Annotated in this window: 48 protein-coding genes, 1 tRNA gene and 2 pseudogenes (1 of these 51 cut by a window edge); 20 read left to right on the plus strand and 31 right to left on the minus strand. The window is 66.3% G+C overall.

Translation table 11 applies throughout. From position 1 onward, the window contains the following. Both RMP06_RS07060 and RMP06_RS07065 read left to right on the plus strand, forming a co-directional pair. Positions 1-138 (plus strand): annotated as a pseudogene (locus RMP06_RS07060) (branched-chain amino acid ABC transporter substrate-binding protein); the annotation flags it as partial. Positions 139-185: 47 nt separating this feature from the next. Beyond that, positions 186-275 (plus strand) — tRNA-Ser (locus tag RMP06_RS07065). 169 nt (positions 276-444) lie between these two features. Here the strand turns inward: RMP06_RS07065 and RMP06_RS07070 are convergent. Beyond that, positions 445-2,310 (minus strand): TolC family outer membrane protein, encoded by a 1,866-nt coding sequence (locus tag RMP06_RS07070; RefSeq protein WP_310461070.1) that lies wholly within the window; start codon positions 2,308-2,310, stop codon positions 445-447. Positions 2,311-2,589: 279 nt separating this feature from the next. Between RMP06_RS07070 and RMP06_RS07075 the strand changes: the two genes are divergently transcribed. Together RMP06_RS07075 and RMP06_RS07080 are read left to right on the plus strand one after the other, a co-directional pair. Continuing rightward, a complete protein-coding gene (locus tag RMP06_RS07075) occupies positions 2,590-3,330 on the plus strand; it encodes a transglutaminase-like cysteine peptidase (RefSeq protein WP_310461071.1) in 741 nt (246 codons plus the stop codon). A 22-nt stretch (positions 3,331-3,352) separates the two neighbouring features. Then, positions 3,353-5,254: a bifunctional diguanylate cyclase/phosphodiesterase gene (locus RMP06_RS07080; RefSeq protein ID WP_310461072.1), complete on the plus strand. Its 1,902-nt coding sequence runs from the start codon at positions 3,353-3,355 to the stop codon at positions 5,252-5,254. Between the two features lie 77 nt (positions 5,255-5,331). Here RMP06_RS07080 and RMP06_RS07085 read toward each other — a convergent pair whose 3' ends face one another. The 4 genes from RMP06_RS07085 to RMP06_RS07100 form a co-directional block, all read right to left on the minus strand. After that, entirely contained in the window at positions 5,332-11,952 is a 6,621-nt protein-coding gene (locus RMP06_RS07085; RefSeq protein WP_310461073.1) for a Calx-beta domain-containing protein, read from the minus strand. A gap of 225 nt (positions 11,953-12,177) precedes the next feature. Then, entirely contained in the window at positions 12,178-13,599 is a 1,422-nt protein-coding gene (locus tag RMP06_RS07090) for an HlyD family type I secretion periplasmic adaptor subunit (RefSeq protein WP_310461074.1), read from the minus strand. Continuing rightward, a complete protein-coding gene (locus RMP06_RS07095) occupies positions 13,596-15,776 on the minus strand; it encodes a type I secretion system permease/ATPase (RefSeq protein ID WP_310461075.1) in 2,181 nt (726 codons plus the stop codon). Before RMP06_RS07095 ends, RMP06_RS07090 begins: the two co-directional genes overlap by 4 nt. A 26-nt stretch (positions 15,777-15,802) precedes the next feature. Further along, positions 15,803-16,348, minus strand: a complete 546-nt coding sequence (locus RMP06_RS07100) for an NUDIX hydrolase (RefSeq protein WP_310461076.1) — start codon at positions 16,346-16,348, stop codon at positions 15,803-15,805. A gap of 73 nt (positions 16,349-16,421) precedes the next feature. Here RMP06_RS07100 and maiA point away from each other — a divergent pair, with 73 nt between their 5' ends. Together maiA and pgeF are read left to right on the plus strand one after the other, a co-directional pair. Further along, positions 16,422-17,063 carry a maleylacetoacetate isomerase gene (maiA, locus tag RMP06_RS07105; RefSeq protein ID WP_310461077.1) on the plus strand — a complete coding sequence of 214 codons (642 nt, stop codon included), beginning with the start codon at positions 16,422-16,424 and terminating at the stop codon, positions 17,061-17,063. Next, entirely contained in the window at positions 17,056-17,865 is an 810-nt protein-coding gene (gene pgeF / locus RMP06_RS07110; protein WP_310461078.1) for a peptidoglycan editing factor PgeF, read from the plus strand. The genes maiA and pgeF overlap by 8 nt, the downstream gene beginning before the upstream one ends. Here the strand turns inward: pgeF and RMP06_RS07115 are convergent. Beyond that, the gene (locus RMP06_RS07115) at positions 17,855-18,091 is read right to left on the minus strand and encodes a hypothetical protein (RefSeq protein WP_310461079.1); all 237 of its coding nucleotides are present in this window, start codon (positions 18,089-18,091) and stop codon (positions 17,855-17,857) included. The genes pgeF and RMP06_RS07115 overlap by 11 nt on opposite strands. A 113-nt stretch (positions 18,092-18,204) precedes the next feature. On the opposite strand from RMP06_RS07115, the gene phaC reads away from it, so the two are divergent. The 3 genes from phaC to phbB all read left to right on the plus strand — a co-directional run bounded on the left by phaC (position 18,205) and on the right by phbB (position 21,927). Then, complete coding sequence (gene phaC / locus RMP06_RS07120; RefSeq protein WP_310461080.1) at positions 18,205-19,872, plus strand: class I poly(R)-hydroxyalkanoic acid synthase; 1,668 nt, start codon at positions 18,205-18,207, stop codon at positions 19,870-19,872. 86 nt (positions 19,873-19,958) lie between these two features. After that, positions 19,959-21,137, plus strand: coding sequence for an acetyl-CoA C-acetyltransferase (locus RMP06_RS07125; RefSeq protein WP_310461081.1), 1,179 nt, complete (start codon positions 19,959-19,961; stop codon positions 21,135-21,137). Between the two features lie 52 nt (positions 21,138-21,189). Next, complete coding sequence (gene phbB / locus RMP06_RS07130) at positions 21,190-21,927, plus strand: acetoacetyl-CoA reductase (RefSeq protein ID WP_310461082.1); 738 nt, start codon at positions 21,190-21,192, stop codon at positions 21,925-21,927. 70 nt (positions 21,928-21,997) lie between these two features. Here the strand turns inward: phbB and RMP06_RS07135 are convergent, their stop codons facing one another. Both RMP06_RS07135 and lexA read right to left on the minus strand, forming a co-directional pair. Beyond that, positions 21,998-22,201, minus strand: coding sequence for a hypothetical protein (locus RMP06_RS07135; protein ID WP_310461083.1), 204 nt, complete (start codon positions 22,199-22,201; stop codon positions 21,998-22,000). 200 nt (positions 22,202-22,401) lie between these two features. Continuing rightward, entirely contained in the window at positions 22,402-23,094 is a 693-nt protein-coding gene (gene lexA, locus RMP06_RS07140; RefSeq protein ID WP_310461084.1) for a transcriptional repressor LexA, read from the minus strand. An 83-nt stretch (positions 23,095-23,177) separates the two neighbouring features. Here lexA and RMP06_RS07145 point away from each other — a divergent pair, with 83 nt between their 5' ends. Continuing rightward, on the plus strand, positions 23,178-24,164 hold the full coding sequence (locus tag RMP06_RS07145) for an asparaginase (protein ID WP_310461085.1): 987 nt from the start codon (positions 23,178-23,180) through the stop codon (positions 24,162-24,164). A gap of 31 nt (positions 24,165-24,195) precedes the next feature. Here the strand turns inward: RMP06_RS07145 and RMP06_RS07150 are convergent, their stop codons facing one another. The 3 genes and pseudogenes from RMP06_RS07150 to RMP06_RS07160 all read right to left on the minus strand — a co-directional run bounded on the left by RMP06_RS07150 (position 24,196) and on the right by RMP06_RS07160 (position 26,186). Next, the gene (locus tag RMP06_RS07150; protein ID WP_310461115.1) at positions 24,196-24,621 is read right to left on the minus strand and encodes an organic hydroperoxide resistance protein; all 426 of its coding nucleotides are present in this window, start codon (positions 24,619-24,621) and stop codon (positions 24,196-24,198) included. 183 nt (positions 24,622-24,804) lie between these two features. Beyond that, positions 24,805-25,149, minus strand: a pseudogene (locus RMP06_RS07155) (MarR family winged helix-turn-helix transcriptional regulator); the annotation flags it as partial. Between the two features lie 89 nt (positions 25,150-25,238). Beyond that, positions 25,239-26,186: a DMT family transporter gene (locus tag RMP06_RS07160; protein ID WP_310461086.1), complete on the minus strand. Its 948-nt coding sequence runs from the start codon at positions 26,184-26,186 to the stop codon at positions 25,239-25,241. 58 nt (positions 26,187-26,244) lie between these two features. Here RMP06_RS07160 and RMP06_RS07165 point away from each other — a divergent pair, with 58 nt between their 5' ends. Then, entirely contained in the window at positions 26,245-27,885 is a 1,641-nt protein-coding gene (locus RMP06_RS07165; protein ID WP_310461087.1) for a glycosyltransferase family 39 protein, read from the plus strand. Here the strand turns inward: RMP06_RS07165 and RMP06_RS07170 are convergent. After that, on the minus strand, positions 27,797-28,705 hold the full coding sequence (locus RMP06_RS07170; protein WP_310461088.1) for a ChbG/HpnK family deacetylase: 909 nt from the start codon (positions 28,703-28,705) through the stop codon (positions 27,797-27,799). The genes RMP06_RS07165 and RMP06_RS07170 overlap by 89 nt on opposite strands. Between RMP06_RS07170 and RMP06_RS07175 the strand changes: the two genes are divergently transcribed. Further along, positions 28,704-29,138 carry a GtrA family protein gene (locus RMP06_RS07175; protein WP_310461089.1) on the plus strand — a complete coding sequence of 145 codons (435 nt, stop codon included), beginning with the start codon at positions 28,704-28,706 and terminating at the stop codon, positions 29,136-29,138. The two genes, RMP06_RS07170 and RMP06_RS07175, sit on opposite strands and share 2 nt — an antisense overlap. Here the strand turns inward: RMP06_RS07175 and RMP06_RS07180 are convergent. The 15 genes from RMP06_RS07180 to RMP06_RS07250 all read right to left on the minus strand — a co-directional run bounded on the left by RMP06_RS07180 (position 29,062) and on the right by RMP06_RS07250 (position 43,954). Continuing rightward, positions 29,062-30,033, minus strand: coding sequence for a glycosyltransferase family 2 protein (locus RMP06_RS07180; protein WP_310461090.1), 972 nt, complete (start codon positions 30,031-30,033; stop codon positions 29,062-29,064). The genes RMP06_RS07175 and RMP06_RS07180 overlap by 77 nt on opposite strands. Before the next feature lie 4 nt (positions 30,034-30,037). Further along, positions 30,038-30,880 carry an ABC transporter permease gene (locus tag RMP06_RS07185; protein WP_310461091.1) on the minus strand — a complete coding sequence of 281 codons (843 nt, stop codon included), beginning with the start codon at positions 30,878-30,880 and terminating at the stop codon, positions 30,038-30,040. Next, positions 30,877-31,812: an ABC transporter permease subunit gene (locus RMP06_RS07190; protein ID WP_310461092.1), complete on the minus strand. Its 936-nt coding sequence runs from the start codon at positions 31,810-31,812 to the stop codon at positions 30,877-30,879. Before RMP06_RS07190 ends, RMP06_RS07185 begins: the two co-directional genes overlap by 4 nt. Before the next feature lie 13 nt (positions 31,813-31,825). After that, entirely contained in the window at positions 31,826-32,926 is a 1,101-nt protein-coding gene (locus RMP06_RS07195; RefSeq protein ID WP_310461093.1) for an ABC transporter ATP-binding protein, read from the minus strand. A gap of 4 nt (positions 32,927-32,930) precedes the next feature. Then, on the minus strand, positions 32,931-34,058 hold the full coding sequence (locus RMP06_RS07200) for a polyamine ABC transporter substrate-binding protein (RefSeq protein ID WP_310461094.1): 1,128 nt from the start codon (positions 34,056-34,058) through the stop codon (positions 32,931-32,933). 120 nt (positions 34,059-34,178) lie between these two features. Next, positions 34,179-35,672, minus strand: a complete 1,494-nt coding sequence (locus tag RMP06_RS07205) for an aldehyde dehydrogenase (RefSeq protein WP_310461095.1) — start codon at positions 35,670-35,672, stop codon at positions 34,179-34,181. A gap of 21 nt (positions 35,673-35,693) precedes the next feature. Continuing rightward, positions 35,694-36,062 (minus strand): VOC family protein, encoded by a 369-nt coding sequence (locus RMP06_RS07210; RefSeq protein ID WP_310461096.1) that lies wholly within the window; start codon positions 36,060-36,062, stop codon positions 35,694-35,696. 41 nt (positions 36,063-36,103) lie between these two features. Continuing rightward, complete coding sequence (locus RMP06_RS07215; RefSeq protein WP_310461097.1) at positions 36,104-36,367, minus strand: hypothetical protein; 264 nt, start codon at positions 36,365-36,367, stop codon at positions 36,104-36,106. 48 nt (positions 36,368-36,415) lie between these two features. Continuing rightward, complete coding sequence (locus tag RMP06_RS07220) at positions 36,416-36,697, minus strand: chorismate mutase (RefSeq protein ID WP_310461098.1); 282 nt, start codon at positions 36,695-36,697, stop codon at positions 36,416-36,418. After that, entirely contained in the window at positions 36,697-38,094 is a 1,398-nt protein-coding gene (locus RMP06_RS07225; RefSeq protein WP_310461099.1) for an aspartate aminotransferase family protein, read from the minus strand. Before RMP06_RS07225 ends, RMP06_RS07220 begins: the two co-directional genes overlap by 1 nt. Positions 38,095-38,129: 35 nt before the next feature. Continuing rightward, on the minus strand, positions 38,130-39,494 hold the full coding sequence (locus RMP06_RS07230; protein ID WP_310461100.1) for a glutamine synthetase family protein: 1,365 nt from the start codon (positions 39,492-39,494) through the stop codon (positions 38,130-38,132). A 101-nt stretch (positions 39,495-39,595) separates the two neighbouring features. Beyond that, entirely contained in the window at positions 39,596-40,378 is a 783-nt protein-coding gene (locus tag RMP06_RS07235) for a gamma-glutamyl-gamma-aminobutyrate hydrolase family protein (protein ID WP_310461101.1), read from the minus strand. A gap of 90 nt (positions 40,379-40,468) precedes the next feature. Next, positions 40,469-41,734, minus strand: a complete 1,266-nt coding sequence (locus tag RMP06_RS07240) for an NAD(P)/FAD-dependent oxidoreductase (RefSeq protein WP_310461102.1) — start codon at positions 41,732-41,734, stop codon at positions 40,469-40,471. A 117-nt stretch (positions 41,735-41,851) separates the two neighbouring features. Beyond that, entirely contained in the window at positions 41,852-43,174 is a 1,323-nt protein-coding gene (gene aptA / locus RMP06_RS07245) for an omega-aminotransferase AptA (RefSeq protein ID WP_310461103.1), read from the minus strand. 60 nt (positions 43,175-43,234) lie between these two features. After that, positions 43,235-43,954, minus strand: a complete 720-nt coding sequence (locus RMP06_RS07250; RefSeq protein ID WP_310461104.1) for a GNAT family N-acetyltransferase — start codon at positions 43,952-43,954, stop codon at positions 43,235-43,237. Positions 43,955-44,058: 104 nt separating this feature from the next. On the opposite strand from RMP06_RS07250, the gene RMP06_RS07255 reads away from it, so the two are divergent. Beyond that, complete coding sequence (locus RMP06_RS07255) at positions 44,059-45,777, plus strand: putative bifunctional diguanylate cyclase/phosphodiesterase (protein WP_310461105.1); 1,719 nt, start codon at positions 44,059-44,061, stop codon at positions 45,775-45,777. On the opposite strand, the gene RMP06_RS07260 is transcribed toward RMP06_RS07255, so the two are convergent. The 4 genes from RMP06_RS07260 to speB are packed head-to-tail and all read right to left on the minus strand — an operon-like array spanning position 45,770 to position 48,306. Next, positions 45,770-46,261 carry a DUF1499 domain-containing protein gene (locus RMP06_RS07260; RefSeq protein WP_310461106.1) on the minus strand — a complete coding sequence of 164 codons (492 nt, stop codon included), beginning with the start codon at positions 46,259-46,261 and terminating at the stop codon, positions 45,770-45,772. The two genes, RMP06_RS07255 and RMP06_RS07260, sit on opposite strands and share 8 nt — an antisense overlap. After that, positions 46,258-46,590 carry a DUF2322 family protein gene (locus RMP06_RS07265; protein ID WP_310461107.1) on the minus strand — a complete coding sequence of 111 codons (333 nt, stop codon included), beginning with the start codon at positions 46,588-46,590 and terminating at the stop codon, positions 46,258-46,260. Before RMP06_RS07265 ends, RMP06_RS07260 begins: the two co-directional genes overlap by 4 nt. Before the next feature lie 10 nt (positions 46,591-46,600). Then, entirely contained in the window at positions 46,601-47,362 is a 762-nt protein-coding gene (locus RMP06_RS07270; RefSeq protein WP_310461108.1) for a sulfite exporter TauE/SafE family protein, read from the minus strand. After that, positions 47,362-48,306: an agmatinase gene (speB, locus tag RMP06_RS07275; RefSeq protein WP_409050118.1), complete on the minus strand. Its 945-nt coding sequence runs from the start codon at positions 48,304-48,306 to the stop codon at positions 47,362-47,364. The genes RMP06_RS07270 and speB overlap by 1 nt, the downstream gene beginning before the upstream one ends. A 285-nt stretch (positions 48,307-48,591) precedes the next feature. Between speB and aceA the strand changes: the two genes are divergently transcribed. From aceA to pheT, 7 genes are all read left to right on the plus strand, one after another. After that, positions 48,592-49,908 (plus strand): isocitrate lyase, encoded by a 1,317-nt coding sequence (gene aceA / locus RMP06_RS07280; protein ID WP_310461109.1) that lies wholly within the window; start codon positions 48,592-48,594, stop codon positions 49,906-49,908. Between the two features lie 272 nt (positions 49,909-50,180). Next, positions 50,181-52,100, plus strand: coding sequence for a threonine--tRNA ligase (gene thrS / locus RMP06_RS07285; RefSeq protein WP_310461110.1), 1,920 nt, complete (start codon positions 50,181-50,183; stop codon positions 52,098-52,100). Positions 52,101-52,186: 86 nt separating this feature from the next. Next, positions 52,187-52,735 carry a translation initiation factor IF-3 gene (gene infC / locus RMP06_RS07290; RefSeq protein WP_310461116.1) on the plus strand — a complete coding sequence of 183 codons (549 nt, stop codon included), beginning with the start codon at positions 52,187-52,189 and terminating at the stop codon, positions 52,733-52,735. A gap of 130 nt (positions 52,736-52,865) precedes the next feature. Continuing rightward, positions 52,866-53,069, plus strand: coding sequence for a 50S ribosomal protein L35 (gene rpmI / locus RMP06_RS07295; RefSeq protein WP_293995415.1), 204 nt, complete (start codon positions 52,866-52,868; stop codon positions 53,067-53,069). A 27-nt stretch (positions 53,070-53,096) separates the two neighbouring features. Beyond that, positions 53,097-53,453 (plus strand): 50S ribosomal protein L20, encoded by a 357-nt coding sequence (gene rplT / locus RMP06_RS07300; RefSeq protein WP_294000239.1) that lies wholly within the window; start codon positions 53,097-53,099, stop codon positions 53,451-53,453. Between the two features lie 100 nt (positions 53,454-53,553). Beyond that, on the plus strand, positions 53,554-54,597 hold the full coding sequence (gene pheS / locus RMP06_RS07305; protein WP_310461111.1) for a phenylalanine--tRNA ligase subunit alpha: 1,044 nt from the start codon (positions 53,554-53,556) through the stop codon (positions 54,595-54,597). A 50-nt stretch (positions 54,598-54,647) separates the two neighbouring features. Continuing rightward, positions 54,648-56,803 carry the 5' portion of a phenylalanine--tRNA ligase subunit beta gene (gene pheT / locus RMP06_RS07310; RefSeq protein WP_310461112.1) on the plus strand. The gene runs 292 nt beyond the window's last position, so the window shows 2,156 of its 2,448 coding nt (coding positions 1-2,156); its start codon is at positions 54,648-54,650; the stop codon falls past the right edge of the window.

Below are 56,803 nucleotides of genomic sequence, written 5' to 3' on the forward strand. Positions count from 1 at the left end.
GTGCTGGCGAAGACGGCGGGCTACAAGGGCGTGACGGGCAACATCAGCTTCGACGAGAAGGGCGACGTGAAGAACGGCGCGCTGACGATGTTCACCTACAAGGCTGGCAACCGCGAGCAGATCGCCGTCGTGCGCTGATCGGTATTCACTTTCCCCGGAATTACTGCTATAGTTGCCGTCTTTCCGGAGAGGTGGATGAGCGGTTTAAGTCGCACGCCTGGAAAGCGTGTGTGGGTTAATCCCCACCGCGGGTTCGAATCCCGCCCTCTCCGCCAGACAATATGACTTGAGCCATCAGGTCACAGGTATAGCAAAAAGCCTCGCAGTTCTTGCGGGGCTTTTTTATTGGCGGTCGATTTCAGAGCCGCGCCATGGAATCACCAATGAGCTTGCCCATGAAAAAGCGCCTCGTCGGCGCTTTTTCAGGAAGTCATTCCAGCGATCTCAGCGACTACTTTCCTTGACGATATACCACTCGGCGCCGCGGCGCTTCCACGTCAGCGTCTTCTGGCTCTTGTCGTTGAAATCCTTGGACGAATAGTGTTGTTCGAACTTGGTTTCCACTGTGTCAGCCGAAACAGTGCGGCGCTGCACGTTGGCGATCTTCAGATCTACCGCGCCTTCCTTCTTGAGCAGCTTGGTCCGGTTTGCGAACCACACCGGGCGGGCGACACCCGTTGGCTGGAACTTCGGATCGTAGAAGCTCAGGTAGCGCGTCACGTCCTTGGACGTCCAGGCACCGACCCAGTCGAGCAGGCGCTGTGACACGGGCGTGGCCATCGACACATCGGCTGCCGCGGCGGGCATCGGCACTGCGCTGCGCGAACCCGGCAGTGCACTCAGGGCAGGAGCCGCGGCTGCGGCGATCGGTGCCATCGTTGCACTTTGCTGGCGGGCTCGGGCGTCCAGATCTGCCTTCGACGTCACAGCCAGATCAGTTGCACTCAACGGACAGCGCGTGGCAGCGTCGTCACCGGCTTGCCAGTAACGGCCTTCGGGAATGTCGTCATCTGCTGTGCCAGCGCGCGTCAGACCCAGTGCGGCGACCAGGCTGCTGGCTGCAGCATGGGTGCGTGCCTTGGCGATCACTAGATCCAGCTCGGCATTGGTGTAGGCGCGGCGCGCACCGTACAGCTCGTTTTCGGAGTTCAACAGGTCCAGCAGCGTGCGCTGGCCGATGTCGAATTGCTGGCGATAGGCGTCCCGCACCTTTTCGCTCGACAACACGTGCCGGTCCAGATAATTCAGCTGCTCGTTGAGCTTTTGCACATCGTGGTAAGCGATGGCCGCAGTCTGGCGTGCATCGCGGCAGGCCTTGTCGCGGACATCGGTGGCCTGGTTGAGCAGGTTGGCCGCCTGCCGCACACGGGCCTTGTCCGAGCCGCCATTGAACAGGTTCCAGTTCAGGGCCAGTCCGGCGGTGGTGTCGCGTTTCTGGTCGGGGACACCGTCCAGGTTGCTGCCGGCCGCAGCGCGCACGCGCGCTTCCACACGCGGCTGGTAGAGATTGCCTTCGCGTTCACGTGATTGCGCTTGGGCAGCACGCAGGTTTTCGACCGCCGCAGCGATGGACGCACTGCGCTTGGCGGTCTGCTCCAGCAGGGCCGTCGATGTGGCGGGCATGCCTTTTTCCAGGCTGGCGGCAGCCGGCAGGTCCACCGGCGGCAAGGCGCCGACGATGCGTCGGTAGCGCTCCGTCACGTCGTGCAGGTTGGAGGTTTCGGTCGAAAGATTCGATTCGGCCAGTGCAAGACGCGCTGCCGCCTGCTCCAGATCGACACCGCGGCCCACCCCGGCGCGAACACGGGATTGGCTCTGCTCCGTTACATGGCGGTGCTGGACATAGTTGTCTTCGGCGAGCTTGACCAAGCGGCGGGCGCGCTGCACATCTGCATAGGCACGAACGCTTTCCTGTGCCACCTGCTCGCTGGCGTCGATGAATTCGAAGTAGCGCACCAGTCGGGCATGACCGAGTCGGTCGACCTGATTCATCGTCGTGAATCCGTCCCAGAGCAGTTGCGTCGCGGACAGGGCCACGCCGGTGCTGTTCATGCTCTGGTTGGTCGATCCGATGCGCTCGCGCGTCCGGTTGGCTTCCGCGCTCAGGTCCACCCGCGGGTAATAGGCGCCGCGGGCCACATCGACTTCGTCGACCGCCGCCCGGAAGGCGTTGAGTTTCGCGGTGACCTCGGGGTTGGTAGAAATCGCGCGTTGCACCGTGTCCTTGAGCGGGTCGGTCGATTGCGCAAACGCAACCTGACATGCCAAGGCGATCAGGCCGACGACGAGAGGAGAGGCTGCCTTATTCATTGTTTCGTTGATCCTTGCGCTGGCCTTCGGAATAGACACATCTACCGTCACATCGAGTGTGGTCACGTCCGATTGTCACTCCCGAGAGGCCCGTGGATGAAGGGTGTACTTCCGACGGCTATTTTGCTGTCTCGCCCGCGGATACCTTGATCTGAGTATTCCACACAGCGCCAGACACGTCCAAGTCATCTGCGTACTAAATCGCGCCCACTTGTGGCTACCTTCGCGATTCGTGAAGGAAGGCTACGGTTTTGCCCCGCAGCTGCCGACAACGTCTCCATGCGTGCTGTTGTGCCTGTGTCACGGTCTGTAACACCCCCCCTGAGTCGGGCGGGGGAACAGCCACGCACCTGCCGGACGTACCTGCTGCAGCACTGGCTGGGCTGGACGCTGGCCGTGTTCGGGTTGATGGTGGTCCCTGCCGCATTGGCCTGGGAAGCTGAACGCCTCCTGCAACTTGCAGGTCGGCATGGCGGGCAGACCGCGGTGCTGGCGCAGGCGCTCACCGAGGTGATCCATCAGATGACCCGCCAGGACGATGAAACCCGCCTGCACAGCATCAACCAGTTCTTCAATCGACGGCTGCTCTTCCGGGAGGACATCGAGACCTGGGGCCAGATCGACTACTGGGCCAGTCCGCTCGAATTTCTGGAAAAAGGGCAGGGCGATTGCGAAGACTACGCCATTGGCAAGTACTTTTCGCTCATCGCTTCGGGCGTGCCGCCGACGCGGCTGCGCCTTGTCTACGTCAAGGCGATCTTCGGGGGCCAGGCGTCGGTGCAGCAGGCGCACATGGTGCTGGCGTACTACCCGAGTTCCGGTGCCGATCCGCTCATCCTGGACAACCTGATCGGCGACATCCGGCCTGCATCGAAACGCCCGGACCTGATCCCGGTGTTCAGTTTCAACTCGGAGGGTCTCTGGCAAGGGACACAGGGCCCGGGGGCTGGCGACGCCGTGGCGCGCCTGTCCCGGTGGCGCGAAGTGCTGGTCAAAGCAAGAGATCAGGGGTTTTTGTGAACACACCAAAAAAGGAGTCGGCATGTCGCTGATTCGACAAATCTGGATATTGATCGTCGGCACGATCTTGCTGTCCTGCGCTGGCAGCGTGCTCGTGTCGGTCTGGACCGCCCGAAATTCGCTGGAAACCCAGTTGTCGGTGAAGAACAACGACAACGCCCAGTCGCTGGCACTGTCTCTGTCGCACCAGGGCGAGGACGCAGCGTTGCTGGGTATTTCGATTTCCGCGCAGTTTGATACTGGGCATTACCAGGCCATCATCCTGCGTGCCCCTGGTGGCTCGACGCGTTATTCCCGCGTCGCTGGCGAGGTCCGCAACCCGGCTCCTGCGTGGTTTGTCCGCCTGGTGCCGATCCGGCCCACCGCGGGCCTTGGTCAGGTGCTCAACGGCTGGACGCAGATCGGCACGCTGGAGGTGGTGAGCCAGTCCGCCTATGCCTACGCGGGGCTCTGGTCGGCGTGCGTGAGCATCACGCTGTGGACCTTCGCCATCGGACTGGCGGCGGCGACGCTGGGCCACCTGGCGGTGCAGCGGCTGCGCCGCCAGCTCGACGAGGTGGTGCAGCAAGCCGATGCCTTGACGCAACGCCGCTTCGTGCGGGTCAAGGAGCCGCGCACGCCCGAACTCCGCCGCGTGGCCCAGGCCATGAACCAGATGGTGTCCCGCATCAACCAGATTTTTTCCGAACAGGCGGAACAGGTCGACCAGCTCCGTGTGCAGGCCAGTTGCGACCCGCTGACCGGCATCTCGCACCGGCGGCATTTCCTGGCCAGCTTCGAGTCGCACCTGGGTCGTGAGGAATCGTCCGCGTCGACACAACTGGTGCTGGTGCGGGTGCGGCGTCTGGCCGACGTGAACCGTGCGCTGGGCCACCAGCGCACCGACCAGTTGCTGCGGGCCATCGCCCACACGCTGGGCGAGCCGAATGTGAACGGCACCTCGCCGTCGTGCCATGGCCGCCTCAACGGGTCGGACTTTGCCGTGGTCTACCCCCATGCCAACGAGCGTGATGATCCGGCGGTCGAGATGCTCGAACGCCTGCGCCAATGCCTGGCCGACACCCCTGGTGTGGCGGTGGTGGTGGCGTCGGTCGGCTGCCGCACCGGCACCACCGTGCCCGAGTTGCTGACCAAGGCCGACATGGGCTTGGCGGATGCCGAGGCGAAGGGTGATTTCGCCTACGTCGCCAACGGGCTGGAGCCGGCGCCGATGCAGGGCGGCGAGGACACGTGGCGCAAGGCGCTGCAGGCCACGCTGCTGGCCGCGCGGGTGCAGCTGATGCAGTTCCCGGTCAGCGACCGCATGGGCGATCTGGTGCACATGGAGTGTCCGATGCGCCTGCAGCTGGAGCAGAACGGTCCGTTCGAGCCTGCGGCCCGCTGGCTGCCGTTTGCGCTGCGCACGGGCATGAGCTGCGATGTGGACATGGCGGCGGTCGCGCTGGCGGTCACGGCGATCGCGTCGGATGGCAAGCCGCGGGGCGTGAACCTGTCGCCGCAATCGCTGTCGCATCCGCAGTTCCTGCCGCGTCTGCGCGAGCGCATCGTGGCGGCGGGTGCTTCGGCGCGGCAGCTGTGGGTCGAGGTGGACGAATCGGCGCTGGAGCGCCATCCGGACGCGCTGATCGAGCTGTGCCGCCAATTGCGTCCGCACGGCGTCCATCTGGGTCTGGAGCATGCTGGCGATCGCCTGTCGTCCATCGGGCTGCTGCTGGAGCCGGGGCTGGACTACGTGAAGATCGCCTCCAGCTGGGCCAGTGGCGTGCGCCACGACTCGGCCCGGCGCGCCTGGCTGCGCAGCTCGGTGGCGATGCTGCACGGGGTGGGGCTGAAGGTGTTCGTGGAAGGCGTGCAGGATGCCGATGACCTGCCGGAGCTGTGGGCCTGCGGGGTGGATGGGGTGACCGGGCCGGCCGTGAAGTGAGCTGAACGCCTCCGAGAAAGACAAGAAGCCGCCCCGGCCAACAGCCGGGTCGGCTTCTTTGCTGGGTCAGACCTCGATTACGCGTCGACGATCAGCTTGCCCTGCGTGAGCAGCCTGCCGATGATGTCCGCATCGGTCGCGGTGCTGCCCAGCCCCAGCGACGCCCGCAGATCGACACCCGACAGCACGATGGTCTGGTCTTCGCTGGCGCTGCTGTAGGTGCCGCCGGCGAAGGCGCCGGTGGAGCTGACGTGGATGGTGGTGGTCGCTGCGCTGCCGCTGCCGGCAAAGCTGAACTCCAGGTAGTTCTCCAGCGTGCCAGTGGTTTCGCCGGAGAGCATGTCGCGCAGGTCGATGATGTCGCCGCCGGCCGAGGGCAGCCGGGTGTCGAAGTCGGTGATGGTGTCCACCGACGGGGTGCCGTGGGCACCGCCGTCGTTGAAGGTCCACGCAAAGACGTCCGAGCCAATGCCCCCGGTGAGGGCGTCGTTGCCTTGGCCGCCAGTGAGCGTGTCGTTGCCGTCGCCGCCGACCAGGGTGTCGTTGCCCCAGCCGCCGAACAGGGCGTCGTTGCCGAGCAGTCCGGACAGGTTGTCGTTGCCGTCACCGCCGATCATGTAGTCGTTGCCGGCACTGCCGACGAGGATGTCATCGCTGCTGTTACCGACGTGGGTCGCCGTGGGAACGTTCTCGCTGTTGACCACCGATGAGGTGGACGTGCCGACATTGACGACGATCTGGGCATGCTGGGTGTCGCCGTCCTTGTCGGCGATGACGTAGGAAAGCACCTCGGTCTGCGTGGCAGTGGCCAGGCTGGCCGGCACGCGGTATTCATAGGTGCCGTCGTCCAGATCGATGTAGAACTTGCCGCCTGCGCTGGTCGTCACCACCAGTGTCTTGGTAGCCGAGACGTAGGTGTGGTGGTCCGCTCCACCACTCACGGTGATCGGATCGCTGCTGCCGCTGCCCGCGCCGGAGGTCAGGTAGGTATAGGTCACGCCATCGACGGTCACCGACTGCACATTGCCCTTGTCGGCTCCAACCTGGCCGCCCGACCGGAAGGTTCCGCCCGCGCTCAGGTCACCCGAGGGGATCGGCACGGTGTTCTGCAGTACGCTGTTGAGCTGGTTCAGGTCGGTGACCACCGTGGCGTTGGCCTCGGCGTGGGTGGCGCCGTTCCAGGCGACCGGGTTCAGTGCGCTCTGGCCCACATCGGCGGTGATGCCGATGGCGTAGGAGTTGATGTTGTTCGTGTTGAGGAAGGCCTTCCAGTTCGCCTCTTCGGTCGGATCGATGCCGATGATGTCGCTAGGGGACGTGGCAGGAGGGGCAGTCGGATTGCCGTCCGAGACGAAATACGCCACATTTTGGCCCGAGATCTGGCGGCCGGTCGAGGTGAAAGCGGCGGACGCCGCGGCGATTGCGTCGTCATAGTTGGTTTTGCCGCCGGCGGCCGTGATGGTGTTCAGGATGGCGTTGGCCTGCGCGACGGTGAGCCACTCGGTTCCCCGCGGCGTCGCGGTATCGGCGAATGTGACCAGTCGGACCATCACGGTGCCGAACTCGCTGTAGCTGGTCATCAGGCTGGTGATCGCCGCCTTGGCTGCTTGCAGTCGGGTCTGGCCCTCGAGCGCGCCTGTCGTGATCTCGCTAATCATCGAGCCGGAGGTGTCCAGCGTGATGAGCAGGTTGGTGTCCTGCAAATGCACGCTGCTGGTCTGCGTGACCAGGGCGGCGGGCGAGTCATCCTCGATCCGCACGCTGACAGTGCCCGGGCTGCTCAGGGCGCCATCGCTGACGACGACACCGAAGTCCAGTTGCAGTGCGTCCTCGCCTGCAGCCGGGTGGTCGATCGGACCGGACAGTGTGACGGTGTACGCCCCGATATTGTTGATCGTCGCGGTGAGGATCACCGGGCCGCCGTCGGCGCGGCCGACCAGGGTCTGCGTGCCATCGCCGGTCCAGGTGATGGGGATGCCCCCCTGGGTGTAGCTGGCAGTGACCGCCGACCACACCACCGTCATCGGGCTGCCTTCGATGTCGCGCAGGCCGATTTGACCGGTGTTGACGACGAGGTTGGTGCTGTCGATGGTGCCTGTCGTGTCGGCGAGGCCACCCGTCAGACCTTCCTCCGACAGCGGCGTCACGGCGCCGGCCGTCACGATCGGTGCATCGTTGACCGGATTGATGGTCAGCGTCAGCGTGCCGTTCACCGGGTTGGCGCCGTCGGTCACGGTGTAGGTGATGACCGGTACCGCGCCGTCGTAGTTCGGCTCCGGCGTGAAGGTGTAGGCGCCGGTCGTGGCGATGCTGATGGTGCCTACGCCGGGAATCGTGGCGGTCGTGCCCGGGGCGTAAGGCGTGCCGCCGATGCTGAAGCCGCTGACGGTCAGCGGGTCGCCATTGGCATCGGTGTCGTTGGTCAGCACCGAGCCGGTGATCGGGGTGTCCTCGTCACCGCGGCCGGTGTCGGGCAGCGCAACCGGGGCCACGTCGTCGTCGGCGATGGTGCCAGTGCCGGTCGATGTCGGGGTGCGGGTTGTGCCGGCCGTGGTCGTGGCCGTCAGCGTGAAGGCTTCGGAAGGCTCGATCGCCTTGTCGTTGTTCAGCGGCGTGCGCACCAGCAGCGTCGTGGTGTTCGGCGCAAAGGTTGCCGTGGTGGCATCGACCCAGGTGGCGCCGCCATCGGTGGAGATCTGCAGGTTGTTGCTGCCGGTGCTGCCGTAGTCGACACCAGCGCCCTTGGCGGTGCCGTCGGTCAGCGCCAGGCCCACGGTGGTGGCGGTGGTGGACGGGTTGCTCAGGGTCAGCGTGAAGACCGCATGGCCACCTGCGAGGTTTTCCACCACGGTCGGGCTGTCGATCGTCAGGCGCGGCGTGTCGTTGTCCGGGGTCACGCCCGGCGGCACGGTGCCGGTGCCATCGTCCTTGATCGTGCCCAGGCCGATGCCATCGGCGATGGTGGCATTGGTCGGTGACGACAGGTTGATCGTGAAGGTCTCCGCGCCTTCGTAGACGCTGTCGTTCAGGATCGGCACCGTGATCGTCTTGCTGGTCTCGCCCGGAGCGAAGGTGAGGGTGTTGCTGACGGCGGTGTAGTCCTGGCCCGCCGTGGCCGTGCCGTCCGCGCTGGCGTAGGCCACCGTCACCGGCATCTTGGCGGCGTTGGTGAGCGTCACGGTGAAGGTGGCGGTGCCTGCGGCTTCGTTGACGGTGATGTCGTTGATCGCGATGGCCGGCTTGTCGTTGTCCAGCGGCGTGCCGGGAGGTGTATCGGGCGTCAGGGTGCCGGTGCCGTCGTCCACGATGGTGCCGATGCCGGTGCCGTCCTTGGTCGGATCCACGCCGGCACCAGCGGGCGTGACCTTGGCGTTGGTCGGGTCGGTCAGGACGATCTGGAAGGTCTCCGCGCCTTCGTAGACGGTGTCGTTCTGCAGGGGCACGCTGATGGTCTTGGTCAGCTCGCCCGGGGCAAAGGTCAGCGTGCCCAGCACGGCCTCGTAGTCGAAGCCGGCTTCGGCGCTGCCGTTGACGCTGCTGTACTTGACGGTGACCGGCAGATCCGACGGGTTCGACAGCGTCACCGTGAAGACCGCGGACTTCGAGGCCTCGTTGACCAGCACGTCGTTGATGGTGACCAGCGGGCGGTCGTCGTCCGGTGTGACGCCGGGAGGCACGGTGCCGCTGCCGTCGTCCTTGATGGTGCCCAGCCCGAGCGGGTCGCTGATCACCGCGTTGCTGCTCGGGTTGCTCAGGTTGACGGTGAAGGTCTCGCTGCCTTCGTAGACGGCGTCGTTGAGGATCGGCACCGTGATCGACTTGCTGGTCTCGCCCGGGGCGAAGGTGAGGGTGCCGACGGCCGTGGTGTAGTCGAGTCCTGCCTTGGCGGTGCCGTCGGCTGTGGCGTAGTCGATGGTGACGGGCGTCGTGGCCGTGCCGGCGAGCGTGACGGTGAAGGTCGCGGTGCCGGCCCCTTCGTTGACGATCACGTCGTTGATCACGGCATGTGGCCGGTCGTCGGTCGGCGTGACGCCGGGAGGCACGGTGCCGCTGCCATCGTCCTTGATGGTGCCGAGGCCCAGGCCATCGACGATCAGCGCGTTGTCGCTCGGACTGCTCAGGTTGATCTTGAAGGTTTCAGGGCCTTCGAAGACCGTGTCGTCGGTGATGGGGACGGTGATGGTCTTGGTGAGTTCGCCCGGGGCGAAGGTCAGCGCGCCGGAGACGGCGGCGTAGTCGGTGCCGGCGTGGGCCGTGCCGTCTTCGCTGGCGAACTGCACGGTCACCGGCGTGGAGGCTGCGGTGGTCAGCGTCACGGTGAAGGTGGCGGTGCCGGTGCCTTCGTTGACGGTGATGTCGTCGATCAGGATGCCGGGCTTGTCATAGATCGTGGCGGTGCCGGTGGCACTCGGGTTGGCGGTGCCGTCGGCCGGGGTGAGCGTGGTGGCCTTGAGCGTGAAGGTCTCGCCGGAGTCGTCGAGCGTGTCGACCACCACCGGCGTGCGCACCAGCACGCCGGTCTTGCCGGGTGCGAAGGTGGCGGTGGTGGCGTCGGCCCAGGTGGCGCCACCGTCGGTCGAAACCTGCAGATTGCCGACGCCACCGCCGGCCTTGCCGTAGTCGACGCCGCCGCCCTGCGCCGTGCCGTCGGCCAGCGCGAGCGAAACAGTGGTCGTCACGCCGGAGGCCACACCCAGCGTGACGTTGAACACCGCGAAGCCGGCGCTCTCTGGCACGTTCAGGCTGCTGACGGCCAGCGTCGGTGCGTCGTTGTTGGTGCCGGTGTCCTTGTTGATTTCATCGGCGATCGTGGTGGTCACGCTGCCGGCAGCGGGCACCACCGTGGCGCCGGTGGGTGCGCTCAGGGCGATGGCGTAGTCTTCCTTGCCCTCGAAGGTCGTGTCGTTGGTGATGGGCACCAGCACGGTCTTGGTGGTTTCACCGGGTGCGAAGGTGAGGGTCTGGTTGACGGCGGTGTAGTCGCTGCCAGCCTTGGCCACACCGTCGGCGGTCTTGACCTGCACGGTGATGGCGGTGGCGCTCTTGTCGCTGAGAGTGACGGTGTAGGCCGCGTTGCCCACCGTTTCGGTGACATCGGCAGGCCCGGCGATCGACACGCCGATGACCGTTTCGTCGGGATTCGGGTTAATGGTGCCCACGCCCTGTGTCGTCGTGGTGTCCGCAGGCACCTTGACGTCGAGAGTGATGGTTTCCGCAGGTTCCTTAAACCCGTCATTCACCGTCGGGATGCGAATGATGACCGTGTCGGTGCCGGGCGGCACGGTGACGGTCGTGCCGGTGATCGGCACGAAGGTGTTGCCACCGTCGAAGGAGACCTGCGGCGGTTCGGTGTCGACACCCAGGGTGGCGGTGCCGGACTTCGGCAGCACGTCCAGCACGGTCGGCGTCGTGGATGGGTGGGTCAGCGTGACAGTGAAGTCGAGCGGCTGGCCTTCGCTGACGGTCGGACTGGTGATGCGTGCGACGTGCGGGGTGTCGTCGTCGGTGCCACCGATGCCGCCGCCGTTGTCGAGGATGGTGCCCTTGCCGGTCGGGCTGGGCAGGCCGGCGTTCACCGGGTCACTCAGCTGGACGAAGAAGGTTTCCGCATTCTCGAAGACCGTGTCGTTGGTGATCGGGACCGTGATGGTCTTGGTCGTTTCGCCAGGAGCGAAGGTGAGCTGGCCGTTGACAGGGGTGTAGTCGACACCCCCGGTGGCGGTGCCGTCCGCGGTCGAGTAGCGCACGGTGACGGTCTGGCCGGAGGGCTCGGACAGCTTCACCGTGAAAGTGGCGGTGCCGGCGGCTTCGTTGACGACCACGTCGTTGATCGGCACGAAGCTTGGCAGGGTGTCGCCGTTGTCGACGATGGTGGCGGTTCCGGTCGGCTGGGTGACGTTGACGTCACCGCTGACGACTGTGGCAGTCAGCGTGAAGGTCTCGGCGGATTCGCGGATCAGGTCGTCGGTGACGGGCGTGCGCACCAGCACGGAGGTGGTGCCGGCCGGGATCGTCACGCTGGTGGCAGTGACCCACGTGACGCCGTTGTCGAGCGAAACCTCCAGGTTGTTCGGTCCGGCCGAGCCGTAGTCGACGCCACCGCCCACCGCCGTGCCATCGGCCAGCGTCAGGTTCAGCGTGGTGGGCGTGTCCGAGGCGCGGGTGAGCTGGACGGTGAAGACGGCGTGGCCGGCGCCTTCGTCCACGGTCAACTGGTTCACCCCCAGGCCGGGCAGGCCGGAGGCGGCGGCGACTGCATTGGCGTTCGGACCGGGCGGCACATACGGGTCACCGGAAATGGTGCTGTAGTCGAAGCCATTCGGGCTGACGATCTCGATGACACGCGTGGCACGTTCACTGCCGGCGAGCGAGCCGTCTTCGCCTCCGCCGTTCAAGCCGGCTGCCGTCGGATCCAGGCCATCGCGGTCGGGCGGCACGCGGGCCAGCCGGTCGCCATCGACCTCCAGCTGCACGATGCCGTTCTGCGAGGTCAGGATCACATAGCCCTTGCGGACCATCTCGCCCACCTTCAGTTCGCGCACGGTGCCGTCAGGCAGCCGCACCACGGCCTCGCCCCAGATGCCCACGACCATCCCTTCCGGCAGACGGGCCGGCACATAGGTCGGATCCAGCGTCAGGCGCTGCAGGCTCTGCAGCAGTCCGGCTTTGCCGGTGAGCAGGGCGGATTTCAGGGTCATGGGGATGATGGTGGCCATGGAGTTCTTTCAGTTCGACAGGTCGATCTCGCCAGAATAGACCAAACCCGGTTTCGCTAACGCCGCGAATGCGCCGAAAAACGTGATTTGATGCACTCGAACGAGCATTCGTCCAAGGATAGCGAGGCCGATACCGGTACAGCCTTCTGGCCAAGAAAAAGCCCCTCGGATGAGGGGCTCGGGGAGGCTCCGTGGTACCGGATCGTGTCAGCGTTCGCGCATGGCGTAGGCCTTCGCCTTGAGCACCGGCTTGAGCAGGTAGGACAGCACGGTCTTCTTGCCCGTCAGGATGTCGATTTCGGCCGTCATGCCCGGGATGATGGGCTGGTGTTCACTGAAGCGCGGCTGCGCGGTGCGGACCTTGACGATGTAGAAGGCATTGCCCTTCTCGTCGATCTGGGTGTCAGGGCTGATGTTCTCGACCTTGGCCTCCAGGCCGCCGTAAATCGAGAAGTCATAGGCCGTGAACTTGACGGTGGCGATCTGGTTGGGGTGCAGGAAAGCGATGTCCTTCGGTTGCACCTTGGCTTCGAGCACCAGCGCATCGTCGATCGGCACGATCTCGACGATGTCCTTGCCCGGCTGCACCACGCCGCCCACCGTGTTGGCCAGCAGGCGCTGTACCCGACCGCGCACGGGCGACCTGACGCTCGACTTGTCCACCTTGTCCACCAGCGCCGCAGCCCCCTGGTTCATGGCGTTGAGCTTGCCGAGCACGTCCGACAGATCGCGGCGCGCCTCGTTGCGGAAGGTGATTTCCATCTCCTGCGCCTTGCGCCGCGATTCGCCGATGGCCGCTTGCGCACGTCCCATGCTGGCGGCGGCTTGTTCCATCTCGCCGCGGTAACGGCTGATCTCGCGTTCCAGCCGCAGCACATCGACCTCTGACACCGCGCCGGTGGCCAGCAGTGGCTTGGTGCGGCGCAACTCGTTCTGCGAAATGTCGATCGAGCGCTGCGCGGACGAGCGCCGGGCCTGGGCTTCGGAGACTTCCTGCTGGCGCTGTTCGGCTTGCTGCTGCACGACCGACAGCATCGACTGCAGCTCGGACACCCGCGACAGGTAGAGATTGCGCTCCTCCGCGATGATCCGCGTCTCGTCGGGGCCGCCATTGCCCGAGGGCGGCTTGAAGGCGCCACCCTCGGCCAGCGATTTCAGCCGCGCTTCCTTGACCTTGAGCGCGAAGACCTGCGCCGCGCTCTCGTTGACACCCGAGGTGGCGCGGGTTTCATCGACCTTGAGCAGCAACTGGCCGGCCTCGACCTCCTGGCCTTCTTTCACCAGGATCTCGGACACCACGCCGCCGTCCAGCGACTGCACCACCTGCAGCTGGCGGGAAGGGATGACACGGCCGTCGCCCTTGGTCACTTCGTCGATCTCGGCAAAGCCGGCCCAGACGATCAGCAGCACCACGATGACCACCGCGGCCCGCACGATGCGCTGGGCCCGGGCGGTCTTCTGGCTGGACATGATCTCTTCGGCTTCGTGCTCGAAGTCGCGCAGACCCTGCGGGCCGGCACCGTCGGCGACGGTCTTGCCGAACAGGCCGCGGGCGAGGGCGGCCAGCCGGTCGGACCAGCGGGGCGCCGTGGCGGTGTCCATGCGTGCGTTGGGGGTGTTGGTGCTCATGCAGCCCTCGCGATGCGGCCCGCTTGCAGGGCTTCCAGAATGCGGTCACGCGGACCGTCGGCGACGACCTTGCCCTGGTCGACCACGATGACGCGGTCCACCAGCGCCAGCATCGACGTGCGGTGCGTGACCAGCACGACCGTCTTGCCCTGGGCGAACTCGGTGACCTTGCGGGTGACCTGCGCCTCGGTGGAGAAGTCCATCGCGCTGGTCGGCTCGTCCAGCAGCAGCAGCGGCGCGTTGTGCAGCACCGCGCGCGCCAGGCCGACGCTCTGGCGCTGACCGCCCGAGAGCAGCTCGCCGCGCTCGCCCACCGGCATGTCGAAGCCGCGCGGGTGGCGGTTGACGAACTCGGTCATGCAGGCGGTCTCGGCGGCGGCCAGCACGGCGGTCTCGTCCGCGTAGGGCAGGCCCATCGTGATGTTCTCGCGCAGCGAGCCGTAGAACAGCGTCACGTCCTGCGAGACATAGCCCAGGTTGCGGCGCACGTCGGCCGGATCGAGCTGGCGCAGGTCGATGCCGTCGAGCAGCACGGCGCCCGAGGTCGGCTGGTAGAGGCCGAGCATCAGCTTCTGCAGCGTCGTCTTGCCCGAGCCGACGCGGCCGATCAGCGCCACGCGCTCGCCCTGCTGGATGCGGAAACTGATGCCGTCGAGCACCGGGTCATCGCGGCCGGGATAGGCGAACTTGATGTCGCGGAATTCGATGTCCCCTTTCAGCTCGCGGCGGTGCAGGAAGTTCTGGCCCGCCTCGCGCTCGACCGGGTTGGCCATCACCTTGTTGAGCGACTCCAGCGCGGTGCGTGCGCCCTGGTACTGCATCAGCAGGCCGACGATCTGGCCGGCGGGCGCCAGGGCCCGCGAGCTGAGCGTGGTGCAGGCGATCAGCGCGCCCATCGTCAGCTCGCGCTGCGAGATCAGGTAGACGCCGATCAGCACGATGCTGAGGTTGACGACCTGGGCGAGCCAGTTGGTGCCGTAGCTGGCGGTGCTGGACAGCGCGCGCATGCGGACATTGGTCTGCGCGAGGAACTGGTTGGCGCGCTCCCAGCGGGCCTGGATGACACTTTCGGCGGCCTGGGTCTTGATGGTCTCGATGCCGGTGAGGGCCTCGACCAGTGTGGCGTTGCGCTGTGCGCTGGCCTGGTAGGTGGATTCGGAGAGTTCATGCAAACGCTGTTGCAACACGTAACCGATCGCCAGGATCAGCACGAAGGCCAGCAGCACCGGCAGCACCATCCACGGCGAGATCCACGCCATCACGCCGAGGAAGATCAGCGCGAAGGGCAGGTCGATCAGCGCGGTCACGGTGCTGGAAGCGATGAAGTCGCGCACCGACTCGAAGCCGCGCAGGTTGGAGGCAAACGAGCCGACCGACTGCGGCCGGTGCTCCAGCCGCATCCCCAGCACCCGCTCCATCAGCACCGAGGACAGCTGCACATCGATGCGCGCGCTGGCCTCGTCGACAAAATGGCTGCGCAGCTTGCGCATGTAGAAGTCCGCCAGCAGCACCAGCATCAGCCCCAGTGCCAGCACCCAGAGTGTCTCGATCGCGTGGTTCGGCACCACGCGGTCATAGACGTTCATCGTGAAGATCGGAAAGGCCAGCGCGAACAGGTTGATCAGGAAGGCGGCCCAGAGCACGTCCCGGTAGACGAGCCGCTGGCTGGCAATCGCACTCCAGAACCAGTGCCCCTTCTGGGTGGCGCGGACCTCGGGCGTGCGTTCGTCGAAGCGGAAATGCGGGCGCACATACAGCACCACGCCGCTGTAGCGCCGCGCCAGATCCTTGCGGGCCACGACGACAGCGCCCTGGCCGGTCTCGGGCATGAGCACGCGGGCGTCGCCTTCCGCGGTCCAGCCCAGCAGGACGCAGGCGTCATTGCCGCGCAGGATCAGCACGGCGGGCAGGGTGGCGGCGTCGATCTTGTTCGGCTTGACACGCTGGAGCTTGCTGAACATGCCGGCGCGCTGGGCGGCGCGTTCGGCCAGACCCAGCGTGAGCCGGCCGTCCTGCAGTGGCAGACCGGCGGACAGCGAGGCACGCGAGGCGTTCACGCCATGCAGCCGGCAGACTTCGAGCAGGCAGTCCAGCAGCGGGTCGGGATTGAGCAGGTCTTCGCGCAGGCGCTCGGTAGCGGCATCGCGGGCCGCTGCGACAGGACGGGGAGAGTTCATGTTGGAGGCGGTGAACGCTGAGGGGCTCAGCCGATATCGGCAAAGTGCAGGCCGAACTGACCGCGGGCGCGGTCCTCGAAGTAGCGTTCCAGCGTTACCCGCACGGTGCGGAACGCCAGGTCGTGCCAGGGAATGTCCTGCTGGCGGAACAGGCGGGCCTCGATGGTTTCCGGTCCCGGATCGAACACGGTGTCCAGCAGCGCCGCGCGGTAGAACACATGCACCTGCCCGACCTTGACCACGTTGAGAACCGAGAACAGACCCTCGAGTTCGATGTGCGCGCCGGCCTCTTCGACCGTCTCGCGCACGGCGCCTTCAGCCAGCGTTTCCCCCAGCTCCATGAAGCCGGCTGGCAGCGTCCAGAAGCCGTGGCGCGGCTCGATGTTGCGTCGGCACAGCAGGACCTGATCCTCCCAGATGGGCACCGTTCCCACCACGTTGAGCGGGTTTTCGTAGTGGATCGTGGCGCAGGCCGTGCAAGTGGCACGCTCTCGATTGTCGTCGGCGGGGATCTGGTAGACAACCTGAGACCCGCACTCCCGGCAGTGCTTGATACGTCGCGGCAATAGCATTCCGGCAGTGTATCGCCTGCTTCGCGTGGCATGATCTGAAACAAACCGCGCACACAAAGAGGAGCCATTTCCCATGGAGCTTTACAGCTATTTCCGTTCGTCCGCCTCGTTTCGGGTGCGCATTGCGCTGGCGCTGAAGTCGCTGTCCTACGACTACAAGACGGTGCATCTGGTGCGCAACGAGCAGACCGGGCCAGACTATGCGGCCGTGTCGCCGCAACGCCTCGTGCCGCTGCTGCAGGACGGCGATGCCCGGCTCACGCAGTCCATGGCGATCATCGAATACCTGGACGAGGTGTACCCCGAGCCGCCGCTGATGCCGGCCGATCCGCTGGGTCGGGCGCGGGTGCGCTCGTTGTCGCAGGACATCGCCTGCGAGATCCACCCGCTCGACAACCTGCGCGTGCTGCGTTATCTGGTCAAGGAACTCGGCGCCAGCGAGGACGCCAAGAACGCCTGGTACCGGCACTGGGTCGAGGTCGGGCTGGAGGTCGTGGAGCGGCAGTTGTGCGACCACCCGGCCACCGGCGCCTTCTGCCACGGCGACACACCGACGATGGCCGACTGCGTGCTGGTGCCGCAGATCTTCAATGCCCAGCGGTTCGACTGCCGCCTGGACCATGTGCCTACCGTGATGCGCGTCTTCGAGACCTGCATGCAGTTGCCCGCCTTCCAGGCGGCGCAGCCGTCCGCTTGCCCGGATGCCGATGCCTGATCCGGATCGCCTGCACGCGTGCGTGCCGGCCGACTGGTGGCGCCCCGCGTTTTCACATCCCCGCGTTGGCGCCGTGATGACCGGGCGTTCCGGCGGCGTGAGTCTGCCGCCATTCGATAGCTTCAATCTGCGCGACGGGCTGGGCGACGATCCGCAGGCAGTGCAGGCCAATCGGGCGCAACTGCAGTCGATCGTCGGTCGACCGGTGCAGCGGCTCACGCAGGTGCATGGCGTGGCTGTGTACACGCTGGAGGCCTTGTCCGGCCCGGAGGCGGCCTTGCCGATCGCCGATGCCGTGGCAACGACTGCGTCGGACGTGGCCTGCGAGATCCAGGTGGCCGACTGCCTGCCTGTTCTGTTCGCCCATGTCGGTGGACGGGCGGTGGGTGCTGCGCATGCGGGCTGGCGCGGGCTGGCGGGTGGTGTGCTGGAGGCGACGCTGGCGCGTGTCTGCGATCTGGCCGGCGCACCCCCGGGCGAGATCGAATGCTGGCTGGGTCCGTGCATCGGGCCGGCGCGGTTCGAGGTGGGCGCCGAAGTGCTGCTGGCGTTCGGCGCGACGCCCGATGCGCCGGGGCCGTCGTTTGTGGCCAGCCTGCCGGGCAAGTGGCTCGCCGATCTGCCGGCGCTCGCCCGCCAGCGCCTGAGAGCTGCCGGCATGCACCGAATCGGAGGCAACACCGGCGCGCCCGACTGGTGCACGCTGAGTCAGCCGCGGCGCTATTTTTCTTACCGCCACGCGCCCCACACCGGTCGCATGGCGGCGCTGGTCTGGCTGAGCGTTGCCGACGCTACGGCGTAGGGGGCTGCTCGGGTGTTGGCGGCTGGGTCGCTTCCGTGGCTTCAGCGGCTTGGCGGGCCTTGCGGCGCAGTGGCGTGCCCATCAGGTAAAGCACCACCGACAGCGGCCCGATGCCGTAGAGCATCAGGGTGAAAAACGCGCCCAGCAGCGTGCCTTGCGGATGGGTGGCTTCAGCGAGTGCCATCATCAACGTGACATAAAGCCACGCAATTGCGACCAAGTACATGGGGATTTTCCGCTATCTGTCCTGCTACTGCTGACAAGGCGGAGCAAGGTGGTTGTATGGATGCGGAATGCATAATGCCCGTGAATGCAGTTTTCATGCACCGGAGCAGATGAATGAACCCGTTTGGCAAGCCTATGTTCAATGCGCCCGACCTGGGGCAGGACGTCGCCGGTCTGTTCAAGACCCTGTCGCAACTGCAGATTCCACCGGCCGAACTCACGCGCATCCAGGGTGACTACCTGCGCAGTGCCGGCGAGATCTGGAACTCCAGTCTGAGTGCGGGCGGCAAGGTCACGCTGCCCAAGGACCGGCGGTTTTCCGCACCGGAGTGGAGCGACAACCCGATGGCCGGTTTAGCCGCCGCCACCTACTTGCTCAACGCGCGCACCTTGATGGCGCTGTCCGAAGTGGTCCAGGGGGACGAGAAAACCCGTGCCCGCATCCGCTTCGCGGTTCAGCAGTGGGTCGATGCGGCTGCGCCATCCAACTTCCTCGCGCTCAACCCGGAAGCCCTGAAAAAGGCGGTCGACTCCAAGGGCGAGAGCCTGACGCAGGGCATGAACCACCTGCTCGGCGACCTGAAGCAGGGCCATGTCTCGCAGACCGATGAGTCGCTGTTCGAGGTGGGCCGCAATGTGGCCACCACCGAAGGCACCGTGGTGTTCGAGAACGCGCTGTTTCAGCTCATCGAATACAAGCCGCTGACCGCACAGGTCTACGACAAGCCGATGCTGTTCGTGCCGCCGTGCATCAACAAGTTCTACATCCTCGACTTGCAGCCCGACAACTCGGTCATCCGCTACACCGTCGAACAGGGCCACCGCTTGTTTGTCGTGAGCTGGCGCAATCCGACCGACGACATGGCGGCCATGACGTGGGACGACTACATCGAGCAGGCGGTCCTGAAGGCGATCAGCGTCACGCAGGAGATCACCGGTGCCGAGACGCTGGACATGCTGGGCTTCTGCGTCGGGGGCACGATCCTGTCCACTGCGCTGGCCGTGCTGGCTGCGCGGGGTGAACACCCCGCCGCGAGCCTGACGCTGCTGACCACGCTGCTGGATTTCAGCAACACCGGCATCCTCGACATCTTTGTCGACGAGGGCTCTGTGCGGCTGCGCGAAATGACCATCGGGCCGGACGCGCCGCAAGGCCCCGGCATGCTCAAAGGCAAGGAACTGGCGAGCACCTTCAGTTTCCTGCGCCCGAACGATCTGGTCTGGAACTACGTGGTGGGCAACTACCTGAAAGGTGAGACGCCACCGCCGTTCGATCTGCTGTACTGGAATTCCGACAGCACCAACCTGCCCGGCGCGATGTATTGCTGGTACCTGCGCCACACCTACCTGCAAAACGAGCTGAAGGTGCCCGGTGCGCTGACCGTGTGCGGCGAGAAGATCGATCTCGGCGCGATCCAGGCGCCGGTTTACCTCTATGCGTCGCGTGAAGACCACATCGTGCCGTGGGATTCGGCTTTTCAGAGCACGCGCATCTTCAAGAGCCCGCACCGCTTTGTGCTGGGCGCGTCCGGCCACATCGCCGGCGTTGTCAACCCACCCGCCAAGAAGAAGCGCAATTACTGGACCAACGAGGCCGCTGCCGACTCGGCCGATGCGTGGCTGGAAGCCGCCACCAGCCATCCGGGCAGCTGGTGGACCGACTGGTCCGAGTGGCTGGCCAAGTACGCCGGCAAGAAGAAAGCTGCGCCCAAGGCCTTCGGCAGCCGCAAGTACAAGGCGATCGAACCGGCTCCCGGCCGCTATGTGAAAGCCAAAGTCTGATTGTCAGTTTGGCGACAGTCTGGGATAGAGTGTCGACGTCCCCGGACACTTGAACCGACTTCTAGTTTTTGTATTTGGAGAATTGCATGATTGACATCGTGATCGTCGCCGCCGCCCGCACCGCGGTAGGAAAATTTGGTGGCAGCCTGGCCAAGACCGCCGCACCGGAACTCGGCGCCACCGTGGTGCGCGCACTGCTGCAGCGCTCGGGCCTGTCGGGCGAGCAGATTGGTGAGCTGATCTTCGGCCAGGTGCTGACTGCCGGCTCCGGCCAGAATCCCGCGCGGCAGACCGTGATCAAGTCCGGCCTGCCGCAGGGTGTGCCGGCCATGACCATCAACAAGGTCTGCGGCTCCGGCCTGAAGGCCGTGATGCTGGGTGCCCAGGCCATTCGCGACGGTGACAGCGAAATCGTCATCGCCGGTGGCCAGGAAAACATGAGCATGAGCCCGCACGTGCTGGCTGGCTCCCGTGATGGCCAGCGCATGGGCGACTGGAAGATGGTCGATTCGATGATCGTCGATGGCCTGTGGGACGTGTACAACCAGTACCACATGGGCACCACCGCCGAGAACATCGCCAAGAAGTACGGCGTTACCCGCGAGATGCAGGACGCGCTGGCGCTGGGCTCGCAGCAGAAGGCCGCTGCCGCCCAGGAGGCCGGCAGGTTCAAGGACGAGATCGCCGCCGTGTCGATCCCGCAGCGCAAGGGCGATCCGGTCGTCTTCGACAGCGACGAGTTCATCAACCGCCGCTCCACCGCTGAAGCACTGGCTGGTTTGCGCCCCGCCTTCGACAAGACGGGCAGCGTCACGGCCGGCAATGCGTCGGGTCTGAACGATGGCGCCGCGGGGGTCGTGCTGATGTCGGCGGCCAAGGCAGCGGCCCTCGGGCTGACCCCGCTGGCCCGCATCGCCAGCTACGCCAGCGCCGGTCTCGACCCCGCCTACATGGGCATGGGTCCGGTCCCCGCTGCCCGCAAGGCGCTGCAGCGCGCGGGCTGGTCGCCGGCCGATCTGGACCTGCTCGAAATCAACGAAGCCTTCGCCGCACAAGCCTGCGCCGTCCACCAGGAAATGGGTTGGGACACCAGCAAGGTCAACGTCAACGGCGGCGCCATCGCCATCGGTCACCCGATCGGTGCGTCCGGCTGCCGGATTCTCGTCACGCTGCTGCACGAAATGCAGCGCCGCGACGCGAAGAAGGGCATCGCCTCGCTGTGCATCGGCGGCGGCATGGGTGTGGCGCTCACGGTCGAGCGTTGAGCGCGTCTTGACGGCACCGCAACACCAGTTTTCACACCACGAGGAGAGACACATGAGTCAAAAAGTTGCATACGTCACCGGCGGCATGGGTGGCATCGGAACGTCGATCTGCCGTCGCCTGCACAAGGAAGGCTTCAAGGTCATCGCCGGTTGCGGCCCGACCCGCGATGCCCAGAAGTGGCTGGATGAGCAGGCCGCCGCCGGCTTCACCTTCCACGCCTCGGTGGGCAATGTGGCGAGCTGGGATTCGACGGTCGAAGCCTTCGAGCGCGCCAAGGCCGAGCACGGCATCATCGACGTGCTGGTCAACAACGCCGGCATCACCAAGGACCGCATGTTCCTGAAGATGACCCGTGAAGACTGGGACATGGTCATCGACACCAACCTGAACAGCATGTTCAACGTCACCAAGCAAGTGGTGGCGGACATGGTGGCCAAGGGCTGGGGCCGGATCATCCAGATCAGCTCGGTCAATGGCGAGAAGGGGCAGTCGGGTCAAACCAACTACTCGGCGGCCAAGGCTGGCATGCACGGCTTCACGATGGCCCTGGCGCAGGAAATGGCCAACAAGGGTGTCACGGTCAACACCGTGAGCCCCGGCTACATCGGCACCGACATGGTCCGCGCCATCAAGCCCGAAGTGCTGGAGAAGATTGTCGCCACCATCCCGGTGAAGCGTCTGGGTTCGCCGGAAGAAATCGGCTCCATCGTTGCCTGGCTGGCGGGCGAGGACTCGGGCTTCACCACCGGCGCTGATTTCAGCTGCAACGGCGGTCTGCACATGGGCTGATTGGCTCCATGCTGGTCTTTGGCCAGCTACGCCGAAGCTGATTCGAGAAACCGGGCTTGCCCGGTTTTTTTCATTGCACGGCGATCAGTGCGTCCAGCGCCGCACACACCTCGCGCATGCTGCCGCTGATGCGCACGCGCTGGTGGTCCTGCGGATCGATGCGCAGATGCACGCCTTCCGATTCGGGTGGGCGCGGTGCAGCGGTCGGCTCGGCGGAGGATGCAACGGAATGCAGATCGGCCAGAACAGAATCGATCGATGGCGGCTGGCTCATGCGCCGCCCCAGCGAGCGCAGAGTGTGCGCGGAAATCGGCGTGTGCCGTGCTGCACGCCGATGGCGCAACGGGGTAAACCGTGGATGCATGGATGACCTCCTGGAGGTCGGCAGAGCTGGCACATGACCAGGTCTATCGACCAGCTTGGGAACGACTTGACTGCGCGTTGACACGCGCCCAACCCTCTCGGGTGGCCGGGTTAACCCAGCAGCGTGTTCCGGATCAGACCAACCGCCAGTCCTTCCAGGCTGAAGTCGGTGCTGCCGGTGGGCACTTGGATGGTCTGGAAATCCGGGTTTTCCGGAATGAGTTCGACGCCCGCTGCAGTGCGTCGGAACCGTTTCACCGTCACTTCGTCGCCCAGGCGGGCCACGACGATCTGCCCGTTCTTGGCGTCGCTGGCTTTCTGGACTGCCAGCAGATCGCCGTCGAGGATGCCGGCGTCCCGCATGCTCATGCCGCGGACCTTGAGCAGATAGTCCGGCTTGCGGGCGAACAGGTAGGACTCGACCGCGAAGGTGCGCTCGATGTGCTCCTGCGCCAGGATCGGACTGCCGGCGGCCACCCGACCCACCAGAGGCAGATTCAGCGACAGCAGCGCGGCCGGCACCGGCTCGAACGCCATCTCGTCGATGCTGCGCAGGCGCGAGGCGTTGAGCCTGCGCAATGTGTCAGACTTGACCCGAATGCCCCGCGAGGTGCCACTCACGAGGTCGATGACCCCCTTGCGGGCCAGCGCCTTGAGGTGTTCTTCCGCGGCATTGGGAGAGCGGAAGCCCAGCTCGGACGCGATTTCTGCCCGGGTCGGCGGCGAGCCGGTGCGCTCGATCGTGCGCTGAATCAGCTCCAGAATCTGCTGCTGTCGGCTGGTGAGCTTGGGGCTGTCGTCCACGGGTTCCTCGCTAGGCGGTGACGTTGCCTGGGCGTTGACTGAGAAAACGTCCAGTACCTGTATTTTTATCCAGCGATTCGCAAATGACAAGTACTGATTCGACTCCCCGTTCCAGCGCTGCAACCCTGCCAAGACGCATCGTCGTGCTGGGTACGGGTGGCACGATTGCAGGCACCGCGGCGAGTACCGAGGACAACGTGGGCTACACGGCCGGCCAGGTGGCGGTGGCGCAATTGCTCGCCGCTGTGCCCGCCTTGCGCCGGCGCTGCGAAGAGGGCTGGTCGATCGAATCGGAACAGGTCGCCCAGATCGACAGCAAGGACATGAGCCACGCCGTGTGGCGGCGGTTGACCGAGCGGGTGCAGATCCACCTGGACCGCCCCGAGGTGGACGGCATTGTCGTCACCCACGGCACGGACACGCTGGAGGAAACCGCCTACCTGCTGCAGCGGGTGCTCGCGCCGGGCAAATCGGTGGTGCTGACGGCGGCCATGCGTCCGGCCAGTGCGGCGCAGCCGGACGGGCCGCAGAATCTGGCGGATGCCGTGACCGTGGCCGGATCACCCGGCGCGCGCGGGGTGGTGGCGGTGCTGGCCGGCAAGGTCTGGCTGGGATCGGAGGTGCGCAAGGTCCATCCGTACCGGCCGGATGCCTTCGATGCGGGCGATGCAGGCCCGCTGGCGCATGTCGAGGAAGGCCGGGTGCGCATGCTGCGTGACTGGCCGACGGGCACGCCGCTGGGTCTGCACGTGCTGGCCGCCGACATCTGGCCGGAGGTGCAGATTGTCATGAGCCACGCTGGCGCAGACGGCCGGGTGGTGGACCTGCTGATGGAGGCGGGTGTCCAGGGCCTGGTCGTCGCCGCTACTGGCAATGGCACCGTCCACCACGATCTGCAGACGGCGCTGCTGCGGGCGCAATCCGCCGGGGTGGCGGTGGTGCGCGCGCTGCGGGGTGGGGCGGGGTGCATCGTGCCGACCGGGCACGATCTCGTGCCCGACGCCGGTGCGCTCACCGCGGTACAGGCCCGCGTCGAGATCCTGCTGCGGCTGTTGTCACGGCGGGCGTGAGCGGCGCGGCCCCGGCAGGCCTCGCGCTGGGTCAGACCACGTTCAGCGTGACGTCGATGTTGCCGCGGGTGGCGTTCGAGTAGGGGCAGACGATGTGCGCGGCCTGCACGATGCCCTCGGCGCTGTCGCGGTCCATGCCCGGAATGCTGACGTTCAGCGTCACCTGGATACCGAAACCAGTCGGGATCGGGCCGATGCCGACTTCCGATGCTATCGTGGTGGCCGCCGGCAGGGCGACCTTCTTCTGGCCGGCGACGAACTTCATCGCGCCCAGGAAGCAGGCGGCGTAGCCCGCAGCGAAGAGCTGCTCGGGGTTGGTGCCGGCGCCGTCGTCGCCGCCGAGGCCCTTGGGCACGGAGAGCTTGACGCTCAGGCGGCTGTCGTCAGTGGATGCACCGCCGTCACGGCCTCCGGTGGCAGAGGCGCGGGCGGTGTAGAGGACTTTGTCGAGGGACATGGAGCAACCTTTCAGGTTGGGGTGGGGAACGGGGAACGGGGAACGGAATTGGGCGAGTGCCTGGCGCAGCCGGTGCAGCTCGCCGGTGAGGGCACCGATCTCGTCGAGCGAGCAGCCGACGGACGACGCCAGTTGGGGCGGGATGGCCTCGGCCTGCTGGCGCAAGGCGATCCCGGCAGCGGTGAGGTACACCTCGACACGCCGTTCGTCGGTGTTGCTGCGCTGTCGTTGGATCAGCGCAGCGGCTTCGAGGCGCTTGAGCAGCGGGGTGAGCGTGCCGGAGTCGAGCGACAGCGCTTCGCCCAGCGCACCGACGCTGCGGCCGTCGCGCTGCCACAGCGCGAGCATCACCAGGTACTGCGGATACGTCAGCCCGAGCGGCTCCAGCAGCGGCCGGTAGCGCTTGGTCATCGCCAGCGAGGCGGAATACAGCGCGAAGCACAGCTGGCGGTCGAGGGCGAGCCAGTCGGGGGTATCCCGGTCGTCGCGATCGTCGCCTTGTGGGCTGGTGTGGTTCGCATTCTGCATGATGCGCACAGTTTAATTGCACACAATACAATTGATGGCAATGTGGAATTGTTTCCCCGCACAGAGGGCCGCGGCCTGCGTGCGGACCGTCAGGCGGACCGACGCTCAGGCCAGGTGGCCAGCAGCACACCCAGCAAGGCCAGCGCGAACGCGCCAACCTGCGCCGCGCTGAAGGACTCACCCAGCAGCAGCACCCCCACCGCCGCCGCCGACACCGGCAACATCACCGTGAACACTCCGGCGCGCGCGGCTGGCACATGCCGCAGCCCCGTCATCCAGAGCCAGACCGTGACCATGCTCGCCGCGATGGCGTAAAACAGCAGCAAGGTCCAGGTGGGCAGCGTCACGCTGCTGAAATCGAACGACAGCGCCTGCCAAAGCCCCAGCGGCGTGACCAGCGCCAGTCCCCAGAGGTTGACCAGCGCGCTGATGCGCCGTGGGCCGAGGGTGCCCGAGAGCTTCTTGCCGATCACGACATAGCTCGCTTCGCAGAACACCGCACCGACCAGCAGCACGTTGCCCAGCGCCATGCGTGACGCTTCGGCCGCCGAGGGGAGGGCGTCACCTGCCGCCGCGCCATGCTGCTTGCTCCAGGAGACCAGCGCGATGCCGCCCACGGCGCAGGCAATGCCGGCGAGCACACGCCCGGTGAGGCGTTCACCGAGAAACACCCGCGACATCAGCGCCACCACGCCGGGCAGCGCCGCCATGACCACGCCGGCCGCCAGCGCCGTGCTCATCGCCACCCCGTAGAGCATGCAGACCGAGAACAGGAAGTTGCCGAGAAAGCTTTCGAAAAACAACAACACCCGGTCATGGCGCGACATCGGCGCCTCGCTGGTCGGCCGGCGCACCCACCCCGCCATGGCCACCGCGGCAATGCCAAACCGCAGCCACGCCAGCAGGAAAATCGGAAACACCGCCACCAGCAGCTTGGACAAGCCCACGTAACTGCCCACGAGCGCCATGCTGGCAGCCAGACAGGCATAGGCCCAGCGCGCCGAGGATGAGGGGAAGTGCGTGTGTCTAGATGTCATTCGAATGCAGGACAATCCACTGTTTCGAAAGATGTCGTTTTGTGAAGCAGTTCCGAAAATGAAGAACAGTCGTGTGGATGGTAACCGCGAGCTTGTGGGCGCCGTGGCGGGTGGATACCTTGCGCTGGTGTCCGATCGGCTGCGGGTGCCCTGGATTCCGGCGACGGGATTGCGGTCGACGGCGGGCCACTGGCTGGGCCATCCACCGCTGCTGGCGGCCGGGCTGGTGCTGGTCTGGGTGCTGGTGGCGTGGCTGAGCAACACGGCGCAGTACGGCGACCATTTCGAGCAACTGGCCTGGGCGCAGTCGCTCGAATGGGGCTACCACAAGCACCCGCCGCTGCCGAGCTGGCTGCTGGCCGGGGCCATCCGCCTCGGTGGCATGCACCCGTGGTGGCCGTCGCTGCTGGCGGCGGTGTGCATCGCACTGAATCTGGTGCTGACGTGGCGGGTGGCTTGCTGGCTGATCGGCGAGGACCGGGCGGCGCTGGCGGTGTTGTTCGCCGGGCTGCAGCAGGGCTTCATGGGCAAGGCGCAGCTGTTCAACCACAACTCGGTGCTGGTGCTGTGCGTGTCGGCGGCGGTGCTGCTGGCACTGCGCGCAACCCAGCTTGAAGTGACTCGCCCCGCACGGCAGCAGACCGTCCGCTGGATCTTGCTGGGGGTCGTGTCCGGGCTGGCCTTGCTGTCGAAGTACCAGGCGGCGTTGCCGCTGCTGGGCGTGGTGGTGGCGATGTGGCGCAGTGGGGCGCTGGCGCGGCCCGCGAACCGCCGCGGGCTGTTTCTGGCGGTGTCGCTGGCCCTGCTGATCCTGGCGCCGCATGTGGCCTGGGTGGCGACACACGGCTGGAGTACGGTCGCCTACGCCACACAGGCCGGTGTTTCGCAGTCCCCAGGCGAACGGCTGGGCGGCATCGGCAAGTTTCTGCTGATTCAGTTGCGGGTGCTCACGCCGGCGTTGCTGATGCTGATGGCCATGGCGTGGTGGTCGAGGTGCCGGCCGGGCGGCACATTGTCCGGCGCTCTGGGGCAGGCGAGTGCCGAGCCTCGTCCGGAGCCTCAGTGGATCTGGATCAGCAGCTTGCTCGGCGTGCCGGTGGCTGGCGTGCTGATCGCCGCCTTGCTGGGCGGACTGCGGCTCCAGGACCACTGGGGCATCCAGACCTTCCAGTTTCTCGGGATTGCAGCCGCAGCCTTGTGGCCGAGGGCGGTGCGGAGGGATTGGCGCCGCTGGGTGGCCGTGGCGCTGGTGCTGCACAGCGCGTTCGCGCTGGCCTATACCGCGCTGCGCTGGACCGCGCTAGCCAGTTCGTCCCGGACGCGGCTCGACGAGTTCTACCCCGCGCAGGCGATGGCCGATGCCGTGCACCAGCGGTGGCTGGAGGCGGTTCCGGCCGGTTGCACGCTGAGGTTCGTGCGTGGACCGGGCTTCGAGGCCGGCATCGTGGGCTTGTATGCCGCAGACCACCCCGCGGTGATCGACGACAACCTGTTGCACACACCGTGGCTGCAGCCGTCAGCATTCGCCGAGGCTGGACACTTGGCGGTGCGCCTGGGTTCGCCGCCGGATCTGGACGAGTGGTCATCCGGCCCGGTCGTGCGCGGTGAGTTCAGATTTGATGTACCAGCGCAGCAGAAGGCTCCGCACCAGACGCTCCACTGGATGATCGTTCCGCCAGCGCGCTGCCCAGCGCCGTGATCTGCACGCCGGCCTGCGCCAAGTCACCGGGCAGCGCATCGGATTGCCACACGGCCCACTCCACCTGCCTGGCCGCACCGATCACGTCGTCCACGGGTGCGTGGCTGGCGGGGTGGCACATCAGCAGGTCGCCGTCCTGCGCCAGCGCGAACCAGTGTTGCAGCAGCGCCCGGTAGCCCGCTGCATCGGCGTCGAAACCATAGACGCCCAGCAGATGGCCATTGGACTGCCAGCCGCGCCGCGTGGCCTCGCGCTGCAGTTCCGCCGCACCCAGCCAGGAAATCACGTCCGCCTTTCGCCGCAGCGGCAGCTCCGCGCTGGCGGGTGCCCGGCTGGCGCGCAGCCATGGGCGCCGGGCGACATCCGGAAAGCGTGCCTCCAGCGTCTCCAGCAGGACGCGGCGAACCTGCGGCAGCTGGTGCACGTGCTGGTGGCCGTCCACATGGTCAGGTGCGGCGCCCCAGCCGGCTTCGAACCGGTCAAGCTGCTGCTCGATCCGGCGCCGCAGCGCGCGGGCATCGAACCAGCGCAGGCCGGCGCGCAGGATCACGCGCTGCAAGGGCTCGCCCGCCACACCGGGCAGCGCCTCGGTCAGGTTCAGGTGAAGACCCACATCAACCGTCCGGGTCTGCGCAGCCGTGCGCAGGGGGGCTGCGCTGGCCGGCCAGGTCGGGCCGTCGCTCATCACGCTGACCGCACTGATGCGACCAGCCAGCGCGAGCTGCACACTGGCCTCGTCGATGCCGCTGTGCAGGCCGTAGTCGTCGACGCAGACGGCCAGGCGTCGGCATGGTCGGGTGGAGGCTAGGATGTCGTGCATGTCGAATGATCGTTGGCAAGGCGTGCGCTTCATCGCCGTGGGGACCACCGCGGCTGCGGTGCATTGGGGCGTTGTGCGGCTGGCCGTGGAGATCCTGGGGTTGGCGCCGCTGGGCGCCAATGTGGTGGGCTGGATGATCGCATTTGGCGTCTCCTTCAGCGGACACCGGCACTGGACCTTCGCGGCCACCTCTGGCCGGGACACCGCACAAAGCCTGTGGCGCTTCGGCCTGGTGTCACTGGGGGGCTTCGTGCTCAACGAGCTGAGTTATGCCGTCGTGTTGCGCATGGGGGGGCTGCGCTATGACGTGGCACTCGGGCTGGTGCTGGTCGGGCTGGCGATGGTGACCTTCGTGGTCAGTCGCTGGTGGGCGTTTCGGCCGGCAGACCCTCGCCCAGCCGCCGCTGCACGATGTAGAGCGGACGCCCCTTGACCTCCTCGTAGATGCGCGCGATGTACTCGCCGAGCACGCCCAGGCTGAGCAGCTGCACCCCCGAGAAGAGCATCGTGCTCACCACGATGGTGGTCCAGCCCGAGACCTCGGCGCCGAACAGCCAGTAGTCCAGCACCAGATACCCGCCGTAGCAGAACGCCAGCAGCGCGAGATTGATCCCGACCACGCTCGATGCGCGCAGTGGCCAGGTGGTGAAGGCCGTCATGCCGCTCAACGACAGGCTGACGAGGCTGTGCAGGTTGTAGTGGCTGCGGCCGCTGGCGCGGGCCTGGGGCGTATAGGGCAGCTCTTCCGAGCGGAACCCGACCCAGGCGTACATGCCCTTCATGAAGCGGTTGTGTTCCGGCAGCGACTTGAGCGCGTCCACCACCTGCCGATCGAGCAGCCGGAAATCCCCCGCATCGGCCGGGATCTTCACCCGCGGGTGCGTGGCGTTGAGCATGCGGTAGTACAGCCGCGTGAAGGTGCGCTTGAACCACGGTTCGTCACGCCGGTCCTTGCGGCGTGCGTAGACCACGTCGATGCCGGCCTGCCAGCGCGCCAGCATGACCGGCACCAGCTCCGGCTCGTGCTGGAGGTCGGCGTCCATCAGCACGACGGTTTGTCCCCGCGCGGCATCGAGCCCCGCGCTCAGCGCGGCTTCCTTGCCGAAATTGCGTGAAAGCAGCAGGGCGCGCACCCGTGGATCCCGCATGGACCAGTGCGCCAGCTGCAAGGCGGTGTTGTCGCGGCTGCCGTCGTCGACGAGCAGGATTTCCCAGGCCATTCCCAGTGCGTCCAGCACCGCGGTGCATCGGCCTAGCAGCGGGTCGAGATTGCCGGCCTCGTTGTAGCAGGGGATGACCAGGCTGATGCTGGCGCAGAGGCGTTCCACCGGATCAACCGCCTTTCAGTGCCGCTTGCTGTTCCAGCTGCAGCCGCCGCTCGCGCAGCGCAATCATGTAGCTCGACACCACGACAAACACCGCCACCACCATGATCACGACCGTGGCCAGCGCGTTCACCGTCGGGTCCAGCCCGAGCCGTGCCCGAGAGAAGATCACCAGCGGCAGCGTCGTGGAACCGGGTCCGGACAGGAAGGCCGACATCACCACATCGTCCAGCGACAGCGTGAACGTCAGCAGCCATGCCGCCAGCATCGACTGCGCGACCATCGGCAGCGTGACGAGGAAGAACACCTGCAGCGGACGGGCACCCAGGTCCTGCGCGGCTTCCTCGAACTGCGGGTTCAGGTCGCGCAGCCTGGCGGCGATCACGACGGTCGCATACGCCATGCCCACCAGCATGTGGCCGAGCCAGATCGTCACGATGCCGCGTTCTGGCACGCCGAACAGCCGCTGCATCGACACCAGCATCAGCAGCAGCGACAGCCCGACGATCACCTCGGGCATCACCAGCGGCGCGTTCACCATGCCGGAGAACAGCGTGCGGCCCTTGAAGCGCGGATAACGTTCCAGCGTGAACGCCGCCAGCGTACCCAGCACCACCGAACCAGTGGCCGAGGCTGCGGCGATCTCCAGCGACAGGAACAAGCCGTTGCGGATGTCTTCGTCGCCCACCAGCTTCTCGTACCAGCGCAGCGAGAAACCCGCCCAGACGTTCGGCACCGGCGAGTCGGTGAAGCTGTAGACCACCAGCGCGATGATGGGCAGGTAGAGAAAGACGAAACCGGCGGTCAGCCAGATCCAGCTCGTCCAGCGTCCGGCAGGGGTGACGATCACTGGGCGGCTCCCTGGCTCTGGTTGCGGTTGAAGATCGCCAGCGGCACGATGATCAGCAGCACCATCGTCACCGCCACGCTCGACGCCATCGGCCAGTCGTTGTTGCTGAAGAACTCGTCCCACAGCACGCGGCCGATCATCAGCGTCTCCGGGCCGCCGAGCAGCTCCGGGATCACGTATTCGCCGACGCATGGGATGAACACCAGCATTGCGCCCGCAATGATCCCGCCCTTGGACAGCGGCACCGTGATGCGCCAGAACGCCTGCCACGGCGTCGCGCCCAGGTCTTGCGCGGCTTCGAGCAGGCGCAGGTCCAGCTTGGACAGCGTGCCGTACAGCGGCAACACCATGAAGGGCAGGTAGGTGTAGACCATGCCCAGCAGCAGCGAGAAGGGTGTGTACATGTACTGCCCCTCCGCCGAAACCAGCCCCAGGGGCAGCAACAGCTTGTCAGCGCCGACCGTGTTCAGGAAGGTGCCGACCCAGCCCGTGTCGGCGTCGAGCAGGCCTTTCCAGGCGTACACGCGCAGCAGGAAGCTGGTCCAGAACGGCAGCATCACGCCCATCAGCAGCAGCGGCTGGACGGTGCCGGGCGCGCGGGCCATGAAATAGGCGAACGGGTAGCCGATGCACAGGCACACCAGCGTCGTGATGCCTGCATACAGGAGCGACTGGGCATAGGTCGCGAGATACAGATCGTCCTGCACGATGGTGAGGAAGTTCTGAAGCTTGAGCTTCATGAACAGCTCGTTGTTCGCGAAGGTGAACAGGTCGCTGACCCGCGCCCCGTCCATCTCCGCGAAGCTGATGCGCAGCACGATGAGGAAGGGCAGCAGGAAGAACACCAGCAGCCAGACAAAGGGCATGCCGATGACGAGGCTGCGGCCGCTGAAGAAGGACCGCAGTCGCTGGAACGGGGTGGCCGGGGTCATGGTCGCTGGCCTGTCATTGCGTCAGCACGACCTGGGCGGACGGCTGCCAGTGCGCCCAGACGGCATCCCCCCAGGTCGGCGCATCGGAGCGGTCGCGGCTGTCGTTCTCGACCGTGACCTTGAAGCGCGCGCCGCTGGCCAGTTCCAGGTGGTAGAGCGTGCTGTCGCCGAAGTAGGACATCTCCTTGACGATGCCGCGCACCTGGTTCATTGCGCCCTCGGGCCTGTCCTTGCTGACCGAGATCTTCTCGGGCCGCACGGCCACCGTCACCGGCTGGCCGAGGTAGCCGGTGATGCCGTGGCCGATGTAGTGGGTGAAATCCGGGCACTGCACATGCGCGTGGTCGGCCTCGTCCACGGTGATGGTGCCGTCGGTGAGGTTGACATTGCCGATGAAGTCGGCGACGAAGCGGGTGGTCGGCGTCTCGTAGATGTCCGAGGGACTGCCGACCTGCAGGAAACGGCCTTCGCTCATCACCGCGATGCGCGAGGCCATCGTCATGGCTTCCTCCTGGTCGTGCGTCACCATCACGCAGGTCACGCCGACCGTCTCGATGATGTTGACCAGCTCGATCTGCGTCGCCTCGCGCAGCTTCTTGTCGAGCGCCCCCAGTGGTTCGTCCAGCAGCAGCAACTGTGGTCGTTTGGCCAGGCTGCGGGCGAGTGCGACCCGCTGCTGCTGGCCACCGGAGAGCTGGTGCGGCTTGCGCTTGGCGAGCTTGCCGAGCTGGGTCAGGCGCAGCATCTCCTCGACCCGCGTGGTGACCTCGCCCGAAGGCAGGCCGTCACGTTTCAGCCCGAAGGCGATGTTGTCCCACACCGTCATGTGGGGAAACAGCGCATACGACTGGAACATCATGTTCACCGGGCGCTCGTAGGGCGGCTTGCCCGCGAGATCCTGCCCGTTGAGCACGATGCGCCCGGAGGTCGGCGACTCGAAGCCGGCGAGCATGCGCAGCAAGGTGCTCTTGCCGCAGCCCGACGAGCCGAGCAGCGCGAAGATTTCTCCCTTGGCAATGTCCAGGCTCACCTGGTCCACCGCCCGGAAATCCCCGAACTCCTTCACCACGGCATCGATCCGCAGGAAGGCGCTGTCCTCCTTGGCCGTCGTCATGGTGTCAGCGCCCGGACTTGAAGTTGGTGAAGGTGCGGGTGATCAGCTTGCGGGTGGCCTGGTCGGGCGTGCCGGGCGGGATCATCTTGGCCAGCGTGGCTTCATCCGGGAACACGGTCGTGTCCTTGGCGAGTTCCGGCTTGACGAACTTCAGCGATGCCTTGTTCGGGTTGGCGTAGAAGACCTTGTTGGTCAGCGACGCGTGGACCTCGGGCTTCAGGATGTAGTTAATCCACTTGAGCGCGTTCTCGGGGTGCTTGGCATCCTTGGGAATGGCCATCGTGTCGAAGAACAGCAGGCCGCCGTTCTTGGGTGGCATCACCTGCAGGTTCTGCGGCTTCTTGGCCGCGGTGGACTTGTCCTTGGCGATCATGATGTCGCCCGACCAGCCCACCACCGCGCAGATCTGCCCCTTGGCCATCTGCTCGATGTAGTCCGAACCCGAGCCGACGAAACGTGTCACCGACGGGCGGATCTTCTTGAGCATCTCGGCCGCGGCCTTGTAGTCGTCGGCGTTCTTGCTGTGCGGATCCTTGCCGAGGTAGTTCAGCGCCAGCGGCAGGATTTCCGACGGCGTGTCCAGCACCGCCACACCACAGCCCTTGAGCTTGCCGACATAGGCCGGGTTGAAGATGAGATCCCAGGCGTTGTCGGGCAAGGGCTGGCTGCCGAGCGCCGCCTTGACCTTGTCCACGTTGATGCCCACCGTGGTGTAGCCCCACAGCCAGTCCACGAGGTACTCGTTGCCCGGGTCCATCTTGGCGAGCTGGGCCTGGATGGCGGGGTCGAGGTTGGCGAGGTTGGTCAGCTTGCTCTTGTCGAGCTTCATCAGCAGGCCGGCCTCGATCTGCGACTTGGCCCAGTTCGAGCCGGGCACCACGATGTCATAGCCCGTCTTGCCGGCGATCAGCTTGGCGTGCAGGGCTTCGTTGGAATCGAAGTTGTCGTAGCGGACCTTGATGCCCGTTTCCTTCTCGAAGTTCTTGACCGTGTCTTCGGCGATGTAGTCCGACCAGTTGTAGATGTTCAGGACCTTTTCTTCCTCGGCGCGCGCGCCCGCCGAGCACAGCACCGCGACAGCGGCGACCAGGACATTCAGGGCCTTGGCGGGCCGGGAGGACAACAGGTTCATGAGTGCTCCAGAAGTGGGGGGGGGCAGTGGTAACGGTTGGTGCTGGCGCAGGAATGCCCCTGCGTGCGGCGGGATTATGGCCCGAGCTTCCGTCATTTCGTCACGCTGGAGGATGCGCCTTCACGCATCGTCCAACCTGAGCCAGGTGGTCTTCAGCTCGGTGTATTTTTCCAGCGCGTGCAGCGACTTGTCGCGGCCGTTGCCGCTCTGCTTGTAGCCACCGAAGGGCACGGTGATGTCGTCCTCGTCGTACTGGTTCACATGCACCGTGCCGGCACGCAAGGCACGTGCCACGCGGTGGGCGCGGTTGAGGTCGTGGCTCCAGACGCTGGCCTGCAAACCGTAGGGCGAATCATTGGCCAGCCGCACGGCTTCCTCTTCGGTCGAGAAACGGATCACCGACAGCACCGGCCCGAAGATCTCCTCGCGGGCGATGCGCATGGCGTTGGTGGCGTGGTCGAACACGGTCGGCTCGACGTAGAAGCCGCCCGTCTCGGTGCGTACCTGCCGGCCGCCATGGCAGACCGCGCCTTCCGAGCGGCCGGCGTCGATGTGGCCCAGCACGCTGCGCATCTGGCCTTCATCGACCAAGGCGCCCATGACCGTGGCCGGGTCGAGCGGGTCGCCGGGCTGGTACTGCGGCATCTCGGCGGTGACGGTCGCCACGAACTCGTCGACGATCGATTCGTGGACCAGCACCCGCGACGGCGCGTTGCAGGACTCGCCCTGGTTGAAGAACAGGCTGCCGGCGACGGTGCGCGCCGCCTTGGCCGGGTCGCGGTGGTCGGGGAAGACGAGGAAGGCCGACTTGCCGCCGAGTTCGTTGTAGACGCACTTGAGGTTGGATCGCCCGGCGTAGTCGAGCATGCGCCGGCCGGTGCGGGTCGAGCCGGTGAAGCCGATCGCGTCCACGTCCATGTGCAGCGTGAGCGCCTCGCCGGCTTCGTGGCCGTAGCCCGGCACGACGTTGAACACCCCTGGCGGCAAACCGGCTTCCAGCGCGATCTCGGCCAGCCGCAACGCAGTCAGCGGCGACTTTTCGCTGGGCTTCATGACGACCGAATTCCCCGTGGCCAGCGCCGGCCCGAGCTTCCAGGCGGCCATGATCATCGGGTAGTTCCACGGCACGATCACGCCGACCACGCCCATCGGCTCGCGGGTGATGAGCGCCAGCGCGTTGCGGCCGGTCGGCGCGATCTCGTCGTACACCTTGTCGATCGCCTCGGCGTACCAGGCGATGGTGCGCGCGGCGGCCGGCACATCGACGCTGCGCGAGAACTGGATCGGCTTGCCCATGTCGAGCGTCTCCAGCAGCGCGAGTTCGTCGCGGTGGGACAGGATCCCCTCGGCGAAGCGCTGCAGCACCTTCTTGCGCGCGGCGGGCGGCTGGTGCGCCCAGCGGCCGTCCTCGAACGCGGCGCGGGCCGAGGCGACGGCGGCGTCGATGTCGGCCGTCTGCCCGCGACCAATGGCACCGAGGCGACGGCCGTCAATCGGCGAGTGCTTGTCGAAGGTCTCGCCGCTGGCGCTGGTGGTGCGCTGGCCGTTGATCAGGGCGCGGCCGTCGAGGGTGAGGGCGGCGGCACGGTCGTGCCAGGAGGGGGGGGTGTTCATGCGTGCTCCGGTCTTGCGTGATCAATCCAGGTTCTGTCCGATGCGCCAAAGAACGCCCGACGGATCGTAGAGACAGAAATCCCGCATGCGCCACGGCTGGTTTTCCAGTGCGGTGACGCGGACCCCGTACTTGGTGAGCACGCCACTCGCCTGGATCTGGTCCCACCAGGAATCCACATCCTCGACCAGGAGATGCATCATGAAATTCTCGGCAAAAGATTCTGCGCAGAAATCCTGGAGCAGGAAGCTGGCGCCGCCAAAATGAAAGTGTGCGATGCCACCACCTTCAAAGGCCATCTTGAAGCCAAGATCCTGGTAGAACTGCTTGGACAGCGCGAAGTCCTTTGATGGAACGAACGCCTTGATTTCAGTGATCTGGAGGTCCGGCATCGGGTGTTTGGCTGCGGTGCTGCATGAAGAACACGGGAATTTCAAACGGCGGCGCGTTTGCGCGGTGGCCGGCTTGGGCGGCTCGTGAGACCCTGCGTTTCTTTGGCAAAAGCCAGCATGCTAGCCAATGCCTTGTTGACCGCTTCAGATGTCGGAAACGCTTTTTGAATTTCAGGCTGCAGCACCACCACGTTGCTGCTCTGCACGAAGTGCTTCAGGTATTTGCCTCGAACGCCTTTGCCCAGTTGGTCGCGCTTCAGTTCCGGGATTTCTTGGTCAGCCATTGTCGTAGATGCCTTTTTCATGACGGGTTGCCTTTCTTGCGCTGATGATTCGAAGGCCGTTGCGGCGCGTCATTCTGTGGCGCCTGACAAGGCACGATGGCGTGACACGACCTCCTGAATGACACAGGCAAAAATGTGCTGCACCAAATCGGGGTCGAGCTGATGGGCTTCGGCCATGGCTCGGAAGTTCTCGGCCTGCGCAGTCTCCCTTTGCGGATCGACGGCCTGCAATTGATACCGCTTCTTGAGCAGTCCCACCTCTTCCGTGACCCGGAACCGATCAGCCAGCAACTGGATGATCTGTTCGTCAATGGTGTCGATGCGCGTGCGCAGGGCGTCGAGTTCGTGCATCACACCCACCCCCGCGCCCGCACATCCCCCAGCGTCAAATCCAGACACCGCCAGATCAACCCCATCAGCTCATCCACCTGCGCCACCGTCATCACCAGCGGCGGCGCGATGATCATCCGGTCCCCGACCGCGCGCATCACCAGCCCGTTGCCGAAGCAGTGGCCGCGGCAGAGCATGCCGACGCCCAGCGCGGCATCGAACATCAACGGATGCCCGTCGCCGCGGTCCTTGGCCTTGACGAGCTGCATCGACGCCATCAGCCCGCAGGTCTGCGTCTCGCCGATCAGCGGGTGGTCGTTGAGTTTGGCGAACTGGGCGGCCAGATACGGCCCGGTCTCGTCGCGCACCCGCTCGACCAGCTTCAGCGACTGGATCAGCTTGATGTTGGCGATCGCCACGGCGCAGGCGACCGGATGGCCGCTGTAGGTGTAGCCGTGTTCGAACTCGCCGCCTTGCTCGATCAGCGCCTTGGCGACGCGCTCGCCGACCATCACGCCGCCGAGCGGGATGTAGCCCGAGGTCACGCCCTTGGCGAAGGTCATCAGGTCCGGCTTCGTGCCCATGGTCTCGCAGCCGAACCAGTGGCCTGTCCGCCCGAAGCCGCAGATCACCTCGTCGCTGGCCAGCAGGATGTCGTACTTGTCGCAGATGCGCTGGATCTCGGGCCAGTAGGTTGCCGGTGGGACGATCACGCCGCCTGCGCCCTGCACTGGCTCGCCGATGAAGGCGGCGACCTTGTCCGGGCCGACGTCGAGGATCTTCTGTTCCAGCCAGCCGGCTGCGACCAGGCCGAACGCGTCGCGGGTCATGCCGGCGCCGTGTTCGAGCCAGTGCGGCTGGTCGATGTGGGTGATGCCGGGGATGGGCAGGCCGCCTTGCGCATGCATGTATTTCATGCCGCCGAGCGAGGCACCGGCCATCGTCGAGCCGTGGTAGCCATTCCAGCGGCTGATGATGACCTGGCGCTCGGGCTGGCCCTGCAGATCCCAGTAGCGCCGCACCATGCGCACCACGGTGTCGTTGCCCTCGCTGCCGGAGCCGGCATAGAACACGTGCTGGAACTGCGGCGGCGTGACCTCGGCGAGCAGTTGCGCGAGTTCGACGGCGGGCGGCGTGGTGGTCTGGAAGAAGCTGTTGTAGAAGGGCAGTTCCTTCATCTGGTGCGTGGCTGCGTCGATCAGCGCCTGCTGGCCGTAGCCGACGTTGACGCACCACAGGCCGCTCATCGCGTCGAACAGGCGGTGGCCCTCGCTGTCGGTGAGGTAGAGGTTGTCGGCCTTCGTGATGATGCGCGAACCCTTCTGCGCGAGCTGCTGGAAGTCGGTGAAGGGGTGCAGGAAGTGGGCGGCGTCGGCGGCTTGCCAGTCGGCGGTGGTGCGGGTCGGGGTGGTCGTCATGGGCGTGTCCTTGTGTCGATCGGGTGCCGGGCAGGTCAGACGTGCAGCAGCAGGTGCTCGCGTTCCCACGGCGAGATCACCTTCATGAACTCGGCGTACTCGATCTCCTTGATCTCGGTGTAGACGGTGATGAAGGACTCGCCGAGCACCTCCGCCAGCGCCTTCTCGCTGCGCAGTTTCTCCAGCGCCTCGCCCAGGCTGCGCGGCAACTGGTAATCCCCGAGGTAGGCATCGCCCTTGCACTCGGGCGTCGGCTCGATCTGGTTTTTCATGCCGAGGTAGCCACAGGCCAGCGTCGCCGCCAGCGCCACATACGGGTTCGCGTCGGCGCCGATCACGCGGTTCTCGATCCGCCGTGCGGCCGGTGACGCCACGGGCGAGCGGATGCCGACGGTGCGGTTGTCGGTGCCCCACTGGATGTTGATCGGCGCAGCCGTGAAGCGCGACAGGCGGCGGTAGCTGTTGACGTACGGTGCGAACAGCGCCATCGCCGAGGGGATGTACTTCTGCAGCCCGCCGATGTACCAGTAGAACGCCTTGCTGGCCGTGCCGTCCGGGTTGCTGAAGATGTTCTGGCCGCTTGCGTCCACGATGCTTTGGTGGATGTGCATCGCACTGCCCGGCTCGCCAGCGATCGGCTTGGCCATGAAGGTGGCGAACATGTTGTGGCGCATCGCGGCTTCTCTGAGCGTGCGCTTGAAGAAGAAGACCTCGTCGGCGAGCTGCAGCGGGTGGTCATGGAAGAAATTGATCTCCATCTGCCCGGCGCCGATCTCGTGGATCAGCGTGTCCACGTTCAGCTCCATCTGCTCGCAGTAGGAGTAGACATCCTCGAACAGCGGGTCGAACTCGTTCACGGCGTCGATCGAATACGCCTGGCGCGAGGTCTCGGCGCGCCCGCTGCGGCCGATCGGGGGCTTCAGCGGCATGTCGGGGTCGGTGTTGCGGGCGACGAGGTAGAACTCCAGCTCGGGTGCCACGACCGGGTTCCAGCCCTCGGCATCGAACAGGTCGCAGACCCGGCGCAGCACCGAACGCGGCGCGAACGGCACTATCTTGCCGTCCTTGTCGTAGCAGTCGTGGATGACCTGCGCGGTCGGGTCGGTCGCCCACGGCACGATGCGCACGGTGGCCGGGTCGGGGCGCAGGTGCATGTCGCGGTCGGTGGGGTTGATCACGTCGTAGTACGGGCCTTCTTCTGGGAATTCCCCCGTCACGCCCATGGCGACCACCGCCTCGGGCAAGCGCATGCCGCGGTCTTCGGTGAATTTCTGGCGGGGCAGGATCTTGCCGCGCGCCACGCCCGTCAGGTCGGGGACGAGGCATTCGATCTCGGTGACGCGGCGCTCGTTGAGCCAGTGTTCGAGGTCACTGAAGGTGAAGTGCTTGCGGGTGTTCATGGGGGTGTGCCGGGTTCGTCTCGGGGTGCGGACAGGAACGGACACGCGCCGCCGGAGCGGCTGGGCGTCGGGGTTCCTGTTCCGCCCGTGGTGGGGACGGTTCAGCGGCTCGGTGGCCGGTGCAAGTCGCGGTAGTCCTGGCAGGCCGCACCGAAGGCGCGCAGCATCGCCAGGGAGACCGGGTTGTCAGCCGCCTGCCATTCCGGATGCCATTGAACGCCGAGCGCGAAGCCGGGGCTGTTCACCACCGAGAACGCCTCGACCAGCCCGTCGGGCGCGAGCGCCTCGATGCGCAGCCCGTCGGCCAGGCGGCGCACGCCCTGGCCGTGGACGCTGTTGACCATCACCTCGTCGCCGGCGAGCACACGCGCCAGCAGTCCGCCGGGCTGCACCTGCACGGGGTGCGAGAAGCCGTATTGCACCTCGACCGGGTCGTCACTGCGTGCCCGGTGGTCGTGCAGGCCCGCTACCTCCTGCACGGCCTGGTGCAGCGAGCCACCGAGCGCCACATTGGTTTCCTGGAAACCGCGGCAGATCGCCAGCAGCGGGATGCCGCGCGCGATCACCTTCGGGATCAGCGGCAGCGTCCAGGCGTCGCGCACGGCGTCCAGTGGTAGCGACGGATCGTGGACCACCTCGCCGAAATGGCCCGGGTGGACATTCGAGGGCGAGCCGGTCAGCAGCACGCCGTCGGCCAGATCGAGCAGGGTGTCGAGTTCCTCGGGTGTCGCGGACGGCACGACCAGCGGCAAGGCGCCGGCCAGCCGCACGGCGTCGAGGTACTTCTTGCCGGCAATGTGGAAGGGATGCTGTCCGAGCATCCGGTTGCAGGCCGGAACCAGGACCACGGGAGGTCGCGAGCGGGACGGGGGCAGGTGGGTCATTGGAAATGAAACCATTGCATGCAGTGTGCCAGCACCATTTCGGCGCTGGTCACCGGGTTCCCCCTGAGGCCGTGTCGAGGATTGGCGAGGTCACAGCAGGTCTTTCAGTCGGTACCAGAGCATTCCAAGTACCAGCGACGGCGTGCGCAGGCGCGCTCCGCCCGGAAAGGGGCGGTGGTGCAGGCGGCTGAAGACATCGAATCGGCCGGCGTCCCCGCACATGGCCTCGGCGACGAGCTTGCCGGCCAGCCCGGTCAGCGCCAGGCCGTGGCCGGAGAAGCCCTGCACCAGGTAGATCGGTGCGCTGGCCGCTCCGTCCGCGGGCAGGCGCACGAATTCGGGTGCGCGGTTCCGCGTGATGTCCACGAAGCCGCCCCAGGCGTGGGTGATCGGCGTGTGCGACAGGCTCGGGAAGGTGCGCACGATGTGGGCGCGCATCCGGGCCGCGAGGTGCGGCGGTGTCACGGTGCTGTAGCTGACCTTGCCGCCGTAGAGCAGGCGCTGGTCGGCGGTGGGGCGGAAGTAGTCGAGCGAGAAGTTGTTGTCGCAGACCGCTGCGCGGGTCGGTAGCAGCGCATCCATCTGCGCCGGGGCCAGTGGCTCCGTCACGGCCACATAGGTGCCCACCGGCATGATGCGGGCGCCCGGTGCGACCGGCAGGCCGGGCAGGCTGGGCAGATGCACATTGCCCGCCAGCAGGACCTGATCGGCCAGCACCTGTCCCTGCGCCGTGCGCAGCAGGGTGACGCCGCGGTGGCGCTCCAGGCTCGTGACTGCCGAGGACTCGTACAGCCGAGCACCGTTCTGCCATACCGCATTGGCCAGACCCAGTGCGTACTTCAGCGGGTGCAGATGGCCGCTGCGGCGGTCATAGACGCCGCTGTCATAGCGGGCGCTGCGGATGTGCAGTGGCAGCTCCGCCTTGTCGAGCCACTGCTGGCGGTAGTCGTAGACCTCGGCCATGCGATCGACCCAGCCGCGCAGCGCGCGGGACTTGCGGGCGTTCACCGCCACCGTCAGTGCGCCGGACTGCCAGTCGCAGGCAATGCGGTGGCGGTCGCGGCGGGCATGGATCAAGGTCAGCGCCTCGATCGTCATGGCCCAGACGCGGCGGGCATCGCCGAGGCCGAGCTGGGCCTCGATGTCGGCCATGTCGCAGGCGAGTCCCGGCAGCGCCTGGCCGCCGTTGCGCCCCGACGCTGCCCAGCCGAGTTGCTGGCCTTCGAGCAACACCACCGAGCGGCCGCGCTGGGCCAGTTCCAGGGCCGCCGACAAGCCGGCCAGTCCGCCACCCACCACCGCCACATCGGCCCGCACCTCGCCTTGCAGCGGTGGGTGGGCCGGGGGGCGCGTCACACCGTCGGCATACCAGGAATGCCGGGACAGGGCCAGATCGGTGGCAAGCAGCGAGCGACTCAGGCGGACCTCCCCAGGACGTTGTTCAGCCCATTGTGGCCAAGCTTGCCAACGATGTCACGCCACGCGGCCAATGGCCTTCGACACGGTTTCGACGATCTGCCCGATCTGGTCGGCCGAGATGATCAGCGGGGGCGACAGCGCGAGGGTGTCGCCGGTGGTGCGGATCATCACGCCCTGCGCGAAGCAATCCAGGAAGACGTCGAACGCCCGCTTGCCCGGCTCGCCCGGCCGCGGCGCCAGTTCGATGCCGCCGACCAGCCCGAAGTTGCGGATATCGACCACATGCGGCAGCCCGCGCAGGCCGTGCAGCGCCTGCGCGAACGTGTCGGCCATCGCCGTGGCGCGGGTCAGCAGGCCCTCCTCGGCATAGGTGGCCAGCGTGCCCAGCCCGGCCGCACAGGCCAGCGGATGCGCGGAATAGGTGTAGCCGTGGAAGAACTCGATGGCGTGTGCCGGGCCTTGCATGAAGGTGTCGTGGATCGCTTGCTGCACGAACACCGCGCCCATCGGCACGCTGCCGTTGGTGATGCCCTTGGCCGCGGTGATCATGTCGGGCGTGACACCGAAGGTCTGCGCCGCGAAGGGCTGGCCGGTGCGACCGAAGCCGGTGATGACCTCGTCGAAGATCAGCAGGATGCCGTGCTGGTCGCAGATCTGGCGCAGGCGCTGCAGATAGCCCTGTGGCGGGATCAGCACGCCGGTCGATCCCGCGATCGGCTCGACGATGACGGCGGCGATGGTCGAGGCGTCGTGCAGCGCGACCAGGCGCTCCAGATCGTCGGCCAGATCGGCGCCGTGTGCCGGCTGCCCGACGCTGAAAGCGTTGCGGGCCGGGTCGTGGGTGTGGCGGAGGTGGTCGACGCCGGACAGCAGCGGGCCGAACATCTTGCGGTTGGTGACGATGCCGCCGACCGAGATGCCGCCGAAGTTGACACCGTGGTAGCCCCGCTCACGGCCGATCAGGCGGGTGCGGCTGCCCTCGCCGCGCACGCGGTGGTAGGCCAGCGCCATCTTCAGCGCGGTGTCGACCGCCTCCGAGCCGGAGTTGGTGAAGAACACGCGGTTCAGCCCCGGCGGGGCCAGCTTGGCCAGTGCGTCGGCCAGCTCGAACGCCTTGGGATGGCCCATCTGGAACGGCGGCGCGTAGTCCATCTCGGCGGCCTGCTGCTGGATGGCCTGCACGATCTTCGGCCGTGCATGGCCGGCATTGACACACCACAGCCCGGCCACGCCATCGAGGATCTGGCGGCCCTCGTCGGTCCAGTAGTGCATGCCTTCGGCGCGTGTCAGCAGGCGCGGCGCCTGCTTGAACTGGCGGTTGGCGGTGAAGGGCATCCAGTAGGCGTCGAGGCGCGGGTCGTGGTCGGGCGTGGTCATGGCGGCGTGTGGGGTTCGGGTGGCAGCAGGCCCCAGTCTCCGTGCTGGTGCTGCGCGCGGTCAAGTAGCGGACTGCGCCGACTCCACCGGCCGCGCCGTCATCGTTGCCCACCACGCCGCGCTGGACGACGTGCCACTGGCGACGCCGGCGGATCTGCTGGACGCCGGATCCCCGTCCTCGTATGCGGCAAAGGCCTGCGCCCGTCGCCGGCGCTGCCAGGTCGCGCGGTCCACCTCGAACACCAGCGATGGCCGTGACGCGCCGGACTCGCTGTCGCGCAGCGACTCGCCGCGCAGGTGCAGCCCCACCAGCTGCATGAGCTGGCGCGAGCTGCGGTTGTCGGTCGAGGTGATGCCGATCAGCCGCTGCACGCCGGGCTGCTGGAACGCCGCGTCCACGCACATGCGCCCGAGTTCCAGACTGAACCGCCCGTGCCAGTAACGGGCGTGGGTCCACAGGCCCATCTCCAGCGTCTCCTCGGCGTCCTCGCCACCCGCCGGCTGGAACCGAAACAGGGAAACCCACGCCCCGGTCTCCTTGAGTACGGCCGAAACCGAGGCCATCTTGCCGTTCCGCGTCGCTTCAACGACGGCTTCCACACGTCGATATACCTCCCATTCGCTGCCCGGTTGATCCCAGAGCAGGTGCTGGTTGAAGGACGGGTGCCGGGTCGCGTCGAACAGCGGCCAGGTGTCGGACAGGCACACCGGGCGCAGGGCCAGACGCTTGCTGTAGACCGAGGTCAGGCGTGCGGTCAGGTCATGGAAGTCGGTTGGCATGGGGTGGCGGACTTGCCGGGTTGGGAACACGCCCGGGTTCTACACCACCGTGGGCTGTGCCGACTTGGGTCGGGTGTGCTGGACTTGTGCAGGAGCTGGAATTGATGAAATCGAGTCAGCAGTTGTGTGATTTTGTATCTACGGGATGCCAGCTGACCAGACTTCTGGCGGGTGTCGGCGAATCGATCGTGCATGTCGATGCGCAATGGGTGGTGCGCTACTGCAACGAGGTCTACCTGCGCGGCATGGGCCTTCGGGCCGAGCAGGTGATCGGCAAGACCCCCTTCGACTACCACCCTGGCTTTCGCCGCTCGATCTTCTTCGAGACTATCGAAGCCTGTCGCCGCGACGGCCAGCCGCGCATGGCGATCGGCTACTCGACCGCGGTGCAGCGCTGGCTGATGGTGCGTGTCTATCCGCACGAGGGCGGGATGATGTCGCTGGCCAACGATGCGACCGAGTCGGTCGTGCGCCAGTTCCAGCTCGCGCAGGAAGCGCTGCGTGATCCGCTCACCCGCGTGGGCAACCAGCGTGCCATGGAGCAGGACATCACGGCCCTGATCGACCGGCACGAGGCGTTTTCGCTGGTGCTGTTCGGGCTGCGCCGCTTCAACTCCATCAACGACTCGCTGGGCCACTCGCAGGGCGATCTGGCGCTGATGGAAATCGCCTCGCGCCTGCAATCGGTGACCCGGGACCAGGAGCACCTGTACCGGCTCAACGGCGTCGAATTCGTGCTGCTCACCCCGGCGACTGGCGTGGCCCTGCATGAGCGCATTGATGCGCTGGCGTCCCGGCTGGGCGAGACGGTGACGATGCGCGGCCAGCATTTCCGGCTGGGTGCGGCCTTCGGTGTGGTCAGCGCGCCGGACCACGGCCATGCGCCGGAAGGGCTGCTGCGGCGTGCGGCGCTGGCCTTGCGCTGCGCCAAGCGCAATGCGGGCGAACCGGTGGTGCTCTTCGATGACCGGCTGGAAGCGGCCGGTCGTCTGCGCGCCGCGCTCGAAGGGGACTTCCGTGCAGCGCTGCAGCGCAACGGCGACAGCGACGGCCTCTCGCTGGCGCTGCAGCCCAAGGGGCGCCTGAAGGACGGCCATGTGGTCGGCGCCGAGGCGCTGATCCGCTGGCGCCATGCCGAGCGGGGGCCCCTGTCGCCGGCGGACTTCCTGCCGATGGCACAGGAATGCGGCCTGATGGTCGAGCTGGACCGCTGGGTGCTGGACGAGGCGCTGCGCCTGCAGCGCGACCTGATGAACCTCGGCCACCAGTTGCCCGTGAGCATCAACCTCTCGGTGGAGGGACTGGCCGATGTGCAGCTCGCGGGCAATGTGTCGGCGGCGCTGCTGCGCTGGGGGGTGCCGGCCACGCTGCTGGAGATCGAGATTCCCGAGGGTGCGCTGATGCGTGACGTGGAGGTCAGCGGCCGGGTGCTGGCGGAACTCTCGGCCTTGGGGGTGCGCATCAGCATCGACGACTTCGGCACCGGCTACTCGTCGTTTGCCTATCTGGCGCGCTTCCCGGTCAGTACGCTGAAGATCGACCGCTCCTTCGTGCGCGACATGTGTGCCAAGGCGGCCAGCAAGACCATCGTGCGCAGCCTGGTGGGCCTGGCCCATGCGCTGTCGATGGATGTGGTGGCCGAGGGTGCCGAAACCGAGGCGGAGATGGCGATGCTGCGCCGCATGCACTGCGACATGGTGCAGGGCTTCGGCTACGGGCGACCGCTGCCTTTCGACACCTTCGTGTCCTTCGTCAGCCAGCGCACCAGCGGCAGCCCCTCCAGCCGCGTCGGCGAAGCGGTGCCCAGCCCGTTCGTCATCTGAGCGGCGCGGCGAGATAGGCGGCCCGCACGGCGTCGATCCGCTGCCGGTTCACGCCGAAGTCTTTGCGCCCTAGCCGGCTGGCGCTGCGTACCTCGATGGCGCCCGAGGCCGGGTCGACCCAGAACTCGACGTCGTCCACGAAGCGCAGCCAGCGCGTCTGCGCCTGGGCGTAGAGGTAGTCCGGACGCCGTTCGATCACGGTGACGCCGGGCATCCCTTGCAACACCTCCACCAGCACCTGCAGCGACGTGGCGGCGCTGCCGCCGCGTTGCGGCAGCGGCGGGATCGAGGCGTAGCCGAGCTGCGGGTGTGTCGGGTAGAGCGGCGCCTGGCTGCTGACGCTGTTGGGTGTCGGCGACGGCGGCTTGAGCCGGCCGTTCGTGACGCCCAGATCGCCCGGCCGCTGGCCGTTCAGCAGCCCGAAGCGGGCGCCGGTCAGCAGGGCAGCGACCAGGCTGAGCAGCACGAGGACGATGGTTTTCATGGGCGTGGGCTTTCCGTGTGGAGTAGACGAACCTGCAGCGGCCCGAGAGCGCCGGCGGCGATGGCCACCAGCCGGTCGATGTTCGGGTGCTTGCCGGGGAAGGCGTGGGCATTGGCGGTGTGCTCGGCGTAGAGGGCCAGGCCGTCAAGGGCGGCAGGGGCGTTGACCACGCCGTGGCGCTGGGCAAGCGCGTGGTACACGGCGACCGAGCCGGCTTGGCCGGGGCGGTTGTCGAGCGTAGCGACGACGGCGCCGTCCTGGTCGAGCAGTTGCAGGCCGGCCAGATGGGCAATGCCGGGCAGGGTCTTGAGCGTGTCAGAGAAGTTCATGGCTGCCATGCTACTGCCACTGTCGCGCGAAGAAGGCCGCGGCCATCACCAGTCCGGTGACGACCACCGCAGCGCGCACGGTGGCAGCGGGAAGGCGCAGCGCGAGCCGGGCGCCCGCGAATCCGCCCGCCGTGGCGGCCACCATCATCACCAGTGCCTGTGGCCAGTGGATCGCGCCCGCCCAGGCAAAAGCTGCCACGGACAGCAGCGACAGCACGAGCGAGTTCAGGTTCTTCAGCGCATTGGCCGTGTTGACGCGGGTTTCGCCCGTCAGCGTGTAGAGCGCCATCAACAGGATGCCGAGTCCGCCGTTGAAGTAGCCGCCATAGACCGCCACCGCGAACAGGCCGAGCGCCTGCGCGGTGGGATGCAGGTCGTCGGAGCCTCGCCGGGCTCGCGCCGCGACCAGCCGCGGCCCGAACGCGAACAGGACGGTGGCGAACAGCAGCAGCCACGGCACCGCGACCGAGAACACCTTGGCCGGCGTCACCAGCAGCAGCAAGGCCCCGCCCACACCGCCGACCGCGCAGATCAGGCCTTCGCGGACCAGACGTTCGCGGGGCAGCGCGGACAACTCCGCCCGGAATCCGAGCGTGCTGCCCAGATAGCCGGGACTGACGGCCACCGCGCTGGTCGCGTTCGCCATGATCGGCGGCAGGCCGGTGAAGACCAGTGCCGGGAAGGTGAGGAAGCTGCCGCCGCCCGCAATGGCGTTGAGCACCCCCGCAGCGAAGGCGGCCAGCAGCAGCAAGGCCCCGTGTGCGGTGTCCATCAGGGCTGTACGCAGTGGCGGGCAGCCTGACCGGACAGGTAGGTCCAGACGATGCTGGCCGCGGCATGGCTGGACAGCTCGGCGTGGTCGTAGGGCGGAGACACCTCGACACAGTCCATGCCGACCCAACGCTCGCCGGCCAGCTCTTCGATCAGCGTGAGCGCCTGGTTCGTCGTCAGGCCACCCGGCTCGGGCGTGCCGGTGCCGGGTGCGAAGGCGGGGTCGAGCGCGTCGATGTCGAAGCTCAGGTAAAGCGGTGGATTGCCGCAGGAGGCCCAGCGCAGGCGCAGCGTCTGGATAACCGTGTCGAGTTGCACCGCGTTTTCCAGGCCGCGCAGGTCGCGGGCGGTCCAGATCAGGCCGCCCTGGTCGCGCACATGCTCCCGCGCTTCGCGCTGGCCGGGGCTGCGGATGCCGATCTGCGCAAAGGCTTGCGGCAGCACCAGCCCTTCCTGGATGGCCTCGTAGACCCAGGTGCCGTGACCGCTGGGCTCGCCGAAATGGTCCTCCCAGGTGTCGCAATGTGCATCGAAATGCAGCACGCCCAGGGGCTGCCCGAAGTGCGCCCGGTAGGCACGCAGCAGCGGCAGCGTCACCGAATGGTCGCCGCCGAGCCAGACCATGTGGCGCTGCTGCGCGAGCAGGGCGCTGACCTGCGGCACCAGCGCCGCACGCATGCGTTCCAGGCTGGTGTTGGGCAGTGGCAGGTCGCCGAGGTCACACAGCAGGTCGGCCGGCGAGACATCGAACAAGGGGTGTGTGCCGTCGCACAGCATGTGGCTGGCCTCGCGGATCGCGCGGGGGGCCATGCGGGCGCCGGGGCGGTTGGTGACGCTGCCGTCCCAGGCGATGCCGGCCAGGCCGAAGGGGCGGGCACCGCGGTCTTGCGGCCCCATCGGAACCTTGAGGAAGCTGTGGGCGCTGAGGAAGGCGAAGTCGGTCATGGCGTTCGATGCGGATCGGGCAGGGCGCCAGTGTGCCGCAGGCCACCGCGCAGCCCGGTGTTTTCATGACACTGAAGTCAATTCCACATCATGAAAAATTGCAATGTTGCATTGCATCAAAATTTTTCATCGTGAGAAGTAAAATTCCACATCATGGAATTTTGTACCTAAGTTGTTGATTTTATTGATCATAGAAATATGTCTTATATAAGACATAAGTCTTCTCGTTCTGGCGGGCTGCCGCTAAGCTGGAGCCATCCAATTCGCCATAAACCGGAGCGTTCCATGACCAAGCTGACCCGCGAACAACAGATTGCCGCCCTCGAAAAAGACTGGGCTGAAAACCCCCGCTGGAAGCTGGTGAAGCGCGGCTACAGCGCCGCCGACGTGGTGCGTCTGCGCGGCAGCATGCAGCCCGAGTACACGCTGGCCCAGAACGGTGCCAAGGTGCTGTGGGACAAGGTCAACGGCGGCGCCAAGAAGGGCTACGTCAATGCCTTCGGCGCGATCACCGCAGGCCAGGCCATGCAGCAGGCCAAGGCCGGCCTCGAAGCCGTGTACCTGTCGGGCTGGCAGGTCGCCGCGGACGGCAACACGTCGGAAACGATGTACCCCGACCAGTCGCTGTACGCCTATGACTCGGTGCCGACGATGGTGCGTCGCATCAACAACACCTTCAAGCGCGCAGACGAGATCCAGTGGTCGCGTGGCATCAATCCGGGCGACGAGAACTTCGTTGACTACTTCCTGCCGATCGTCGCGGATGCGGAAGCCGGTTTCGGCGGCGTGCTGAACGCCTTCGAGCTGATGAAGAACATGATCGCGTCGGGTGCGGCCGGCGTCCACTTCGAAGACCAGCTTGCTGCCGTCAAGAAGTGCGGTCACATGGGTGGCAAGGTGCTGGTCCCGACCCATGAAGCCATCGAGAAGCTGATTTCGGCCCGCTTCGCTGCCGACGTCATGGGCGTGCCGACCATCGTGCTGGCCCGTACCGATGCCGAAGCCGCCAACCTGATCACCTCCGACCACGACGCCAACGACAAGCCTTTCCTGACCGGCAAGCGCACGCCTGAAGGCTTCTACCGCGTCAAGAACGGTCTGGAGCAAGCCATCAGCCGCGGTGTCGCCTACGCACCCTACGCCGATCTGGTGTGGTGCGAAACCGGCGTGCCGGACATTGGCTTCGCCCGTGAATTCGCGCAAGCCGTCCACGGCGCCTGCCCGGGCAAGCTGCTGTCGTACAACTGCTCGCCGTCGTTCAACTGGAAGAAGAACCTCAACGACAAGCAGATCGCCACGTTCCAGGAAGACCTGTCCGCGCTGGGCTACAAGTACCAGTTCATCACGCTGGCCGGCATCCACATCAACTGGTACAACACGTTCCAGTTCGCCCATGCCTACGCCCGCGGCGAAGGCATGAAGCACTACGTGGAACAAGTGCAAGAGCAGGAATTCGCGGCCCGCGACAAGGGTTACACCTTCGTGTCGCACCAGCAGGAAGTCGGCGCCGGCTACTTCGACGACGTCACCACCGTGATCCAGGGCGGTTCGTCCTCGGTCAAGGCGCTGACCGGCTCGACCGAAGAAGAGCAGTTCCACTGACCTGTGGAGGGGCCATTCCGTGACGGAATGGCCAGTTGGAGTTCTGTTTTTGAATTGCCCCGCGGTGTGAGCTTCGGGGTTTTTTTTCGGGGTTCGGTTAGACTTGTCGGCTCATTTGCTGCACAAGACACGGGAAAGGCACTCTGGTTATGACACCGCGAACTACCACCTCCCCGACCTCCGAGGTCTGACAGGCCAGCCGCGGCTCTTCCACCGAGTCCCCCAGGAAAGCGCGGCGTCCCCGCGCTTTTTTGTTTTCAAGGTTTCCAGCGATGATTTCCATCCAGCTCCCCGACGGTTCCCGACGTGAATTCCCCGGTCCGGTGACCGTGGCCGACGTGGCTGCCTCCATCGGTGCCGGTCTGGCCAAGGCTGCGCTCGCCGGTCGTGTCGGCACGGGCGACGCGGCCCGCGTGGTCGACACGAGCCACCGCATCGAGGCCGATGAATGCCTGGCCATCATCACCGCCAAGGACGATGCCGGCCTGGAGGTCATTCGCCATTCGACCGCCCACCTGCTGGCCTACGCCGTCAAGTCGCTGTTCCCGGAGGCGCAGGTCACCATCGGCCCGGTGATCGAGAACGGCTTCTACTACGACTTCTCGTACAGGCGTCCCTTCACGCCCGACGACCTCGCCGCCATCGAGAAGAGGATGGGCGAACTGGCGGCCAAGGACGAACCAGTGGTGCGCAGCGTGCTGCCGCGTGACGACGCCGTGGCCTACTTCAAGTCCATCGGCGAAGCCTACAAGGCCGAGATCATCGAGAGCATCCCGGCGGACCAGGACGTGTCGCTCTACGCTGAAGGGGCGTTCACCGACCTGTGCCGTGGCCCGCACGTGCCCTCGACCGGCAAGCTGAAGTTCTTCAAGCTGATGAAGGTGGCGGGTGCCTACTGGCGTGGCGACCACCGCAACGAGATGCTGCAGCGCATCTACGGCACGGCCTGGGCCACCAAGGACGACCTGCAGAAGTACCTGACGCGCCTCGAAGAAGCCGAGAAGCGCGACCACCGCCGCCTGGGCCGCGAGCTGGACCTGTTCCACATCGACGAACATTCGCCCGGCACCGTGTTCTGGCACCCGAAGGGCTGGACGCTCTGGCAGCAGGTCGAGCAGTACATGCGTCAGGTCTACCGGGACAACGGTTATCTGGAGGTCAAGGGTCCGCAGATCCTCGATCAGGGCCTCTGGGAGAAGACGGGCCACTGGGACAAGTACCGGGAAAACATGTTCGTGACCGAGTCGGAGAAGCGTGACTACGCGCTGAAACCGATGAACTGCCCCGGCCATATCCTGATCTACAAGCAGGGCATCAAGAGCTACCGGGACCTGCCGCTGCGCTTCGGCGAGTTCGGCCAGTGCCACCGCAATGAGCCTTCGGGCGGCCTGCACGGCATCATGCGGGTGCGTGCCTTCACGCAGGACGATGGCCACATCTTCTGCACCGAGGACCAGATTCAGGCCGAGGTGGTCGCCTTCACGACGCTGCTGCAGAAGGTCTACCGGGACTTCGGTTTCACGGACATCATTTACAAGCTCTCTACCCGGCCAGACAAGCGCATCGGCTCGGAAGAAAGCTGGGACCGTGCCGAACATGCATTGGCAGAAGGTCTGCGCGCGTCGGGTTGCGAGTTCGAGTACCTGCCGGGCGAGGGCGCTTTCTATGGTCCGAAGATCGAATACACCCTGAAGGATGCGCTGGGCCGCCCCTGGCAGTGCGGCACCATCCAGGTCGATCCGAACATGCCCGAGCGGCTGGGCGCCGAATTCGTGGGCGAAGATGGCATCCGCCACCACCCCATCATGCTGCACCGCGCGATCGTCGGTAGTCTGGAGCGATTCATCGGCATCCTGATCGAGCAGCACGCTGGCGCATTGCCCACTTGGCTGGCTCCGGTGCAGGTGTCGGTGCTCAACATCACCGATGTCCAAGCCGATTACGCCCGCGACGTGGTCAAAGCGCTGCAAAAACAAGGACTTAGGGTGTCCTTGGATTTGCGCAACGAAAAAATCACGTATAAAATCCGCGAGCATTCTTTGCAGAAGGTTCCGTACCTGCTCGTTGTCGGTGACAAGGAAAGGGCCTCAGGAACCGTCGCAGTGCGCGCCCGAGGCAACCAGGACCTCGGGGTGATGGCTCTGGAAGCCTTCTCCCAGAAAATCGCAGCGGACCTCTCCACCCTCCGGTGACGGGATTCGCGCTGTCGGTTTTCTTTTCCCTTGCCGGGGCGCGAATCTTTGGTTATCGGGCTGTGTGCCCCTGAAGGAATCTCACCATCGCTACCTTTCTTGACCGCCGAACGCCGAACGCCGAGCGCAAGCACCGCCTGAACCGCGAGATCACTGCCCTGGAAGTCCGCTTGAACGGACCTGAGAACGAGCCGCTTGGCGTCGTCAGCATCCAGGAAGCCCTGCGACTGGCGGCCGATGGTGATGTCGATCTGGTGGAAATCTCGCCCACGGCCCAGCCGCCGGTGTGCCGCCTGATGGACTACGGCAAGTTCAAGTACCAGGAGCAGAAGCGCGCGGCCGAGGCGAAGGCCAAGCAGCACGTCATCGATGTCAAGGAAGTCAAGTTCCGTCCCGGCACGGACGAAGGCGACTACAACATCAAGATGCGCAACCTGCGCCGCTTTCTGGAAGATGGCGACAAGGGCAAGGTCACGCTGCGTTTCCGTGGTCGTGAAATCACGCACCAGGACATCGGCATGCGCCTGCTGGAGCGTGTGCGCGATGAGCTGACCGATGTGTCGCTCGTCGAGCACATGCCCAAGCTCGAAGGCCGCCAGATGATCATGGTGCTGGCGCCCAAGCGCAAGAAGTAAGCCGACTCGTCGGTAGCAGCAAGCAATTTGAGTGGGTGCGGTTTGGTCGCTGCGCCCCTCAGTGCCCGCAGGCCCCAAAGTGCATGAGTCGTTTCATGCCGCCTCGCAGGAACAACCCCAAGGAGCAGTCATGCCCAAGATGAAGACCAAGAGTGGCGCGAAGAAGCGTTTTCGCGTCCGTCCCGGTGGCACCGTCAAGCGCGGTCACGCCTTCAAGCGTCACATCCTGACCAAGAAGTCCACCAAGACCAAGCGCCACCTGCGTGGAACGACCGCTGTGCATGAGACCAACATGGGTCACATGGCACAGATGCTGCCGTTCGCCGGTCTGTAATCCACCACAACACGAAGGAGTCATCACATGCCTCGCGTCAAACGTGGTGTTACCGCCCGCGCTCGTCACAAGAAAGTTCTCGCCCTTGCCAAGGGTTTCCGCGGTCGCCGCAAGAACGTCTATCGGATCGCCAAACAGGCGGTGATGAAGGCGGGTCAGTACGCGTACCGTGACCGCCGTGCCAAGAAGCGTGTATTTCGCCGCCTGTGGATTGCGCGTATCAACGCCGGTTCGCGCGCGCTGGGTCTGACCTACAGCAAGTTCATGGCCGGTCTGAAGAAGGCCTGCATCGACGTGGACCGCAAGGTGCTCGCCGACTTGGCCGTCAACGATCCTGCCGCGTTCGGCAGCATCGTCGAGAAGGTGAAGGCCCAGCTCGCTTGAGCCTGACGCGCCGGGCCGGTGCAAGCCGGCTCCCGCGTCACACGAAAAAGGCCGACACTGCGTTCGGCCTTTTTTCTTGTCTGTCTACCCCAGTCTCCCGATGAACGATCTCGATCAACTCGTGCAGGCCGCGCAAGCCGACTTTGCCGCCGCGCTCACCCCCGCCCAGCTCGAAGACGCCAAGGCGCGCTACACCGGCAAGTCCGGCCAGGTGACCGAGCTGCTCAAGGGCATGGCCAAGCTCACGCCCGAAGAGAAGAAGACCCGCGGCGCCGCCATCAACGAGACCAAGCAGCGCATCGAAGCCGCGCTCACCGCCCGCCGCCAGGCGCTCGCCGAAGCGGAGCTGCAGGCGCAGCTGAAGGCCGAGGCGCTCGACGTGACGCTGCCCGGCCGTGGCCGCAGCGTGGGCGGACTGCACCCGGTATCGCGCACGCTGGAGCGCATCGAGCAGATCTTCGGCTCCATGGGCTTCGACGTCGCCGATGGTCCGGAAATCGAGACCGACTGGTACAGCTTCACCGCGCTGAACAACCCGGAGAACCACCCGGCGCGTTCGATGCAGGACACGTTCTACGTGGACATGAACGACGAGGCCGGCCGCCCGCTGTGCCTGCGTCCTCACACCTCGCCGATGCAGGTCCGCTACGCCCGCCAGCACGCCGCCGCGCACGCCGGGAAAGACCCGATGCCCGAGATCCGCGTCATCGCGCCGGGCCGCACCTACCGCGTGGACAGCGACGCGACGCACTCGCCGATGTTCCACCAGTGCGAAGGCCTGTGGATCGGCGAGAACGTGTCGTTCAAGGATCTGAAGGCCGTCTTCACCGATTTCTTCCGCACCTTCTTCGAGACGGACGACCTGCAACTGCGCTTCCGTCCGTCATTTTTCCCGTTCACCGAGCCGTCGGCCGAGGTGGACATCGCCTTCTCGTCCGGGCCGCTCAAGGGGCGCTGGCTGGAAGTGGCCGGCTCCGGGCAGGTGCATCCGAACGTGGTGCGCAACTACGGGCTCGACCCTGAGCGCTACATCGGCTTTGCGTTTGGCATGGGGCCGGACCGCCTGACCATGCTGCGCTACGGCGTCAACGACCTGCGACTGTTCTTCGAGGGCGATCTGCGCTTCCTCGGCCAGTTCCGCTGACCCGCTGATCCGCCGTCGCCACCGCCCAAGCCTGGACAAGGACACTTGAGATGCAATTCCCCGAATCGTGGTTGCGCGCGTACTGCAACCCTGACCTGACCACACAACAGCTCGCCGACCTGCTCACCATGTCCGGCATGGAAGTGGAAGAACTCCAGCCGGTCGCGCCGCCGTTCACTGGCATCGTGGTCGCCGAGATCCTCACCGCCGAGCAGCACCCGAACGCCGATCGCCTGCGCGTCTGCACCGTGGACGCCGGCCCGCACAGCAAGGATGGCCCGCTGCAGATCGTCTGTGGCGCCCCGAACGCCCGCGCTGGCATCAAGATCCCGCTGGCCACCGTCGGCGCCGAACTGCCGCCGGGCGAGGACGGCAAGCCGTTCAAGATCGGCAAGGGCAAGCTGCGTGGCGTCGAGAGCCAGGGCATGCTGTGCTCGGCGCGCGAGCTGAAGCTGGCCGAAGACCACGGCGGCCTGCTGGAGTTACCCGCCGATGCGCCCATCGGCCAGGACATCCGCCAGTTCCTGAACCTCGACGACACGCTGTTCACGCTCAAGCTCACACCGAACCTCGGCCATGCGCTGAGCGTCTACGGCGTCGCGCGTGAAGTTGCCGCGCTGACCGGTGCGCCGCTGAAGGCGCTGCCCGTCACGCCGGTCGTGCAGACGCTGGACGAGACGCTGCCCGTGACCGTCGAGGCGCCCGACCTGTGCGGGCGCTTCTCCGGCCGCATCGTCCGCGGCATCGACACCAAGGCCAGGACGCCCGCGTGGATGGTCGATCGCCTGGCACGCTGCGGCCAGCGCTCGGTCAGCGCGCTGGTGGACATCTCGAACTACGTCATGTTCGAGACCGGCCAGCCCACGCATATCTTCGACCTCGACAAGATCCACGGCGGCCTGACCGTGCGCTGGGGTCGCGAGGGTGAATCGCTCAAGCTGCTCAACGGCAACACCATCACCGTCGATGCACAGGTCGGGGTCATTGCCGACACGCAGGCGGTCGAATCGCTCGCCGGCATCATGGGCGGCGATGCGACCTCGGTGAACGACGACACGACCAACGTCTATGTCGAAGCCGCCTTCTGGTGGCCGGACGCGGTCGCCGGTCGCTCGCGCCGCTACAACTTCAGCACCGACGCTGGCCACCGCTACGAGCGTGGTGTCGATCCGGCCCACACCGTGGAGCGCATCGAGCGCATCACCGCGTTGATCCAGCAGATCTGCGGCGGCGAGGCGACCGCCTGCGGCCCGGTGACAGATGCGATCGTGAACCTGCCGGCGAAGAAGCCGGTGGCGCTGCGCGTGGCGCGCGCCGCCAAGGTGATCGGCATGCCGGTGACGCAGGCGCAGTGCGCCGAGGTGCTGACGCGCCTGGGCCTGTCGTTCACCGAGTCGGACGGCGTGCTGACCGTGACGCCGCCGAGCTGGCGCTTCGACATCGAGATCGAAGAGGATCTGATCGAGGAGGTCATCCGCGTCATCGGCTTCGACCAGCTCCCGCTGACCGCGCCGGTTGCCCCGGTGACCGCCCGTGTGCGCCCGGAAGCCCAACGCGGTGGTTACGCGCTGCGCCGTGCGGTGGCCGCGCTGGACTACCAGGAAACGATCAACTTCTCGTTTGTCGAGGAACGCTGGGAGACCGAACTCGCCGGCAACCCGGACCCGATCCGCCTGCTGAATCCGATCGCCGCGCCGCTGTCGGTGATGCGTTCCAGCCTCATCGGCAGTCTGGTGCAGGTGCTGCGGCACAACCTGACGCGCCGTGCGCCGCGGGTGCGCGTGTTCGAACTTGGCCGCGTGTTCAAGCGCAATGCCGCGGTGCAGACCAGCGAACAGAGCGTCGTCGGCATCGACCAGCCGCTGCGCGTGGCCGGTCTGGCCTGGGGCGCGGTCGAACCGGTGCAGTGGGGCGTCAAGGAGCGGTCGGTCGATTTCTTCGATGTGAAGGCCGACGTCGAGGCGCTGGTCGCGCCGCGTGTGGCCCGTTTCGTCGCTGCCGAGCATCCCTCGATGCACCCGGGCCGCTGCGCCCGTGTCGAGCTGGAGGGTCAAGCCATCGGCTTCGTTGGCGAGCTGCACCCGCGCTGGCGTCAGGCGTACGAGCTGCCGGCCGGGCAGGGCGCGCCGGTGCTGTTCGAGCTGGACGTGCCGGCGCTGTTGGCCCGCGACGTGCCGGTGTATGCCACCGTGGCGCGCCAGCAGGC

Source organism: Sphaerotilus sp. (genome assembly GCF_031429695.1).
Taxonomy (GTDB): Bacteria; Pseudomonadota; Gammaproteobacteria; order Burkholderiales; family Burkholderiaceae_C; genus Sphaerotilus.

Bases quoted from the DNA above. Each gene is read 5' to 3' on its own strand.
- RMP06_RS07175 (WP_310461089.1), top strand. From the start codon at position 28,704: ATGTCGAATGATCGTTGGCAAGGCGTGCGCTTCATCGCCGTGGGGACC.
- RMP06_RS07090 (WP_310461074.1), bottom strand. From the start codon at position 13,599: ATGAGCACCAACACCCCCAACGCACGCATGGACACCGCCACGGCGCCC.
- RMP06_RS07080 (WP_310461072.1), top strand. From the start codon at position 3,353: ATGTCGCTGATTCGACAAATCTGGATATTGATCGTCGGCACGATCTTG.
- rpmI (WP_293995415.1), top strand. From the start codon at position 52,866: ATGCCCAAGATGAAGACCAAGAGTGGCGCGAAGAAGCGTTTTCGCGTC.
- aceA (WP_310461109.1), top strand. From the start codon at position 48,592: ATGACCAAGCTGACCCGCGAACAACAGATTGCCGCCCTCGAAAAAGAC.
- pgeF (WP_310461078.1), top strand. From the start codon at position 17,056: ATGCCTGATCCGGATCGCCTGCACGCGTGCGTGCCGGCCGACTGGTGG.
- phbB (WP_310461082.1), top strand. From the start codon at position 21,190: ATGAGTCAAAAAGTTGCATACGTCACCGGCGGCATGGGTGGCATCGGA.
- phaC (WP_310461080.1), top strand. From the start codon at position 18,205: ATGAACCCGTTTGGCAAGCCTATGTTCAATGCGCCCGACCTGGGGCAG.
- RMP06_RS07150 (WP_310461115.1), bottom strand. From the start codon at position 24,621: ATGTCCCTCGACAAAGTCCTCTACACCGCCCGCGCCTCTGCCACCGGA.
- aptA (WP_310461103.1), bottom strand. From the start codon at position 43,174: ATGACCACGCCCGACCACGACCCGCGCCTCGACGCCTACTGGATGCCC.
- RMP06_RS07260 (WP_310461106.1), bottom strand. From the start codon at position 46,261: ATGAAAACCATCGTCCTCGTGCTGCTCAGCCTGGTCGCTGCCCTGCTG.
- RMP06_RS07200 (WP_310461094.1), bottom strand. From the start codon at position 34,058: ATGAACCTGTTGTCCTCCCGGCCCGCCAAGGCCCTGAATGTCCTGGTC.
- RMP06_RS07100 (WP_310461076.1), bottom strand. From the start codon at position 16,348: ATGCTATTGCCGCGACGTATCAAGCACTGCCGGGAGTGCGGGTCTCAG.
- RMP06_RS07190 (WP_310461092.1), bottom strand. From the start codon at position 31,812: ATGACCCCGGCCACCCCGTTCCAGCGACTGCGGTCCTTCTTCAGCGGC.
- RMP06_RS07210 (WP_310461096.1), bottom strand. From the start codon at position 36,062: ATGCCGGACCTCCAGATCACTGAAATCAAGGCGTTCGTTCCATCAAAG.
- RMP06_RS07195 (WP_310461093.1), bottom strand. From the start codon at position 32,926: ATGACGACGGCCAAGGAGGACAGCGCCTTCCTGCGGATCGATGCCGTG.
- RMP06_RS07250 (WP_310461104.1), bottom strand. From the start codon at position 43,954: ATGCCAACCGACTTCCATGACCTGACCGCACGCCTGACCTCGGTCTAC.
- RMP06_RS07220 (WP_310461098.1), bottom strand. From the start codon at position 36,697: ATGCACGAACTCGACGCCCTGCGCACGCGCATCGACACCATTGACGAA.
- RMP06_RS07215 (WP_310461097.1), bottom strand. From the start codon at position 36,367: ATGAAAAAGGCATCTACGACAATGGCTGACCAAGAAATCCCGGAACTG.
- maiA (WP_310461077.1), top strand. From the start codon at position 16,422: ATGGAGCTTTACAGCTATTTCCGTTCGTCCGCCTCGTTTCGGGTGCGC.
- RMP06_RS07230 (WP_310461100.1), bottom strand. From the start codon at position 39,494: ATGAACACCCGCAAGCACTTCACCTTCAGTGACCTCGAACACTGGCTC.
- rplT (WP_294000239.1), top strand. From the start codon at position 53,097: ATGCCTCGCGTCAAACGTGGTGTTACCGCCCGCGCTCGTCACAAGAAA.
- RMP06_RS07085 (WP_310461073.1), bottom strand. From the start codon at position 11,952: ATGACCCTGAAATCCGCCCTGCTCACCGGCAAAGCCGGACTGCTGCAG.
- RMP06_RS07265 (WP_310461107.1), bottom strand. From the start codon at position 46,590: ATGAACTTCTCTGACACGCTCAAGACCCTGCCCGGCATTGCCCATCTG.
- RMP06_RS07255 (WP_310461105.1), top strand. From the start codon at position 44,059: ATGAAATCGAGTCAGCAGTTGTGTGATTTTGTATCTACGGGATGCCAG.
- RMP06_RS07115 (WP_310461079.1), bottom strand. From the start codon at position 18,091: ATGTACTTGGTCGCAATTGCGTGGCTTTATGTCACGTTGATGATGGCA.
- RMP06_RS07075 (WP_310461071.1), top strand. From the start codon at position 2,590: ATGCGTGCTGTTGTGCCTGTGTCACGGTCTGTAACACCCCCCCTGAGT.
- RMP06_RS07205 (WP_310461095.1), bottom strand. From the start codon at position 35,672: ATGAACACCCCCCCCTCCTGGCACGACCGTGCCGCCGCCCTCACCCTC.
- RMP06_RS07165 (WP_310461087.1), top strand. From the start codon at position 26,245: ATGAAGAACAGTCGTGTGGATGGTAACCGCGAGCTTGTGGGCGCCGTG.
- RMP06_RS07145 (WP_310461085.1), top strand. From the start codon at position 23,178: ATGACAAGTACTGATTCGACTCCCCGTTCCAGCGCTGCAACCCTGCCA.
- RMP06_RS07170 (WP_310461088.1), bottom strand. From the start codon at position 28,705: ATGCACGACATCCTAGCCTCCACCCGACCATGCCGACGCCTGGCCGTC.
- RMP06_RS07160 (WP_310461086.1), bottom strand. From the start codon at position 26,186: ATGACATCTAGACACACGCACTTCCCCTCATCCTCGGCGCGCTGGGCC.
- speB (WP_409050118.1), bottom strand. From the start codon at position 48,306: ATGACCGACTTCGCCTTCCTCAGCGCCCACAGCTTCCTCAAGGTTCCG.
- RMP06_RS07225 (WP_310461099.1), bottom strand. From the start codon at position 38,094: ATGACGACCACCCCGACCCGCACCACCGCCGACTGGCAAGCCGCCGAC.
- RMP06_RS07095 (WP_310461075.1), bottom strand. From the start codon at position 15,776: ATGAACTCTCCCCGTCCTGTCGCAGCGGCCCGCGATGCCGCTACCGAG.
- RMP06_RS07070 (WP_310461070.1), bottom strand. From the start codon at position 2,310: ATGAATAAGGCAGCCTCTCCTCTCGTCGTCGGCCTGATCGCCTTGGCA.
- RMP06_RS07135 (WP_310461083.1), bottom strand. From the start codon at position 22,201: ATGAGCCAGCCGCCATCGATCGATTCTGTTCTGGCCGATCTGCATTCC.
- RMP06_RS07235 (WP_310461101.1), bottom strand. From the start codon at position 40,378: ATGACCCACCTGCCCCCGTCCCGCTCGCGACCTCCCGTGGTCCTGGTT.
- thrS (WP_310461110.1), top strand. From the start codon at position 50,181: ATGATTTCCATCCAGCTCCCCGACGGTTCCCGACGTGAATTCCCCGGT.
- RMP06_RS07270 (WP_310461108.1), bottom strand. From the start codon at position 47,362: ATGGACACCGCACACGGGGCCTTGCTGCTGCTGGCCGCCTTCGCTGCG.
- pheS (WP_310461111.1), top strand. From the start codon at position 53,554: ATGAACGATCTCGATCAACTCGTGCAGGCCGCGCAAGCCGACTTTGCC.
- RMP06_RS07125 (WP_310461081.1), top strand. From the start codon at position 19,959: ATGATTGACATCGTGATCGTCGCCGCCGCCCGCACCGCGGTAGGAAAA.